The organism is Nocardioides sp. Arc9.136 (assembly GCF_030506255.1).
GTDB lineage: Bacteria > Actinomycetota > Actinomycetes > Propionibacteriales > Nocardioidaceae > Nocardioides.
The window spans coordinates 112610-168509 of sequence record NZ_CP113431.1 but is presented as its reverse complement, the minus strand read 5'-3'; the positions used below and the strand labels follow the sequence as shown (position 1 = coordinate 168509).

At 73.2% G+C, this 55900-nt stretch carries 59 protein-coding genes, 3 tRNA genes and 1 pseudogene (1 of these 63 only partly in view); 24 read left to right on the top strand and 39 right to left on the bottom strand.

Annotated features, from left to right (window positions below; all coding sequences use genetic code 11):
* Positions 1–128: 128 nt before the first annotated feature.
* Positions 129–731, top strand: a complete 603-nt coding sequence (locus OSR43_RS00850) for a TetR family transcriptional regulator (RefSeq protein WP_302269035.1) — start codon at positions 129–131, stop codon at positions 729–731.
* 14 nt (positions 732–745) lie between these two features.
* Here OSR43_RS00850 and OSR43_RS00845 read toward each other — a convergent pair whose 3' ends face one another.
* From OSR43_RS00845 to rpmB, 5 genes are all read right to left on the bottom strand, one after another.
* The gene (locus OSR43_RS00845; protein ID WP_302269034.1) at positions 746–2239 is read right to left on the bottom strand and encodes an FAD-dependent oxidoreductase; all 1494 of its coding nucleotides are present in this window, start codon (positions 2237–2239) and stop codon (positions 746–748) included.
* Positions 2240–2332: 93 nt separating this feature from the next.
* Positions 2333–2779, bottom strand: coding sequence for a Fur family transcriptional regulator (locus OSR43_RS00840; RefSeq protein WP_302269033.1), 447 nt, complete (start codon positions 2777–2779; stop codon positions 2333–2335).
* A gap of 59 nt (positions 2780–2838) precedes the next feature.
* A complete protein-coding gene (gene rpsN / locus OSR43_RS00835) occupies positions 2839–3144 on the bottom strand; it encodes a 30S ribosomal protein S14 (RefSeq protein WP_302269032.1) in 306 nt (101 codons plus the stop codon).
* Between the two features lies 1 nt (position 3145).
* Positions 3146–3316 carry a 50S ribosomal protein L33 gene (gene rpmG / locus OSR43_RS00830; protein WP_302269031.1) on the bottom strand — a complete coding sequence of 57 codons (171 nt, stop codon included), beginning with the start codon at positions 3314–3316 and terminating at the stop codon, positions 3146–3148.
* On the bottom strand, positions 3316–3552 hold the full coding sequence (rpmB, locus tag OSR43_RS00825) for a 50S ribosomal protein L28 (protein WP_302269030.1): 237 nt from the start codon (positions 3550–3552) through the stop codon (positions 3316–3318). Before rpmB ends, rpmG begins: the two co-directional genes overlap by 1 nt.
* Before the next feature lie 57 nt (positions 3553–3609).
* On the opposite strand from rpmB, the gene OSR43_RS00820 reads away from it, so the two are divergent.
* Genes OSR43_RS00820 through ykgO form a run of 4 tightly spaced genes read left to right on the top strand, consistent with a single transcriptional unit; the run spans position 3610 to position 5302 of the window.
* Positions 3610–3867 (top strand): type B 50S ribosomal protein L31, encoded by a 258-nt coding sequence (locus OSR43_RS00820; RefSeq protein ID WP_302269028.1) that lies wholly within the window; start codon positions 3610–3612, stop codon positions 3865–3867.
* Positions 3864–4943, top strand: a complete 1080-nt coding sequence (locus tag OSR43_RS00815) for a GTP-binding protein (RefSeq protein WP_302269027.1) — start codon at positions 3864–3866, stop codon at positions 4941–4943. Before OSR43_RS00820 ends, OSR43_RS00815 begins: the two co-directional genes overlap by 4 nt.
* Before the next feature lie 45 nt (positions 4944–4988).
* Positions 4989–5183 (top strand): 50S ribosomal protein L32, encoded by a 195-nt coding sequence (gene rpmF, locus OSR43_RS00810; RefSeq protein ID WP_302269026.1) that lies wholly within the window; start codon positions 4989–4991, stop codon positions 5181–5183.
* Positions 5180–5302 (top strand): type B 50S ribosomal protein L36, encoded by a 123-nt coding sequence (ykgO, locus tag OSR43_RS00805; protein ID WP_302269025.1) that lies wholly within the window; start codon positions 5180–5182, stop codon positions 5300–5302. The genes rpmF and ykgO overlap by 4 nt, the downstream gene beginning before the upstream one ends.
* A gap of 96 nt (positions 5303–5398) precedes the next feature.
* Here the strand turns inward: ykgO and OSR43_RS00800 are convergent, their stop codons facing one another.
* Positions 5399–5713, bottom strand: a complete 315-nt coding sequence (locus tag OSR43_RS00800) for a hypothetical protein (protein WP_302269024.1) — start codon at positions 5711–5713, stop codon at positions 5399–5401.
* A 32-nt stretch (positions 5714–5745) separates the two neighbouring features.
* Positions 5746–6408 (bottom strand): zinc ABC transporter ATP-binding protein AztA, encoded by a 663-nt coding sequence (gene aztA, locus OSR43_RS00795; RefSeq protein ID WP_302269023.1) that lies wholly within the window; start codon positions 6406–6408, stop codon positions 5746–5748.
* A 54-nt stretch (positions 6409–6462) separates the two neighbouring features.
* On the opposite strand from aztA, the gene aztB reads away from it, so the two are divergent.
* From aztB to OSR43_RS00770, 5 genes are all read left to right on the top strand, one after another.
* Positions 6463–7302 carry a zinc ABC transporter permease AztB gene (gene aztB, locus OSR43_RS00790; protein WP_302269022.1) on the top strand — a complete coding sequence of 280 codons (840 nt, stop codon included), beginning with the start codon at positions 6463–6465 and terminating at the stop codon, positions 7300–7302.
* 61 nt (positions 7303–7363) lie between these two features.
* Complete coding sequence (locus OSR43_RS00785; protein WP_302269020.1) at positions 7364–8623, top strand: ABC transporter; 1260 nt, start codon at positions 7364–7366, stop codon at positions 8621–8623.
* Positions 8620–9558, top strand: a complete 939-nt coding sequence (gene aztC, locus OSR43_RS00780) for a zinc ABC transporter substrate-binding protein AztC (protein WP_302269019.1) — start codon at positions 8620–8622, stop codon at positions 9556–9558. The genes OSR43_RS00785 and aztC overlap by 4 nt, the downstream gene beginning before the upstream one ends.
* 23 nt (positions 9559–9581) lie before the next feature.
* A complete protein-coding gene (gene aztD / locus OSR43_RS00775; protein ID WP_302269017.1) occupies positions 9582–10793 on the top strand; it encodes a zinc metallochaperone AztD in 1212 nt (403 codons plus the stop codon).
* Between the two features lie 82 nt (positions 10794–10875).
* The gene (locus OSR43_RS00770; protein WP_302269016.1) at positions 10876–11973 is read left to right on the top strand and encodes a LacI family DNA-binding transcriptional regulator; all 1098 of its coding nucleotides are present in this window, start codon (positions 10876–10878) and stop codon (positions 11971–11973) included.
* Positions 11974–11979: 6 nt separating this feature from the next.
* Here OSR43_RS00770 and OSR43_RS00765 read toward each other — a convergent pair whose 3' ends face one another.
* From OSR43_RS00765 to OSR43_RS00685, 17 genes are all read right to left on the bottom strand, one after another.
* Positions 11980–12438 (bottom strand): VOC family protein, encoded by a 459-nt coding sequence (locus OSR43_RS00765; protein WP_302269015.1) that lies wholly within the window; start codon positions 12436–12438, stop codon positions 11980–11982.
* Between the two features lies 1 nt (position 12439).
* Entirely contained in the window at positions 12440–12916 is a 477-nt protein-coding gene (locus OSR43_RS00760) for a VOC family protein (RefSeq protein WP_302269014.1), read from the bottom strand.
* Positions 12913–14619, bottom strand: a complete 1707-nt coding sequence (locus tag OSR43_RS00755; RefSeq protein ID WP_302269013.1) for a hydantoinase B/oxoprolinase family protein — start codon at positions 14617–14619, stop codon at positions 12913–12915. The genes OSR43_RS00760 and OSR43_RS00755 overlap by 4 nt, the downstream gene beginning before the upstream one ends.
* Positions 14620–14623: 4 nt before the next feature.
* On the bottom strand, positions 14624–16672 hold the full coding sequence (locus OSR43_RS00750; protein ID WP_302269012.1) for a hydantoinase/oxoprolinase family protein: 2049 nt from the start codon (positions 16670–16672) through the stop codon (positions 14624–14626).
* Positions 16673–16676: 4 nt separating this feature from the next.
* A complete protein-coding gene (locus OSR43_RS00745; protein WP_302269011.1) occupies positions 16677–17675 on the bottom strand; it encodes an ABC transporter substrate-binding protein in 999 nt (332 codons plus the stop codon).
* A 76-nt stretch (positions 17676–17751) separates the two neighbouring features.
* The gene (locus OSR43_RS00740; protein WP_302269010.1) at positions 17752–18828 is read right to left on the bottom strand and encodes an ABC transporter permease; all 1077 of its coding nucleotides are present in this window, start codon (positions 18826–18828) and stop codon (positions 17752–17754) included.
* Entirely contained in the window at positions 18825–19622 is a 798-nt protein-coding gene (locus OSR43_RS00735) for an ATP-binding cassette domain-containing protein (RefSeq protein WP_302269008.1), read from the bottom strand. Before OSR43_RS00735 ends, OSR43_RS00740 begins: the two co-directional genes overlap by 4 nt.
* A complete protein-coding gene (locus tag OSR43_RS00730) occupies positions 19619–20449 on the bottom strand; it encodes a PfkB family carbohydrate kinase (RefSeq protein ID WP_302269007.1) in 831 nt (276 codons plus the stop codon). Before OSR43_RS00730 ends, OSR43_RS00735 begins: the two co-directional genes overlap by 4 nt.
* Before the next feature lie 4 nt (positions 20450–20453).
* On the bottom strand, positions 20454–21488 hold the full coding sequence (locus tag OSR43_RS00725) for an SIS domain-containing protein (protein WP_302269005.1): 1035 nt from the start codon (positions 21486–21488) through the stop codon (positions 20454–20456).
* Positions 21489–21762: 274 nt separating this feature from the next.
* Positions 21763–22953, bottom strand: a complete 1191-nt coding sequence (locus tag OSR43_RS00720; protein ID WP_302271756.1) for an acyl-CoA dehydrogenase family protein — start codon at positions 22951–22953, stop codon at positions 21763–21765.
* Positions 22950–24086, bottom strand: coding sequence for a CaiB/BaiF CoA-transferase family protein (locus tag OSR43_RS00715; protein ID WP_302269004.1), 1137 nt, complete (start codon positions 24084–24086; stop codon positions 22950–22952). The genes OSR43_RS00720 and OSR43_RS00715 overlap by 4 nt, the downstream gene beginning before the upstream one ends.
* A complete protein-coding gene (locus OSR43_RS00710) occupies positions 24083–25588 on the bottom strand; it encodes an aldehyde dehydrogenase family protein (RefSeq protein ID WP_302269003.1) in 1506 nt (501 codons plus the stop codon). Before OSR43_RS00710 ends, OSR43_RS00715 begins: the two co-directional genes overlap by 4 nt.
* Positions 25585–26919 (bottom strand): 4-aminobutyrate--2-oxoglutarate transaminase, encoded by a 1335-nt coding sequence (gene gabT / locus OSR43_RS00705; protein WP_302269002.1) that lies wholly within the window; start codon positions 26917–26919, stop codon positions 25585–25587. The genes OSR43_RS00710 and gabT overlap by 4 nt, the downstream gene beginning before the upstream one ends.
* Positions 26920–27034: 115 nt before the next feature.
* Positions 27035–28489 (bottom strand): PucR family transcriptional regulator, encoded by a 1455-nt coding sequence (locus OSR43_RS00700; RefSeq protein WP_302269000.1) that lies wholly within the window; start codon positions 28487–28489, stop codon positions 27035–27037.
* Between the two features lie 79 nt (positions 28490–28568).
* Complete coding sequence (locus tag OSR43_RS00695; RefSeq protein WP_302268999.1) at positions 28569–29408, bottom strand: glycoside hydrolase family 16 protein; 840 nt, start codon at positions 29406–29408, stop codon at positions 28569–28571.
* Between the two features lie 178 nt (positions 29409–29586).
* Positions 29587–30192, bottom strand: coding sequence for a DUF6518 family protein (locus tag OSR43_RS00690; protein WP_302268998.1), 606 nt, complete (start codon positions 30190–30192; stop codon positions 29587–29589).
* Positions 30193–30609: 417 nt separating this feature from the next.
* Entirely contained in the window at positions 30610–31203 is a 594-nt protein-coding gene (locus OSR43_RS00685) for a TetR/AcrR family transcriptional regulator (RefSeq protein ID WP_302268997.1), read from the bottom strand.
* A 77-nt stretch (positions 31204–31280) separates the two neighbouring features.
* Here OSR43_RS00685 and OSR43_RS00680 point away from each other — a divergent pair, with 77 nt between their 5' ends.
* The 3 genes and pseudogenes from OSR43_RS00680 to OSR43_RS00670 form a co-directional block, all read left to right on the top strand.
* Positions 31281–32096 (top strand): NADPH-dependent F420 reductase, encoded by an 816-nt coding sequence (locus tag OSR43_RS00680; protein WP_302268996.1) that lies wholly within the window; start codon positions 31281–31283, stop codon positions 32094–32096.
* Positions 32097–32242: 146 nt separating this feature from the next.
* Positions 32243–32404, top strand: a complete 162-nt coding sequence (locus tag OSR43_RS00675) for an SDR family NAD(P)-dependent oxidoreductase (RefSeq protein ID WP_302268995.1) — start codon at positions 32243–32245, stop codon at positions 32402–32404.
* A 73-nt stretch (positions 32405–32477) separates the two neighbouring features.
* Positions 32478–32987, top strand: a pseudogene (locus OSR43_RS00670) (SDR family NAD(P)-dependent oxidoreductase); the annotation flags it as partial.
* 860 nt (positions 32988–33847) lie between these two features.
* Here the strand turns inward: OSR43_RS00670 and OSR43_RS00665 are convergent.
* Positions 33848–33920: transfer RNA gene (locus OSR43_RS00665), tRNA-Arg, on the bottom strand.
* Between the two features lie 371 nt (positions 33921–34291).
* Here OSR43_RS00665 and OSR43_RS00660 point away from each other — a divergent pair.
* Together OSR43_RS00660 and OSR43_RS00655 are read left to right on the top strand one after the other, a co-directional pair.
* Positions 34292–36100, top strand: a complete 1809-nt coding sequence (locus OSR43_RS00660; protein ID WP_302268994.1) for a phosphoenolpyruvate carboxykinase (GTP) — start codon at positions 34292–34294, stop codon at positions 36098–36100.
* 172 nt (positions 36101–36272) lie between these two features.
* Positions 36273–37262, top strand: a complete 990-nt coding sequence (locus tag OSR43_RS00655; protein WP_302268992.1) for a LuxR family transcriptional regulator — start codon at positions 36273–36275, stop codon at positions 37260–37262.
* 174 nt (positions 37263–37436) lie between these two features.
* On the opposite strand, the gene OSR43_RS00650 is transcribed toward OSR43_RS00655, so the two are convergent.
* The 3 genes from OSR43_RS00650 to OSR43_RS00640 all read right to left on the bottom strand — a co-directional run bounded on the left by OSR43_RS00650 (position 37437) and on the right by OSR43_RS00640 (position 38511).
* Positions 37437–37577, bottom strand: a complete 141-nt coding sequence (locus OSR43_RS00650; protein WP_302268991.1) for a hypothetical protein — start codon at positions 37575–37577, stop codon at positions 37437–37439.
* A 241-nt stretch (positions 37578–37818) separates the two neighbouring features.
* Positions 37819–37912 (bottom strand) — tRNA-Ser (locus OSR43_RS00645).
* A 101-nt stretch (positions 37913–38013) separates the two neighbouring features.
* Positions 38014–38511: a hypothetical protein gene (locus tag OSR43_RS00640; RefSeq protein WP_302268990.1), complete on the bottom strand. Its 498-nt coding sequence runs from the start codon at positions 38509–38511 to the stop codon at positions 38014–38016.
* 94 nt (positions 38512–38605) lie between these two features.
* Between OSR43_RS00640 and OSR43_RS00635 the strand changes: the two genes are divergently transcribed.
* The 3 genes from OSR43_RS00635 to OSR43_RS00625 all read left to right on the top strand — a co-directional run bounded on the left by OSR43_RS00635 (position 38606) and on the right by OSR43_RS00625 (position 39426).
* Positions 38606–38995 (top strand): hypothetical protein, encoded by a 390-nt coding sequence (locus OSR43_RS00635; RefSeq protein WP_302268988.1) that lies wholly within the window; start codon positions 38606–38608, stop codon positions 38993–38995.
* 49 nt (positions 38996–39044) lie between these two features.
* A tRNA-Ser gene (locus tag OSR43_RS00630) sits at positions 39045–39132 on the top strand.
* A 63-nt stretch (positions 39133–39195) separates the two neighbouring features.
* The gene (locus OSR43_RS00625) at positions 39196–39426 is read left to right on the top strand and encodes a biotin/lipoyl-binding carrier protein (RefSeq protein ID WP_302268987.1); all 231 of its coding nucleotides are present in this window, start codon (positions 39196–39198) and stop codon (positions 39424–39426) included.
* 133 nt (positions 39427–39559) lie between these two features.
* On the opposite strand, the gene OSR43_RS00620 is transcribed toward OSR43_RS00625, so the two are convergent.
* Positions 39560–40648, bottom strand: a complete 1089-nt coding sequence (locus OSR43_RS00620) for a hypothetical protein (RefSeq protein WP_302268986.1) — start codon at positions 40646–40648, stop codon at positions 39560–39562.
* A gap of 11 nt (positions 40649–40659) precedes the next feature.
* A complete protein-coding gene (locus tag OSR43_RS00615) occupies positions 40660–41427 on the bottom strand; it encodes a carbon-nitrogen hydrolase family protein (protein ID WP_367891507.1) in 768 nt (255 codons plus the stop codon).
* Between the two features lie 58 nt (positions 41428–41485).
* Here OSR43_RS00615 and OSR43_RS00610 point away from each other — a divergent pair, with 58 nt between their 5' ends.
* From OSR43_RS00610 to OSR43_RS00595, 4 genes are read left to right on the top strand one after another with little or no spacing between them, the layout of a single operon-like run.
* Entirely contained in the window at positions 41486–42067 is a 582-nt protein-coding gene (locus OSR43_RS00610; protein WP_302268985.1) for a molybdenum cofactor guanylyltransferase, read from the top strand.
* Between the two features lie 51 nt (positions 42068–42118).
* Positions 42119–42439, top strand: coding sequence for a DUF6457 domain-containing protein (locus tag OSR43_RS00605; RefSeq protein ID WP_302268984.1), 321 nt, complete (start codon positions 42119–42121; stop codon positions 42437–42439).
* A gap of 53 nt (positions 42440–42492) precedes the next feature.
* Complete coding sequence (locus tag OSR43_RS00600; protein ID WP_302268982.1) at positions 42493–43470, top strand: NAD(P)H-quinone oxidoreductase; 978 nt, start codon at positions 42493–42495, stop codon at positions 43468–43470.
* 30 nt (positions 43471–43500) lie between these two features.
* Entirely contained in the window at positions 43501–44115 is a 615-nt protein-coding gene (locus OSR43_RS00595; RefSeq protein ID WP_302268981.1) for a bacterial proteasome activator family protein, read from the top strand.
* A 9-nt stretch (positions 44116–44124) separates the two neighbouring features.
* Here OSR43_RS00595 and OSR43_RS00590 read toward each other — a convergent pair whose 3' ends face one another.
* The 5 genes from OSR43_RS00590 to serS are packed head-to-tail and all read right to left on the bottom strand — an operon-like array spanning position 44125 to position 48216.
* Positions 44125–44754: a hypothetical protein gene (locus OSR43_RS00590; protein WP_302268980.1), complete on the bottom strand. Its 630-nt coding sequence runs from the start codon at positions 44752–44754 to the stop codon at positions 44125–44127.
* A 9-nt stretch (positions 44755–44763) separates the two neighbouring features.
* The gene (locus OSR43_RS00585) at positions 44764–45585 is read right to left on the bottom strand and encodes an HAD hydrolase family protein (RefSeq protein WP_302268978.1); all 822 of its coding nucleotides are present in this window, start codon (positions 45583–45585) and stop codon (positions 44764–44766) included.
* Positions 45582–46073 carry a GNAT family N-acetyltransferase gene (locus OSR43_RS00580; RefSeq protein ID WP_302268977.1) on the bottom strand — a complete coding sequence of 164 codons (492 nt, stop codon included), beginning with the start codon at positions 46071–46073 and terminating at the stop codon, positions 45582–45584. The genes OSR43_RS00585 and OSR43_RS00580 overlap by 4 nt, the downstream gene beginning before the upstream one ends.
* Before the next feature lie 2 nt (positions 46074–46075).
* On the bottom strand, positions 46076–46942 hold the full coding sequence (locus tag OSR43_RS00575; protein ID WP_302268976.1) for an HAD family hydrolase: 867 nt from the start codon (positions 46940–46942) through the stop codon (positions 46076–46078).
* Positions 46939–48216 carry a serine--tRNA ligase gene (serS, locus tag OSR43_RS00570; RefSeq protein WP_302268974.1) on the bottom strand — a complete coding sequence of 426 codons (1278 nt, stop codon included), beginning with the start codon at positions 48214–48216 and terminating at the stop codon, positions 46939–46941. Before serS ends, OSR43_RS00575 begins: the two co-directional genes overlap by 4 nt.
* A 79-nt stretch (positions 48217–48295) precedes the next feature.
* Between serS and OSR43_RS00565 the strand changes: the two genes are divergently transcribed.
* Positions 48296–49870: a YegS/Rv2252/BmrU family lipid kinase gene (locus tag OSR43_RS00565; RefSeq protein ID WP_302268973.1), complete on the top strand. Its 1575-nt coding sequence runs from the start codon at positions 48296–48298 to the stop codon at positions 49868–49870.
* Positions 49871–49884: 14 nt separating this feature from the next.
* Here OSR43_RS00565 and OSR43_RS00560 read toward each other — a convergent pair whose 3' ends face one another.
* The 4 genes from OSR43_RS00560 to OSR43_RS00545 are packed head-to-tail and all read right to left on the bottom strand — an operon-like array spanning position 49885 to position 53884.
* Complete coding sequence (locus OSR43_RS00560) at positions 49885–50973, bottom strand: CaiB/BaiF CoA-transferase family protein (RefSeq protein ID WP_302268971.1); 1089 nt, start codon at positions 50971–50973, stop codon at positions 49885–49887.
* Positions 50970–51587: a TetR/AcrR family transcriptional regulator gene (locus OSR43_RS00555; RefSeq protein ID WP_302268969.1), complete on the bottom strand. Its 618-nt coding sequence runs from the start codon at positions 51585–51587 to the stop codon at positions 50970–50972. Before OSR43_RS00555 ends, OSR43_RS00560 begins: the two co-directional genes overlap by 4 nt.
* A gap of 44 nt (positions 51588–51631) precedes the next feature.
* The gene (locus OSR43_RS00550; RefSeq protein ID WP_302268968.1) at positions 51632–53212 is read right to left on the bottom strand and encodes a class I adenylate-forming enzyme family protein; all 1581 of its coding nucleotides are present in this window, start codon (positions 53210–53212) and stop codon (positions 51632–51634) included.
* Positions 53213–53245: 33 nt separating this feature from the next.
* On the bottom strand, positions 53246–53884 hold the full coding sequence (locus OSR43_RS00545; protein WP_302268967.1) for a nitroreductase family protein: 639 nt from the start codon (positions 53882–53884) through the stop codon (positions 53246–53248).
* Positions 53885–54070: 186 nt separating this feature from the next.
* Between OSR43_RS00545 and OSR43_RS00540 the strand changes: the two genes are divergently transcribed.
* Positions 54071–55900 carry the 5' portion of an NAD(P)/FAD-dependent oxidoreductase gene (locus tag OSR43_RS00540; RefSeq protein WP_302268966.1) on the top strand. It continues 114 nt past the right edge of the window, so only the first 1830 of its 1944 coding nucleotides appear in the window; its start codon is at positions 54071–54073; its stop codon lies beyond the right edge, outside the window.

Genomic DNA, 55900 nt, shown 5'->3' with positions numbered 1-55900 from the left:
GAGCCAGCCGGGTCCGCTGTGAGCCAGGTCTCACTCAACGGGCGAGCCGACGCTCCTCCTCCCCGGCGCGGGCCACGATGACCCGGCCGGCACGGGTCCGGCGTGCACGGGACCGACGGAGGGGACGAGTGCCCAGGATCGCGGAGAGCCGCCCGCCGGCCGCCCCGGTGTCGCTCGAGCAGCGGGCACGGCGCGACCGGATCGTGCGCGCGGCCACCACGATCGGCGCCCGGCTGCCGATCGACCGGGTGCAGATGCACGACGTGGCCAAGGCCTCCGGCGTCGCGATCGCGACCCTCTACCGCTACTTCCCCTCCAAGACGCACCTGTTCGCCGCTGTGATGGCCGACCAGGTCGCCCGGCTCGACGCGGAGTACGTCGGGCCGTCGCTGGACCGGGACCCGGCCGACGAGCTGAGCGAGCTGCTCATCCGCGTCGGGCGCCGGATGCTCGAGCACCCGGTGCTGACCACCTCGATCATGCAGTCCAACAACGCCCTGACCGCGACCCCGATGGGCCGGGAGGTCGCCGGGGTCTCGCACGGGGTGATGCTGCGCGCGCTCCGGGCGGCGCACGACCCCGAGCCGATCCACCTGCGGCTCGTGCGGCTGGTCGAGCAGAACTGGTACGGCGTGCTCATCTCCATCCTCAACGGCCACACCACCCAGGAGGAGGGCGAGGAGGACCTGCGGCTCGCCGTCCGCCTCCTGCTGACGCCGCTGCCGCGCTGACCTCCGGGAGAGGTTCAGGCGCGCGCCGCGGCCCGTCCCGCCCGGCGCCCGAAGAAGGTCCCGTCGCCCAGCGAGGTGCCCGAGATGTAGCCCTCGCCGTGGATCCCGCTGCTGGCGCGCCCCGCGGCGTACAGGCCGGGCACCGGCGGGCCCGCCACCGAGCGGACCTCGCCGTCGACGGTGGTGCTCAGCCCGCCCAGGGTGAACCCCTGGAACCCCGTTCCGCCGCCGGCGGCGCTGCCCTCTGCGAAGAAGCCCAGCCGCGGGTCGACCACCGCCCACGGACCTTCCAGCGGGCGCAGCCAGCGGGCCGCCTTGTGGTGGAGCGGGTCCTCGCCGACGGCCGCGTGCGCGTTGTACGTCGCCACCGTCCGCTCCAGGGAGCCGGCCGGCAGGCCGAGCTCCTCCTCGAGCTCGGCCAGCGTCTCGGCGGCGTACGTCGGCCGAACGCCCATCAGGTCGGCCTCGGGCACCGACTCCAGGCCCTGCTCGTCCAGCAGCACAAAGCACGGGCCGGGCTGGTGGAGGGCGGCGTGGCTGAACAGGCCGGGGTAGACGTCCTCGTTGACGAACCGCTGGCCGAGGCCGTTGACCAGCATGCCGCGGCAGACCATCGCCGGCACCGCGGTGTACGCCGCCTCCACGAAGCCCATCCGCCGGGTGGCGGCGCCGAGCGCGGCCGCCATCTTGATCCCCGAGCCGTCGTCGAGGCCGTCGCTGACCTTGCCGTGGCCCAGCAGCACCGGCGCGTGGTCGGCCAGCATCTCCTCGTCGTCGACGAAGCCGCCCGTGGTGAGCACCACCCCGCGCCGGGCCCGGTACGTGACCTGCTCGCCGAAGCGCCGGGCCACCACCCCGACGACCCGGCCGTCGGGGTCCACCACCAGCGACCGTGCGCGGGTGTCGGTGTGGGTGACCACCCCACGCTCCGCGCAGGTGCGGAGCAGCGCGTCCATCAGCGTGTGCCCGGCCCAGCCCTTCGTGGCCGGGCGGTGTCCGCGGGGCACCGGCCGGGCCAGCTCGTCGTAGGGCCAGGCGTTCTCGCCCAGCCACATCAGCCCGTCCTGGGTGAAGGGCATCCACGTGGGGGCGTCGTGCAGCGACTCGTTGAAGGTGACGCCGCAGGAGCGGAACCACTCGAAGTGCTCGACGGAGCCGTCGCAGTAGAGCCGGAGCTTCTCCTCGTCCGCGTGCGGCCCGAGCGCCGCGCGGAGGAAGGCGAACATGTTGTCGGCGTCGTCGGCGAACCCGCACGCCTGCTGCACCGCGGTGCCACCACCGAGGTAGAGCTCACCGCCGGACTGCGCCGACGAGCCGCCCGGCCCGCTCGCGCGCTCGAGCGCGATCACCGAGGCGCCCGCCTGGGCCGCCTCCATCGCCGCCGCGGCACCCGCGCACCCCAGGCCCACCACCAGCACGTCGACCTCGTGGTCGAACGTGGACACCCGGTCCAGCGGGACCGGCGCCACGTCGAGGAGCGCGGCGCCTGCCGGGGCGGTCTCGATCACAGGGAGCTCCTTGCACGCGGGGACGGTCCGCGCGCACCGTCGCACGGGACGCCCGCGCTCCCCCGGCGAGCTTCCGGTGACCGGGAGGCCCGGTCAGCCGGCGTCGGCCGTGCGGCAGACCTGGCAGACGCCGAACAGCTCGAGGGTGTGGTCGACGTCGGCGAAGCCGTGCTCCTCGGCGACCTTGCTGGCCCAGCGCTCGACCGCCGGACCGGAGACCTCCACGGTCCGGCCGCACCGCCGGCACACGAGGTGGTGGTGGTGGGCCGGGCTGCACAGCCGGTAGACCGCCTCGTTCCCGTCGGCCTTGACCGTGTCCAGCTCACCCGCGTCCACCATCGCCTGGAGGGCGCGGTAGATCGTCGCCAGCCCGACCGGCTCGCCCTGCTCGCGGAGCGCGTGGTGGAGGTCCTGCGCGCTTCGGAACCCCTCGCTGGCCGCCAGCTCCGCCACGAGGGCGCGGCGCTGCCGAGTGCTCCGCGGCCCCGGCGACGCGGCGTCGGGGGCGGGCGTCGTCCGGGAGCTGTTCGCGGGGGCCACGCCGTCACGATACCGACGCGACCGGCCGGCCTCCGGGGCCCGAGCACCGCCGCCGGGACTCACCAGCTGGACTTCGTGACCCCGGGGAGCTCGCCGCGGTGGGCCATCGCCCGGAAGGTGATCCGGGACAGCCCGAACCTCCGGAGGTGGCCGCGGGGCCTCCCGTCGACCTGGTCGCGGTTGCGCAGACGCACCGGCGAGCCGTCCCGCGGCAGGCGCGAGAGGCCGCGGACGGCGGACGCGTGCTCGATCGAGCCCGGCTCGGCGGTGCGGATCACCTGCTTCAGGGCGGCCCGGCGCTCGGCGTACCGCTCGACCACGCGCTCGCGTCGCCGCTGCGCGGCGATCTTGCTGGTCTTGGCCATCTCAGCGCTCCTCCTTGAAGTCCACGTGGCGGCGGACGCGCGGGTCGTACTTGCGCAGCACCAGCCGGTCGGGGTCGTGGCGACGGTTCTTGCGCGTCACGTAGGTGTGGCCGGTGCCGGCGGTCGAGCGCAGCTTCACGACCGGCCGGAGGTCGTTGCCGCGGCGAGCCATCAGATCCGCCCGTCGCGCCGGAGGACCTCGGCGACGACGGCGTCGATGCCGCGCACGTCGATGACCTTGATGCCGCGCGCGCTCACCCGGAGGGTCACCGAGCGCCCGAGCGAGGGCACCCAGTACCGCTTGCGCTGGACGTTGACGTCGAAGCGGCGGTTGGTGCGGCGGTGCGAGTGGGAGACGTGGTGGCCGAACCCGGGCGTGCGCCCGGTGACCTGGCACGTGCGTGACATGGCTCCTCCTGACGGGTACGATGATGAGAACGATTCTCATTCTACACAGGAGGACCCATGCGAGAGGGCATCCACCCGGCGTACGGGCCGGTGGCGTTCCGCGACCGCTCCACCGGGGACGTGGTGGTGACCAGGTCGACCCTCGTCGGCACCCACTCCCTGGACCGGACCGTCGAGGTCGACGGCGTGACCTACCCGGTCGTCGACGTCGACGTCACGAGCCACAGCCACCCGTTCTGGACCGGCCGCGCACGCGAGCTGGACAGCGAGGGCCGCGTCGAGCGGTTGCGCCGGCGGTACGGAGCCGGCTCGTGAGGGTGCCCGTCGTGGTCCTCACCGGGGTCGACCGCGACGCCGTGGCCGCCACCGCGGTGGGCCTGCAGTTCGACCTGCCCGGAGCGGTGTCGGTGCGGCACGAGATCGACGTCGAGCGCAGCGTGCTGCGCCGCGTCGTCAGCGACGTGCACGGGCTGGTGGAGGAGGACGAGACCGGCCTCGAGCACGCCTGCGTCAGCTGCGCCCTGCGCGAGGACGTGCTCCCCACCCTGGAGCGGGTGGCCCGCTCCGGGCGCTGGTCGACGATCGTGGCGCACCTGCCGGTCGGCGCCGAGGCCGACCAGCTGTACCACGTCGTGGCCGTCGACAGCCGGCTCGCCCGGCACCTGCGGGTCGCGAGCGTCGTGACCGCCCTCGCGGGACCGACCGTGGTGGACGACCTGCTCGGCGACGACCTGCTGGCCGAGCGCGGTGCCCACACGGGGCCCGACGACCGCCGCGGGGTCGGCGAGGTGGGCTGCGCCATGGTCGAGCGCGCCGACGTGGCCGTCACGTACGGCGACACCGACCCGGTCGCGCTCGCGCTCCTGCGCGCCCTCGCGCGGCCGGGGGCCGAGGTGGTCGCCGGGACCGAGCACCTGGACGCGGCACGCGCGACCGGTCGCCTGCACGACCACGAGCGCACCCTCGCCTGGACCGGTCCGGCCCTCGACGGGCCGGTCCCACCGCTGGCCGGCGCCGACGCGGCGCTCGCCTGGCGCCTCGACCTGGCCTCGCCGCACCCGTTCCACCCCGACCGGCTGCTCGACCACCTCGAGGCGCTGGCCGGCGACGGCCACCGCTCGCGCGGCGTGTTCTGGTTGCCCACCCGGCCGGGCCGGGCGCTCGTGTGGGACGGCTCCGGGGGCCAGCTGAGCGTGGGCGACGCCCACGCGTGGGCCTCGCAGCCACCACGCACCCGGCTGGTCGCCACCGGGATCGGGCCCGCGCCGGCCGAGCTGCGCCGGGTCTTCGACGCGACCCTGCTCGGGCCCGACGAGGCGTCGGCCACCCGCTGGACGGCGGGCGAGGACGGGTTCGAGCCCTGGCTGGGCCCGGTCCGCGACGTCGCCTAGCCCGCACCGACACCCGAGAGCGTCACCGACCAGGAGGTCACGACCATGGCAGTACCGAAGCGACGGACGTCGCGCAGCAACACCCGCCACCGCCGCTCGCAGTGGAAGGCCGCCCCGCCCGACCTGGTGACCGTCACCGTCGACGGCGAGCGCCACCGGGTCCCCCGCAGGCTCGTGGCCGCGGTCCACCGCGGCCTCGTCGACCCCGGCGCCGGGCAGCCCAGGAGGGAGGGACGATGAAGGTACGCAACTCGCTGCGCTCGCTGAAGAAGCAACCCGGAGCACAGGTCGTGCGCCGCCGCGGGCGCACGTTCGTGATCAACAAGCGCAACCCGCGCCTGAAGGCACGTCAGGGCTGAGCGGGCCCCGGGGGGCACGGACGCGGCGCGGGCCCGACCCCGGGAGGGGGTCGGGCCCGCGTCGTCCGCTTCCCCAGCCGCGCCTCGGCCGCCTCCTCAGCCGCGCCACCGCAGGACGAGCCCGGCGCGGAGCCAGGCCGCGACCGTGCGAGCGCACCGACCCGCATCGGCGACGGCGAGGTCGGTCGGCCGCCCGGTCGGCCGGAGCCCCGCCGGGCCGCCGGCGCAGCGCTGGACCCTCACCCTCGTGGTCGGGTCGGGCAGCGGCGCGGGGTCGCACGGCCCGCCGAGGCACGGCGTACGCACCAGCACCGCCCCGGGGGCTCCACGCACGACAGGGCGGAGCTCGGCGAGCACGGCCTCGGTCCTCGAGGAGCAGCCCGGCCCGCCGCAGACGGCGACGAGGGTCACCGGTCGCTCGTCGTCCGGGTCCCGTCCGTCACTCACGGGCGACGCCCGCCGTGCGCGAGCGACGGGTGCCGGCCGACCACGCGGCCCGCCTCCAGGCGGAGCACGCGGTCCGCGGCGCGGACGCTCTCCTCGTCGTGGGTCACGCAGGCGACGGCCGCGCCACGCTCGTGGGCCTCGTCCCGCAGGATGCGGCGGGTGGTCTCCCGGCTGGCCGCGTCCAGGCCGGCAGCCGGCTCGTCGAGCAGCAGGACGTCGGCGTCCTGGACGATGCCCTGCGCCAGCAGCGCCCGCTGCCGCTGACCACCGGACAGGGTGGCCAGCGGCCGGTCCTCGAGGCCGACGAGGTCGACCCGCGCGATCGCGTCCTCGACCGCGCGGCGGGCCGCCGCGCGGGGACGTCGCCTCGCCCACGTGCCCATCGTGACGACGTCGCGGACGGTCACCGGCAGGCTGTCCGGCACCGCCGGCCGCTGGACGACGAGGGCGACCCGCCCCGTGCGGGACACGTGGCCCCGACGGGGTGCGCGGACGCCGGCGAGCAGCTCGACGAGCGTCGACTTCCCCGCGCCGTTCGGGCCGCAGACCGCGGTCACCGCTCCGCTCGGAAGCACCACCGACACGTCGTGCAGGACGTCGACGTCCGCGTGGGCGTAGCACAGTCCGGTGGCGACCACGGGGTGGCTCGGCGCGTCCATGGCCTCATCCTGACTAATTGGTAATGATTCTCAAAATCATCTAGCGTCCTGGCCGTGCCACTCCTCGAGGACCCCTTCAGCACCGACTTCATGCAGCGCGCCCTGCTGGGCGGCTCGCTGGTCGCGGTCATCTGCGGCGCGGTCGGCACGTGGGTCGTCATCCGCGGGATGGCGTTCCTCGGGGAGGCCATCGGGCACGGGATGCTCCCCGGCGTCGCGGTCGCGACGCTGGTCGGCGCCCCCGTGCTCGTGGGCGGCGCGGCGAGCGCCGTGGTGATGAGCGCGACCATCGGCGCGCTGCACCGGCGCGGGCGGATGTCGTACGACACCGCGATCGGCCTGCTGTTCGTCGGCATGCTGTCGCTCGGCGTCATCATCGTCTCCCACTCGGGCAGCTTCGCCACGGACGCGACCGTCATGCTCTTCGGCGACGTCCTGGCCCTGCGCGACGGCGACCTCGCCCTGCTCGCGCTGGCGGCCGTCGCGACCCTCGTGGTGACGGCGGTCTTCCACCGCGCCTTCGTGGCGGCCGCCTTCGACCCGCGGGTGGCCCGGACGCTCGGCCTCCGACCGGGGCTCGCCCAGGCGGTGCTCGTGGGCCTGGTGACCGTCGCCGTCGTCGCGTCGTACCAGGCCGTCGGCTCGCTGCTCGTCGTCGGCCTGCTGCTCGCGCCGGCCGTGGCGGCCGGCCAGTGGACGACCCGCATCCCCACCACGATGGCGCTCGCCGCGCTCGTCGGCGTGCTGGCCGTCCTCACCGGCCTGCTCGTCAGCTGGCACGCCGGCACGGCCGCCGGGTCCTCGATCGCCTACACGGCCGTCGTCCTCGCCGCACTGTCCGCCGTCGTCCGCCGGCTGACCCCCGGGCCCCGGCGACCCGCCCCCGCGCACTGAGCCCGCTGCCGTCGACCCCGCGACCAGCGTGTCCCACCACCCCGGAACCAGACAGGAACCCATGACCCACCGGACCCTGACCGCCGCGCTCGGAGCAGTCCTCCTGCTCGGCACGTCCTGCTCCAGCGACACCTCCGAGGCACGGCCCGCCGAGCGCCCCTCGTCCTCCACTCCCGGCTCCGGCGGGGACGGGCACGGCGCCGTCGACGGCGCCCAGGAGGTGGCCGAGCCCCAGCTGCACCTGACGACCGTCGACGTGACGGGCCGGGTCGGGATGCTCGACCTCCTCACCGAGGAGACGTCCGCCGTCGGCACCGTCGGGGAGCCGTCCGCGGTCGCCTCGGACGGCCGGTACGTCTTCGCCACCACCGCCTCCGGCGTCGAGGTCGTCGACAGCGGCGTGTGGACCTGGAACCACGGCGACCACCACCACTACTACCGCGCGGAGCCGCGGGTCCTCGGCACCGTCCCCGGCCGCGGGCAGGCCACGGTGTCGACCGGACCGCTCTCCACCGCGGGCGGCACCGGCCTCTTCCTCGCCGGCTCCGGCGAGGCGGTCCTGCTCGACAACGAGGCCCTCGCCGACGGCGAGCTGCGCGAGACCTTCCGGGTGTCGACGCGCCCGCACGACGGTCTGGTCGCGCCGTTCGCGGACGGCGCCGTGGTCACCGTCCCCGACGCCTCCGGCACGGTCACCGACGTCGAGCTGGTCGACGCGGACGGCAGCCCGTCACCGGGCACGCGCACCTCCTGCGCCGACGCCAGCGGCACCATCACCACCTCCGTCGGCCTCGTGGTCGGCTGCGCCGACGGCGCGCTGCTGTGGACCGAGGACGGCGAGCGGCCCGCGGTCGAGCGCATCCCCTACCCCCGCGGCTCCCAGGCCCCGCCTGCCACCGGCTTCGACGCCCGCAAGGGCCGACCGACCGTGGCCGCCCTGGCGGGGACGGACGGCTTCTGGCTCCTCGACACGCGGGAGCGCACCTGGCGGCTGCACGAGGTCGACGTACCGCTCCTGCGGGTCTCGGCCAGCGACGACGTCGAGGGCCACGTGGTCGCGCTCGACCGGAGCGGCCGGGTGCGCGTGTACGCCGCCGGCACCGGCGAGCAGCTCGCCGTGACCGCTCCGCTCGTGGCCGGCAGCGTGCGGCGCCCCCGGGCCGCGGCACGGGTGGAGCTGGTCGTCGACCAGGAGCGCGCGTACCTCAGCTCGCCGGAGGAGGGCGTCGTCCACGAGATCGACTACGCCGACTCCGCCCGGGTCGCGCGGCGGCTGCGCACGGACGTCGCGCCCACCTTCCTCGCGGAGACGGGCCGATGACGCGGCGCACCCGCACCCGCACCCGGACCCGCACCCGCGCCCTCGCCGCGGCGCTCGCGGCCACGGTCCTCGCGCTCTCCTCCTGCACCGCCGACGACGGCCCGGACCGGCCCGAGGTCGTCGTGACCACGAACATCCTCGGCGACCTGGTCCGCAACGTCGTCGGCGAGGAGGCCGAGGTCACGGTGCTGATGCGCCCGAACGCCGACCCCCACTCCTTCGAGATCTCCGCCCGCGAGGCGGCCTCGATGGCCGAGGCGGACCTGGTGGTCTCCAACGGGCTCGGGCTGGAGGAGGGCCTGCAGCAGCACCTCGACCGCGCGGCCGGGTCTGGGGCGGAGACGTTCGTCGCCGGTGAGCACGTCGACGTCCTCGACTACTCCGCCGCCGAGGGCGGCGCGCCCGACCCGCACTTCTGGACCGACCCGGCCCAGGTGGTCGAGGTCGTCGACGCGCTGGCCGAAGCGCTCGCCGATGTCGACGGGCTCGACACCGGCGTGCTCGAGCAGCGGGCGGCCGACTACCGCGGCCAGCTCGAGCGGCTCGACCAGGAGATGACGACGGCGTTCGCGGCGATCCCCGAGGAGCGGCGCAGCCTGGTGACCAACCACCACGTCTTCGGCTACCTCGCGGAGCGCTTCGGGTTCCGCGTCGTCGGTGCCGTCATCCCCGGCGGCACCACCCTCGCCTCGCCCAGCGCCGCCGACCTCGACGAGCTGGCCACCGCGATCGAGGAGGCCGAGGTCCCCGCGATCTTCGCCGAGTCCTCACAGCCCGACCGGCTCGTCCAGGTCCTCGCCGACGAGGTCGGCCTCGACGTCCGGGTCGTCCCGCTCTTCACCGAGTCCCTGACCGGGCCCGGCGAGGGAGCCGAGACCTACCTCGACATGCAGCGCGCCAACACCGCACGCATCACCACCGGGCTCTCGTCCTGAGCGCCCCGACCGGAAGGAACACCATGCACCGACGCCCCACCCGAGGACTGCGCGGCACCGCCGCGCTGGCGGTCCTCACCTTCGCCCTCGCCGCCTGCGGCGGCACCGAGGAGGAGTCCGCGACGTCCGAGGACGCCCCCGAGACCACCGCGGCCGCGGCCACCACGCAGCCGCGCCTCGCGGTCACCTACGAGGACGGCGTCGCCGTGCTCGACGGCGAGACCTTGGAGGTCCTCGAGGAGTTCGAGACCGAGGAGTTCACCCGCGTCAACGCCGTCGGCGACGGCCAGCACGTGCTGCTCACCACCAGCGAGGGGTTCCAGGTCATCGACACCCAGGCGCCCGAGCTGACCGACGCCGTCTTCGCCGCCGAGGCCGCGGGCCACGTCGTACGGCACGGCGAGCACACCATCCTGTTCGCCGACGGCACCGGCGAGACGACGATCTTCGAGACCGACGCGCTCCTCGCCGGCGAGGGCGAGCTGCCCGAGACCACCGGCTTCCGGGCGCCCGAGGCGCACCACGGCGTCTCGATCGTCCTCGAGGACGGCACCCTGCTCACGACGATCGGCGACGAGGAGACCCGCTCCGGCGCGATGGCGCTGGAGCCGGACGGCGAGGACTGGACCGAGACCGCCCGCAACGAGGAGTGCCCCGGCGTGCACGGCGAGGGCACCGCGGCCGGCGAGGCCGTCGTCTTCGGCTGCGAGGACGGCGCGCTGCTCTACCGCGACGGGGCCTTCGAGAAGCTCCAGGCCCCCGACGAGTTCGGCCGGATGGGCAACGCCTACGTCTCCGAGACCAGCCCGCTGGTCGTCGGCGACTACAAGACCGACCCGGACGCCGAGGGCTACGAGCTGACCCAGGTCGCGCTGATCGACACCGAGCAGGGCACCCTCGAGACGGTCGACCTGCCCAAGGGCGTCGCCTACACCTGGCGCGGCGTCGTCCGCGGCCCGGACGACCTGGCGTACCTCCTCGGCACCGACGGCGCGATCCACGTCCTGGACCCCGCCACCGGCGAGATCACCGACGACTACCCCGTCATCGACCCGTGGGAGGGCCCGGCCGACTGGCAGGACCCGCACCCGGCGCTGACCGTCGACGGAGACACCGTGTACGTCGCTGACCCGGCCACCAACCAGGTCCACGCCGTCGACCTCACCACCGGGGAGACCACCGCCTCGGTCGAGCTCGACCACGAGCCGAACGAGATGGCCGCCAACCTCGGGTGACGACCCGGGGGTCCGGGCGGTCCCCGCCCGGACCCCCGACGCGCGACGAGCGCTCCGGGCGCCGGTGCGATAACGTTCTCATGTGCGCGAGCCCGGACGGAACCCGACGATCCGCGACGTCGCTCGTGTCGCCGGGGTCTCGGTCGCGACCGCCAGCCGGGCGCTCGGCAACTACGGCCGTGTCAGTGACGAGACGCGCGCCCGGGTGCAGGCCGCCACCGAGGAGATCGGCTACCGGCCCAACAGCGTCGCCCGCAGCATGATCACCCGCCGGACCAACACCATCGGCGTCGTCTGCGCCGACATCTCCAGCCCGTTCTTCGCCGGTGTCGTCCGAGGCGTCACCGACGAGGCCAAGAAGGCCGGCTTCGACATCCTCCTCGTCAACACCGACGAGGACGTCGCCACCGAGCGCGAGGCGATCGCCCTGCTCATGGACAAGCGGGTGGACGGGATGGTGGTCTCCGCCGCGGACGTCTGCGAGGTCGCCCACCTGGCGACGGCGCAGGAACGCGGCACTCCCGTCGTCCTGATCGACCGGATCAGCTCGATGCTGAGCGCCGACGTGGTGACGGTCGACGACGTCCGCGCCACCGAGCTCGCGGTCTCCCACCTGCTCGAGCTGGGGCACCGCCGGATCGGCATCCTGGCCGAGCTCCGCATCGAGCGCGAGGCGGACTGGCAGACGTTGCTCGGCCCTGGTCTCGACCGGGACCGAGGCGAGCTCAACGCCAGCGCCGCCCGGCTCCTCGGCTACCTCCGCGCGCACCGGGCGGCCGGCGTGCCGGTCGACCCGACCCTGGTCTGCCGGACCGGGACGTACGAGGTGGACGGCGCGGTGGAGTGCGCTCGCCAGCTGCTCTCCCGCTCCGACCGCCCCAGCGCGCTGGTCACCATCGACAACGTGATGACGGTCGGCGGGTTCCGCGCGGTCCGCGAGCTCGACCTCGACCTGCCGGGCGACCTGTCCTTCGTGGGCTTCGACAACCTGGACTGGACGACGCTCGTCCGCCCCGCTCTCACGCTGGTCGAGCAACCGGTCCACGAGATCGGGGCCCGCGCCGCCCAGCGCCTGCTGGAGCGGATCGCGGGCGACGACCAGGAGCCGCGCCGGATCCTGCTGCCCACCTCGTTCCTGGTCCGCGGGTCGACGGCCCCCGCGACGCCCGCCGCTCCCTGACCACCCTCAGGCGTGGTCCCCGCCGGAGGCCCAGGAGTCGAAGGCGGCCTTGTTGGCCAGGAGACCGAGCTCGATGCGCACACCCAGCGGGCTCACCAGGTAGCGGAAGCGGACGCTGCCGTCCTCCTCGAGGCCGTCGGCCTCGGTCCGGTAGCCCGCGGCGTGCAGCTGGGCCGTCGCCGCGCCCAGGTCGGCGACCCAGTACGTCAGGTGGTGCAGCTGCTGCACCCCGCCGGTCGGCGCCCAGACGCTGCCGGGCGCCGACTCGATGAGCTTCAGGTGCGCGGGTGCACCGGCGGCCGTCACGAAACGGACGGGTCGGCGCTCGATCGAGCCGTGGGCCCGACGCACCGTGGTGTCCCACTCCAGCACGCTGCTCCACGCACCCACGACCGGCAGGTCGGCCATGGCCGCCTCCAGGTCGTCGACGACGACGCCGACGTGCGCGACACCACCAGCGAGCACGTCAGAACCGGATGCCGTAGTCGCCACCGGACGTCCACTCCTCCCAGGCCGGCCGCGTCTCGGCCGCGCCGATCTCGATCCGCAGGCCGTTCGGTCCCAGCAGGTAGATGAAGCGCGTGGTCCCGTGCTCGTCGTCGCCCCACGCCTCGAGGCGGTACCCCTGCGCCTGGAGCGCCGCACTGTCGCCGGCGAGGTCGTCGCTCCAGTAGGCCAGGTGGTGCAGGCCGCCGCCCGGGTTGGCGTCGACCGACCAGACCCCGGACTCGGCCTGGATGACCTCCCACTGGGGCGGCCCCCCGCGCGAGGCCGTCCAGCGCACGCGGCTGCTCTGCGTCCCGCCGACGACGTGCACCGGCACCTCCCGCTCCAGGACGGTCGCCCAGTCGTGCCCGAAGGAGTCCGCCAGCTGCTCCATCGCCTGCTCGAGGTCACCCACGACGACCCCGACGTGCCAGAGCCGATCGAAGTCGACCGTCACCGCGACGCCACCTCGTAGTGGGCGGCCCCCTCCTCGCTGACGCGCCCGTCGCGCACGTCGGCGGCCAGGGCCTCGGCCGGGCGCGACGCCGGATCGCCGTACCCGCCGCCCCCGCCGGCGCGCAGGCTGACGACCTGCCCGGGCGCCGCGACGCCCTGGCCCTTGACCGGCAGCGCGGCCTCGTGGCCGTCCTCGTCGATGAGGGCGAGCGACGCCGAGCGGCCGGGCCGTCCGCCGTCGAGGCCGAGCGGTGCGTACTCCGGGCGGGTCTGCTCGGCCTCGGAGAGGAAGTGCAGGGGCTTCTCGGAGATGTTGCGGTAGTCGGCTCGGATGCCGAGGCCGCCTCGGTAGCGACCCGCTCCGCCGGAGTCCGGGATCAGCGCGTACTGCTCGACGCGGAGCTCGTAGGACGACTCGATCACCTCGGCCGGGATCAGCTGGCAGTTCGCCATGTGCACGTCGAGGGCGTCGGCGCCGTCGTGCTCGGCGCAGGCGCCGGCGCCCCCGGCGACGTTCGCGAGCAGGACCACGCCCTCACCCGACTTCGGCGAGCGGGACTCGCACACGAGCACGGGCCACCCGACGAACCACTCCGCCGAGGCCCGGTCCGGGGCGGCCTCCGCGAGCGCACGCGTCACGATCGACGCGAGTCGCTGCGAGGCGAGGTGCCGGTCGCCGACCGCTGCCGGGAAGTCCGGGTTCACCGCGGTGCCCGACGGGGCGTGCAGGGTGACCGGGGCCAGCGAGCCCTCGTTGAACGGCACGTCGGCGGGCATCAGGCACTTCACCGCGTAGTGGACCACCGACCGCAGGGTGGAGTTCGGGATGTTCATCCCGCCCCGCATCTGCGGGTCCGACCCCGTGAAGTCGAAGTGGATCCGGTCGCCCTCGATCGTCGCCGTGACGACCATCTTGACCGGCGAGCCCAGGTCGAGGCCGTCGTTGTCGAGGTAGCCCTCGGCGCGGTAGTCACCGTCGGGGAGCTTGGCGAGCTCCGCGCGGGTGCGGCGCACCGTGTAGCCGAACAGCTCGTCGATCGCGGCGAGCAGCACCGGGGTCCCGAACTTCTCGGCGAGGGCGGCGAACCTGGTGCCGCCCGACCGGGCCGCCGCCACCTGCGCACGCAGGTCGCCGACGTTCTGGGCGGGGTGCCGGACGTTGGCGTTCATGATGTCGAGCACCGTCGTGTTGGGCCTGCCGGCTACCTCCACCTTGAGCGCCGGCAGCAGCACACCCTCCTCGTACGCCGACTCCGAGCGAGCCGCCGCGGTGCCGGGCGTGCGGCCGCCCCAGTCGGCGTGGTGGGCGATCACGCCGGTGAACCCCACCAGCACGTCCTGCGCGTCGAACACCGGCGCGAAGATGTTGATGTCGTTCGTCTGGCAGGCACCCAGGTAGGGGTGGTTGTTGATGAAGACGTCGCCGGGCTCGATGTCGTCGCCCCACTTCTCGAGGCAGGACTGGAGCGCGGGCGCCATGGAGGCCAGCAGGCTGGGGATGTCCAGGGCCGCTGCGAGCATCCGGCCCTGCGCGTCGAAGAGCGCGCAGGAGTAGTCGCGCATGTCCTTGACGACCACGCTGAGGGCGGTGCGCCGCAGCGCAGTGCCCATCTCCTCGGCGATGGTCTCGAGGGCGTGGCGGACGACCTCCGTGGTGATCGGATCGGCGAGGCGCTCGCCGACCGCGTCCGTCGTGGCAGTCATGGCGTCAGGCCCCTTCACGGTCGTTGTAGGTGATCAGCAGGTTGAGGTCGTCGTCGACGCGCACCGTCGTGTCCGGGATGACGACCGTCGTGGCCTCGCGCTCCTCGATGATGGCCGGCCCGGCGATCACCGTCCCCGGCGGTAGCGCCGGCCGCAGGTACACCGGTGTCTGCACACGTCCGGGGCCCTTGAAGTAGACCTCGCGGTGCTCGGCGGGCTCAGCGGTCCCCTGGACGGGCACGACCGCGCCGCTGGCGCTGGTGTCGAGGAGGCCGTAGGCCTCGAGGCCCACGGCGACGAGCTCGACCCGGTCCTCGACGTTGCTGTGGCCGAACTCGAAGTGGTGCTGCTCGTGGAACTGCTTGACGGCCTGCTGCAGGGCGTTCTCGTCGAGGACCGGGCCCTCGACGATCACCTCGACGTCGTTGTCCTGCCAGGCGTAGCGGAAGCGCGCCAGTCGGATGTGGTCGACCCGGGCGACCCCCGAGCCGGCGAAGCGGTCGGCGGCTGCGGACTGCAGGTCGGCGTAGGTGGCCTCCACGTCGGCGACGTCCAGGTCCGCGACGTCGACGTCGACGACTCGGACGAAGCTGTACTTGATGTCCGACCCCGCCAGGCCGACGGCCGAGAACGTGCCCGGGTTCGGTGGGACGAGCACGGCTCCCACGTCGACGAGGGCGCCCACGCTGAGGGCGTGCATCGGGCCCGCCCCGCCGAACGGCAGCAGGTGGAAGTCCCGCGGGTCGTACCCGCGGTTGACGCTGACGACGCGCACGCCGCGGGCCATCACCGCGTCGGCGACGTCGAGGATCCCGATGGCCGCGGTGTCGACGTCCACGCCGAGCGGGTCGGCGACGTGGGTCTTCACCGCGAGGCGCGCCGCCTCGAGGTCGAGGCTCATCTCTCCCCCGAGGAACGACGCCGGGTCGATCCGGCCGAGGACCAGCTGCGCGTCGGTGGTCGTCGGGCGGGTCCCGCCGCGGCCGTAGCAGGCGGGCCCGGGCACGGCGCCCGCGCTCTCCGGCCCGACGTGCAGGCCGCCCGCCTCGTCGACGTACGCCAGGGAGCCGCCGCCGGAGCCGATCGTGTGGATGTCGAACTGCGGCACCAGCATCGGCCGCCCCTCGAAGAGGCTCTCCCGCTCGACGCGCGCCCTGCCCTCGTGGACCAGGCAGATGTCGGTCGAGGTACCGCCCATGTCGAAGGTGATCTGGTGCGGATAGCTCGACTGCGCGGCCACCTGGGTGGCTGCGAGGACGCCGGCGGCGGGGCCGGAGAGCACCATCCGGTGCGCGTTCTCCGCTGCCTCGGTCACCTTCATCACGCCACCGTTGGACTGCATGATGAACGTCGGGCAGGTGACCCCGGCCGGCTCGAGGCCGGCCAGGATCCCGGCCATGTAGCGCGCCACAAGCGGTCGCAGCGCTGCGCTGACCACCGTGGTGCAGGCGCGGGGGTACTCCTTGATCTCCGGGGCCACCTCGCTGCTCACCGCGACCGAGAGCTCCGGCATCGCCGCGCGCAGGGCGTCGGCGAGCCGTCGCTCGTGCTCGTCGTTGCGGAACCCGAACAGCAGGGTGACGGCGCAGGCCTCGACGTCCGCGGCCCGGACGGCCTCGACGATGCGCTCGACCTCGGCGTCCCCGAGGGGCCGCACGACGCCGCCCAGGCGGTCGACGCGCTCGTCGACCTCGATCACCCGCGACCGGGGGACGTAGGGACGGGGCTTCGCGACCCGGAGGTCGAAGAGGTCACTGCGCAGCTGGGTGCCGATCTCGAGCACGTCGCGGAACCCGCGGGTGACCACGAGGGCCGTGCGCGGGAGCTTGGACTCGAGCAGCGCGTTGGTCGCGACGGTCGATCCGTGGCAGAAGACGTCCAGCTCCCCGACGTCGACGCCCCGCGTCGCCTGGATCTGCTCGATGCCGCGCAGGATGCCGATCGAGGCGTCCTCCGGCGTGCTCGGCACCTTCTCGACGACACGGCGGCCGTCCTCGTGCAGGACGACGACGTCCGTGAACGTCCCGCCCACGTCAATCCCAAGTCGGGTCACGGGTCTACTCGCTTTCCGGCTTCACGTAGAGGTACTGGCTGATGTCGGGGTCGTCGACGTTCTCGGGTGTGGCGATCACGACGTCGTAGAGGTTCTCGCTGTCGGGGTCCTCGCCACCCTGGGCGTGCTCCACGAGCGCCTCGACCGCGTCCTTGCCCATGTCGTAGGGCTTCTGGACCATGAGCGCGTCGACCTGACCCTGCTGGAGCAGGGCGACCTCGTCGGGCGAGGCGTCGACGCCGATGACGACGACGTCCTCGCTCTTCCCGGCCTGCTGGACGGCGTTGGCCGCGCCGATGGTCGCATTGGTCCAGGAGGCGTAGATGCCGGCCAGGTCCGGGACGCGGGACAGCAGCGCCGAGGCCTTGGCGGCGTTCTCGGCGATGTCCGCGCCGGCGTACTGCTCGCCCTCGTTGTCGAGGCCGGCGTGCTCCTCGAGCTGTTCGGTCCAGCCCTGGAGGCGGATGTCGACGCTCTGGATGCCGGGGGTGTAGCCGACGTACCCGACCTTCCCCTCCCCGCCCAGCAGCTCGGCCATCTCGTCGGCGGCCATCTCCCCGTTGACCTTGCCGTCGGATTTGAAGGTCGCGAGGCGGGCGGAGGCGTCGTTGACGTCGCTGTCGACGGTGACGATCGGGATCCCCGAGTCCTGGACCTGCTTCATCGGTGCGACCATCGCGTCGGCGTCGAGGGCCGACATGATGATCCCGTCGGGCTTCGTCGCGGCGATCGACTGCAGCAGCTGGGTCTGGCTCGCCACGTCCAGCGTCGTCGGAGCCTGCCAGGAGAAGTCGATGCCGAGCTCCTCCGCCTTCTCCTCGGCGCCCTTGACCAGCGTCAGGTAGTACGGGTCGAACTGGTCGTTGAGCAGCATCACGACCTTGATGTCGCCCGCATCGCCTCCTGGCGAGGCCGAGGCGGCGGTGTCCTCCTCGGTCGAGCAGGCGGTCAACGCCAGCCCGGCCAGGGTCAGGACGGCGATCTTGTGCCAGGGGTGCTTCATGGTCGGTTCCTCTCGCTGGTCGGCCGACGGCACGACAGTTGGATGTGGTGCGTGTCCGAGATCCCCGGTCCGTTGGTCACAGGGTGTTCACCGCCCGACGCCGGTACTGGTCGACGAAGACGGCGAAGATGAGGACGCAGCCGATGGCGACGTTCTGCCAGAAGGGCTGGAGGTTCATGATCACGAAGCCGCTCGTGAGCGTGGCCGGGATGAAGGCGCCGACGACGGTGCCCGACATCTTGCCCCGCCCGCCCCACAGCGAGGTGCCTCCGATGATCACCGCGGTGATCGCCTGGAGGGCGATCGTGCTGTACCCGGTCACCGAGGCGGTGGTGAAGCGGGCGATGTCGATCATCCCGACCAGGCCCGCCAGCACCCCGACGAGGGTGTAGAGCACCAGCAGGTGCCGATCGACGTTGATGCCGGCCCGGCGGGCGGCCTCGGGGTTGGCCCCGATCGCGTAGGTCCGCATGCCGAAGCGCGTCCCGGCCAGGATCACCCACAGGACGCCGGTCACCGCGAAGGAGACGACCACCGGCCACGGGATCCCGAGGACCTTCCCGAGGCCGAAGGACGTGCTGAGCGCCGGCGGCACGCCGCTGACGTTGATGCCGCCGGTCCACACCTGCGCCAGGCCCAGGATGATCGTGCTGGTCGCGAGGGTGACGATGAACGAGGGGATCTTCGACTTCACGACGAGCAGGCCGTTGACCAGGCCCCAGGCCGCGCCGGTGAGCAGTCCGGCGCCGAGGGCGAGGAGCATCCGGGACCAGAGCTCGACTCCCCCGGACGTCGTGTCGGCCAGGCCCGCGGTGAGGTTGACCATCAGCTTCACCGCGAGCACCGAGGAGAAGACGACGATCGCTCCGACGGAGAGGTCGAGCCCGGCGGCGATGAGCAGGTACGTCACACCGGCCGCCAGCAGCAGCAGCTGGGAGCCCGACAGCGCGATGCTCGTCAGGTTGAAGTTCGACAGGAACGAGCCGTTCGGCGTGACGATGCTGAAGAACACGACGATCAGCAGCAGCAGGCCGAAGATCGTGACGTTGGAGAAGCGCTGGCTGGCGAGCAGCCGCGTTCCGAGGCCCGGCCGGTGGTCCGGCTCCGGCATGGGGTCGTCGACGCCCGGGGTCGGTTCGATGGTGACGGTCATGCCGCACCTCCCTGCGTGGCCGGGGCGAGGCCGGTCGTGACACCGGTCATCGCGGCGATGAGGTCGTTCGTGCTCAGGGTCGAGGTCTCCGCGGTCAGGACCGTGCGGCCGAGGCGGAGCACGGTCACCCGGTCGGCGACCCGGAAGACGTCGGGCATGCTGTGGGAGATCAGGAGCACGGCGAGGCCGCGCTCGTCGCGCAGTCGCTCGACGAGCCGGAGCACCTGCTCGGTCTGGGAGACCCCGAGCGCCGCGGTCGGCTCGTCGAGCATGATCAGCGCGCTGCCCCACAGCGAGGCGCGGGCGACGGCCACGGCCTGCCTCTGCCCACCGGAGAGCGACCCGACCTCGTTGCTGAGCGACTGGAGGCTGGCGCCGAGCGAGGTCAGCTGCTCCTCGGCCGACCGGTTCATCGACCGGCGGTCGATGAAGCCGAGCCTGCCGAGCAGGCCCTTCCGCGGGATCTCGCGCCCGAGGTAGAGGTTCTCGCCCGGAGTCAGGGTGGGCGCGAGCGCGAGGTCCTGGTAGACCGTCTCGATCCCGGCGGCCTGGGCCTCCGACGGGCTGGCGAAGCTCACCCGGTCCCCGCGGACCGAGACCGTGCCCGACGTGGGTGGGACGGCTCCCGCGATGATCTTCATCAGGGTGGACTTGCCGGCCCCGTTGTCCCCCACGAGGGCGTGGACCTCGCCGGGGCGGACCTGGAGGTCCACCCCCCGGAGGGCCTGCACGTGCCCGTAGCTCTTGGTGACGTCTGCCACGTCGAGCACGGGGGTGGGCGGTGTCGCGGTCATCGTGTCGCCTCCTCGGTCGGCTGATGGATGGGTACGGCGTGTCCGAACGCCCCGAAGTGCTCGCAGACCGTTGCTGCGTACGCCGCCGCCTCGGCAGCGGCGACGTCGAGCCCGCGGTGTTCCGCGAGTGCGCAGAGCATCGCCGCCAGGTAGGCGTCGCCGGCACCGAGGGTGTCGATCGGCGCGGCCGGCGCGGCCGGCTCGAGGTGGACGACGTCACCCTCCCGCCAGACCACCGACCCCCGCGCGCCGCGGGTGACGACGACCAGGCCGGGGCCGAGCGCACGGACCTCCTCGATCAGGGCGACGCACTGCTCGTCGTCGGCCTCGCCGCGCGAGAAGAACGCCGCGGTCACGTGCGGGAGCACCGGGGCTGCCCACTCGAGGCTCTTGTACGAGAAGTCGAAGACCACCGGCGCCAGCGACCCGAGCGTCGGCACCTCGGAGAGGGTGAAGCTGCTGTGGCCGGTGTGCAGCCAGTCGCTGCCGCGAAGGTAGGCGAGGTCGTCCTCGTCCAGCTCGAGACGACCGACCGGCGGGACGAACTCGCCGAACACGCGGTTGCCGTCCGGGTCGAGCGTCACGTCGGCGAAGGAGTTGGGGTGCGCCTCGTGGCGGACGCGCGAGACGTCGACGCCCTCGTCGAGCAACGACTTGAGGACGTGGGTCGCCGCCTCGTCGTCGCCCAGGATGCCGACGTACCCGGCCGAGGCGCCGAGGCGCCGGGCGTGCACGGCGACGTTCACCGCACTTCCCCCCGGGTACATCAACCCGGTCTCGAGGTACCGGTCGACGACGTTGTCGCCGACCCCGCAGATGCGTGTCATCGGCTCAGTACTCGACCTTGTACATGTACCGGCGGATGTCGAGGTCGTGCCCGGTCATCGGCTCGAAGTGGTAGGCGATCCGGGATGCGACCGAGGCCATGGCGATGTGCGCGACCCTGCCGCGCACCTCGTCCGGGACACCGGGCAGGGGGAGCGCCGCGGAGTCGAGGACGTAGTGGTCACGGCCGTAGCGCCCCAGGAAGCGGTCGACCCGCTCGGAGATCGGCCGGGTCTCGTCCTCACCGGCGAGGTGGATCACCGGCGTGCTCTGCTCGTCGACCATCTCGAACGGACCGTGGAAGAAGTCCGCGCTGTTGAAGTGCGTCGACTTCTGGCGCTGCATCTCGACGAGGTAGCAGACCGACAGCATGTAGGCGAGGCCCAGCAGGCGACCGGTGCCGAGCACGAAGACGTTGTCGGCGTCGTAGATCTTCGCGACGGCGGCGCGGGTCTGCTCCTCGGTGGCCTCGACGGCCGCGACCGTCGCGTCAGCGATGGCGTCGAGGCCGGCGCGGACCGCGGCCACGTCGACGCCGGCGCCGGTCGCCTCGAAGATCGAGCAGCTGAGCTCCTCGAGCAGCTCGTACTTCGCGCTGGTCGCGGTCTTCTCGCTGCCGTAGACGAGCTGGTGCCGCGCCGCCTCGGCGAGCGGGTTGTCGGCGTCCCGGGCGACCGACACGACGTGGGCACCCGCCTTCGCAGCCGCTTGCGCCGCCGCCACGGTCTCCGGCGTCCCACCCGAGTGCGAGGAGGCCACCACCAGCGAGCGGGGACCGACGCGGTCGAGGTGGGTGAGCACGAACTCGGCCGCGTTGACGTTGTGCACCGCCAGACCGGTGGCCGTCCCGGTCAGGCTCAAGGTGGCCGGCACCGAGGAGGCCCACGAGCCCCCCATGCCGACGAAGAACACCGTGTCGAGGTCCCGACGGACGACCTCGGAGGCGATCTCCTGGGTCAACGAGCGCTGGCCGACGGTCGTGCGGAGCGTCGGCGCGATGTCCGGTGCGACAGGGCGGAGGGGAAGGGCGAGAGAAGTCACTGGTCTCTACTTCCATGGTGTCGAGGGATGCGAGAACGTTCTCACTGAGTGCGATAACGTTCTCACCAGTTCCATGACGAGGCCAGACCGGGGAGGTAACAATTCGGTTACGACGTGGCCCGGGTCACGTCGTGACCGACGGGCGGCCCGCGTGCGGAGGCGCGCTGCAGCGCCTCGGGTCAGCCGTGGGTCCGGCTCCGGCCGAGGTGGGGAACGCCGGGCCGCGCGCCCGCCGCGACCGGCGGACGGGCCGGGCGCGGCGGGCGGGTCCGCGTCAGCGGAACGCGGCCTGTCCGGTCATCGCCTGACCGACGACGAGGGTGTGCATCTCGACGGTGCCTTCGTAGGTCAGCACCGACTCGAGGTTGTTCATGTGCCGGATCACCGGGTACTCCAGCGAGATGCCGTTCGCGCCCAGCACGGTCCGGGCGGTCCGGCAGATCTCCAGCGCCTCCCGGACGTTGTTGAGCTTGCCGAGGCTGACCTGCTCCGGACGCAGCGTGCCGGCGTCCTTGCGGCGCCCGAGGTGCAGGGCCAGGAGCACGCCCTTGGTGTACTCGAGGTTCATCTCGACCAGCTTCTGCTGGGTCAGCTGGAACCCCGAGACCGGGCGACCGAACTGGACCCGCTCGCCGGCGTAGGACAGCGCTGCCGCCAGGGACGAGCGCGCCGCGCCCATCGAGCCCCACACGATCCCGAAGCGGGCCTCGTTCAGGCAGCTGAGCGGCCCGCGGAGGCCGCGGACCTCGGGGAGGGCAGCGGCGTCGGGGAGGCGGACCCCGTCGAGCACCAGCTCGCTGGTCACGGAGGCGCGCAGCGACTGCTTGTGCTTGATCTCCGGCGCGCTGAACCCGGGGGTCGTCGTGGGCACGACGAAGCCCCGCACCCCCTCGTCGGTCTGCGCCCAGACGACCGCCACGTCGGCCACGGAGCCGTTGGTGATCCACATCTTCCGACCGTCGAGGACCCAGTCCGACCCGTCGCGACGTGCGCGGGTCCGCATGCTGCCCGGGTCGGAGCCGATGTCGGGCTCGGTCAGTCCGAAGCACCCGATCGCCTCGCCGGAGGCCATGCGAGGCAACCACTCGAGCTTGTGCTCCTCCGATCCCCACCGCCAGATGGCGTACATCGCCAGCGACCCCTGGACCGACACGAGCGACCGGATGCCCGAGTCGCTCGCCTCCAGCTCGAGGCACGCGAGGCCGTACTCGGTGGCGGACATGCCGGCGCACCCGTAGCCCTCCAGGTGCATGCCCAGGAGGCCCAGCGCGCCGAGCTCCTTGGCCAGCCCGCGGACGTCGTCGACGACGCCCCGCTCGAACCAGTCCGCCACGAACGGGTCGACCCGCTCCGCGCACAGGTGCCGGACCGAGGCCCGCACGGCCTTCTCGTCCGGGGTGAGCAGGTCGTCGATGCCCACCGGGTCGAGCGGCTCGAAGGCGGGCAGGTTGCTGGTGCTCATCAGTCGATCTCCTTGGTCAGCCAACGGCGGACGTCGTCGTTGTGTTCGCCCAGCAGCGGCGGCGCCGCGTAGCCGGTGATCGGGGTGGCCGAGAACGTGAGCGGGCTCCGCACCTGGCGCGGGCGGTCGTCCCCCACCGCGACGGTCGGGCGCAGGCCGAGACGCTCGGCGAGGTCGAAGGCGTCGCCGACCGAGCCCACCCCGCCGGCCGGTACGCCGGCCGCCCCGAGCCGCTGAGTCCACCCGTCCACCGTGTCCGCCGCCAGCGCGGCCTCGAGCACGCGGACCAGGTCGTCGCGGTGCGCCACGCGGTCGGCGTTGGTCGCGAACCGCGGGTCCCGCGACAGACCGGGCACGCCGAGGACCTCGACGAGCCTTCCGAACTGCTGGTCGTTGCCGCAGCACACGGCCACGTGCCCGTCCCGGGCGGCGAGCGTCTCGTACGGAGCGATGGACGGGTGCCGGTTCCCCATCCGTCGCGGCAGCTCGCCCGTCGTGAGGTACGCCGAGGCCTGGTTGGCCAGTGAGCCGAGCAGGCTCGAGAGCAGGTTGACCTCGACGTGCTGACCACGCCCGAGCGCCTCTCGGGCCCGGAGCGCGGCCAGGATCGCGACCACGGCGTCCTTCGAGGTCAGCACGTCGACGAGGGCGACCCCGGCCTTGGTCGGCTCCTCGTCCCCGGTGATGCTCATCAGCCCACCCACCGCCTGGACCAGGAAGTCGTAGCCGGCGAGGTCGGCACCGCCGCGGCTCCCGAAGCCGGTGATCGAGGCGTAGACCACCGCGGGGTTCACCGCGGCGACGTCGGTGTAGCCCAGGCCGCGCCGCTCGAGGGTGCCGGTGCGGAAGTTCTCGACGAGGACGTCGCAGCGCGCGGCGAGCCGTCGGGCGAGGACCAGGTCGGCAGGGTCGGCGAGGTCGAGCTCGACGGATCGCTTCGAGCGGTTGGCGCACTCGAAGTACGAGCTCGAGGACTCCGTCCAGGGTGGCCCCCAGTGACGCGTGTCGTCGCCGGAGCCGGGCCGCTCCACCTTGACGACCACGGCACCGAGGTCGGCGAGGGTCGCGGCCGCCAGCGGGCCGGCCAGCACCCGGCTGAAGTCGGCGACGAGCAGGCCGTCGAGCGGGAGGGTCATGCCGAGCCGCCGGCCCGTGCCTCACCCGCGACCCGTCGCGGGACGCGCCACGGGTTGGCTGCGCGCGCGGCCGGCGGCAACCACGCGTCGTACGACGACTGGTAGGCGACCGGACGCACGAAGCGCGCCAGTCCGTGCGCGCCCACCGACGTCGCGCCCGGGGCGGAGGTCGCGGGCCACGGGCCGCCGTGCTGCTGCGCCCAGGCGACGGCGACCCCGGTCGGCCAGTCGTTGACCGCGACCCGGCCGACCTTGCGGCTGAGCACCTCGACCAGGGCAGCGGCCTGCGGGTCGTCCTCGGTGCCGGTCACCAGGCTGGCGGCCAGGGACGGCTGCAGGGTCGACAGCACGCCGGCGAGCTGCTCGTCGGAGTCGTACTCGACCACGACCACGACCGCGCCGAAGCACTCCTCGAGGAGCCTGCTCCCCCGCTCGAGCGCGTCGGCACCGGCGGAGAGGACCGCGGCGGGCGCCACCCACCCGGTCGACCCGGGCGGGTCGAGGCGCGTCACCACCTCGGCGCCCGCAGCCTCCATCTCGGAGATGCCGGTGACCACGGAGTCGGCGATCGCCCGCGTCAGCATCACCGGGCGGGGCGCCGCCGCACGCAGGGCAGTGGCGACCGCCTGGGCGGCACCGGAGCCCGCCGGCGCCAGGAACAGGCCCGGCTTGGTGCAGAACTGGCCGTGGCCCTGGGTGAAGGAACCCACGAACCCGGTCGCCACGGTGGCGATGTCCGCCGCTGCGGCGCGGGTGACGACCACCGGGTTCACCGTGCCCATCTCGGCGTAGACGGGGATCACCTCGTCGCGGTCGTTCGCCAACCGCCACAGGGCGAGGCCGCCGGCCTGCGAGCCGGTGAAGCCGACCGCGCTGACCTCGGGGGCCTGGACCAGGTGGACCCCCGCGTCGTGCCCGACCACGATGTCGAGGACATCGGCCGGGGCGTCCGCCGCGGCGAGCGCCTCGTGGGCGATCTCGACCTGGCGCACGCTGGTGCCCAGGTGTGCGGGATGTGCCTTGACGACGACCGGGCACCCGGCGGCGAGCGCGCAGGCCGTGTCGTTGCCCAGCACGCCGAACGCGAAGGGGAAGTTGCTGGCTCCGAAGACCGCGACCGGCCCCAGCGGCTGGTTCACGCGGGCGAGGGCGGGCGAGGTCGCCGTCGCGGGGTCCAGGGTGACGCCGAGGTAGGAGCCCTCGGCCGCGACGTCGCCGTAGAACCGGAGCTGGTTCGCAGCCCGGGTGATCTCGCCGCCCAGGCGTTCCGACCCCAGCGCGGTCTCGGCGTCGGAGAGGGCGACGAGCTCCTCGCGGTGCGCCTCGAGGGCATCGGCCACCGCGTGGAGCCATCGGCGGCGCCGCCGTGGGCTGGTGGCCGCGACCGAGGGAGCGACCTGCGCCGCGCGACGGGCGGCCAGCCCCACCTCCTCCGGCGTGGTGGCGGTCGCGGTCGCGACCACGCTCCCGGTCCGCGGGTCGTACGACGCGTCGCCGGTCATCGCGCTGCCGCGACGGCCGACTCGAGGACCGTGACGGCCTCGTCGAGCAGGTCCATCGGGATGACGAGCGGGGGGAGCAGGCGGATGACGTTCCCGAAGGTGCCGCAGACGAGGGTGAGCACTCCTTCGCGGTGGCAGTGGGCGGCGATCGCCCTCGCGATGTCGGGGGCGGGCTCGGTCGTCCCCGGGCGGACCAGCTCGAGCGCGAGCATCGCGCCCCGGCCACGGACCTCGCCGACCGGCGACCCCGCGCCCTGCAGCGCCTCCAGGCGCGGCCGCACCCTCGCCTCGATCTCGCGAGCCCGCTCCACCAGGCCGTCGCGCTCGATGACCTCGAGCGTGCCGAGCGCCGCCGCGCAGGCGACGGGGTTGCCGGCGTAGGTCCCGCCGAGGCCGCCGGGAGCAACGCTGTCCATCAGCTCGGCACGACCGGTCACCGCCGCGAGGGGCATGCCTCCGGCGAGTGCCTTGGCGGTCGTCACCAGGTCGGGCACGACTCCGTCGTGCTCGCACGCGAACATCGCGCCCGTGCGGCCGAACCCCGTCTGGATCTCGTCGGCGACGAAGACGATGCCGTGCTCCGTGGCGAGCTCCTGGACCGCCTTCAGGTAGCCCGCGGGAGGCACGATGAAGCCACCCTCGCCCTGGATCGGCTCGGCGACGATGGCCGCGACGTTGTGCGCACCGATCTGCGTCAGGACCGTCTCCCTGAGCGCGGCCAGCGCTTCCTCCGCGGCGTGCTCGGGGCCCGACGGCCACCGGAACGGGTACGGCGAGGGCACCCGGTAGACCTCGGGGGCGAAGGGACCGAAGCCGTCCTTGTACGGCACGTTCTTCCCCGTCATCGACATCGTGAGCAGGGTGCGCCCGTGGTAGGCGTGCCCGAGCACCACCACCGCGGGCCGGCCCGTGGCGGCGCGGGCGATCTTGACGGCGTTCTCGACCGCCTCTGATCCCGTCGTGAACAGGGCCGTCTTCTTCGCGTGGTCACCGGGAGTGAGTCGGTTCAGCGCGGCGGCCACCTCGACGAACCCCTCGTACTGCGTGACGAGGAAGCACGTGTGGGTGAAGCGCTCGGCCTGCTCCGTGATGCGGCGGACCACCTCCGGGTGCGCGGCGCCCACGCTGGTCACGGCGATGCCCGAGGCCAGGTCGATGATGTGGTTGCCGTCGACGTCGACGACGACGCCGCCGCCTGCGCGCTCGACGAAGACCGGCATCGTGGTACCGAGACCTCCGGCCAGCTCAGCGCTCCGCTGCTCCTGCAGCGCGGTCGATGCGGGGCCGGGGATCGCTGTGGCGACGATGCGCCGCTGCTCGGGCTGCGACATGACTTCCTCCGTCGTGGTCGGTTGCCAGGACGGTAGGCGCGGCGCCGTCGGTGGTCCTTGGACGATCCGACGAATCCGGGCGCTCCGATGGACGGAACGACGAGGTCGCTGCGGGTCAGGCGACGCCCCGCGCTCGCAGCGCCAGCCAGAGCTCAGCCGCGACGTCGGGGTCGTCGAGGTCGACCGCCAGGTGGGCTCGAGCCCGCTGGACGCGGTAGCGCAGCGTGTTGCGGTGCAGGCCGAGCTCCCGCGACGCCTGCTCCCACTGGCCCCGGTGACGCAGGTAGGCGACGAGCGCACCGCGCACCTCCCCGGCAGCGGTGGCGAGGAAGACGTCGAGGGCACCCAGCAGGGCACCGGGCGCGGCGGACCGGGGCAGGGCGACCGTCGCGCCCGGCATCGATGCGACGACCTGCAGCAGTCGCGCCCGCGTGGGTCCCGCGGCCTCGGCGGCGACCAGGTCCGACATCGCGGCCGCCACCGAGCGGTCCACGTCGCGGAGCCGCTTCTCGAGCGCGCCAGGGTCCGGGTGGTCGTCGGGCACCAGGAACCACGCGATCGACCGGTCCACCGCCACCGCCAGGGCGTCGGGGCACCAGCGCTCGACCGCCTGGACGAGCCCTTCGCTGTCGCGACCTCGCGCGACCACGACGCGGAGCTCCCGACCCGGCGAGGGCGCGCCGGCCTCGGCCGCCAAGCGACGGGCCGCGTCGACGAGGCCGGCGTCCACGAGCAGTGCGACGCAGCGACGGGTCGCCTCGCGGGCGGACTCCGTGCGCTGGTTGCGGAGCACGTCGAGGCTGAGGAGGGCGGCAGCCGTGAGGATGACCCGTCTCTGCCACGGATGCACCTGGTCCGGTGCCCCGGCCGCCAGGTAGCCCACGACCCTGTCCTGCACCGCGAGGGGGAAGACCACCACCACGCTCCCGGCGATGCTGAGGGAGGCCGAGGAGTGCACGCCTGCCATCTCGAGACGCGTGACCTCCGCCTGCAGCGCCTCGGCGTCCTCCTGCATCGACGGCGGGTGGACCTGGTCCACCTCGCCCGAGGGCCCGAGCACGGCGGCCCACCCGCCGAGCAGCCGAGCGAGGCGGCGCAGGATGGCGGCGGCCGGGTCGGGGGCGACCGCGGCGTCGACCAGGGCGCGGTGCGCGGCGACCGCGTCGGTCAGCTGCTGCTCCGTCGAGCGTGAGCGGGCCGCCCAGTAGGCCGTGGAGACGGTCAGGAACGGCGTGGGCGCAGGGACCACCAGCAGGACCAGGCCCAGGGCGCGGCACGCTGCAGCGAGTCGAGCGGGCGGGTCCGCGTGCACCGGCCCGAGGCCGAGCGCGAGCGCGCTGGTCTCGGCGGCCACCAGCCGTTCGACGTACGCACGGCAGGCTGCCTCGTCCTCCGGCAGCCCCAGGCCGGTGGTGAGCAGCAGCTCGCCGCCCGCGAGGTAGGCGGCCGGGTCGAGGAGCTCGCTGATGTGGACGGCCGTGATCTCGGTGTCGGGCGGCGAGAAGCCCGGGGCCGGCGAGAGGTGGTGACCGAGTGTCGAGCACAGCGAGGCGACGGTGGGCAGTGCCAAGGAAGCACCTTTCGACAGCGGAGCCCCGGGAAGCGGTCTCCGGTCAGGGTATCGGCGTGCGTCCGGCGCCCTCCTCGGGTCAGTCGTCGTGGCCGACCTCGACGCCGTCGACGACGCCCTCGCCGTACATGCGGACGTAGTCGACCTTCATCGTCGCCGGGAAGCGGGTCGCGCGGCCCGGGTCACCGGGCCAGTCGCCTCCGACGGCGACGTTGAGGAGCAGGTGCATCGACTGCTCGAAGACCCAGTCCCGCTCGGCCGGGAGGTCCTGCGGGGCGAGGGAGAAGTACGGCTCGTCGTCCACCAGCCAGGTGATCCGCTGCGGCTCCTTGACGACGGAGTAGACGTGGAACTCCTCGTCGGCGCGGCCCGGAAGCCTGGTCGTGCCGCCGATCCCGCCCTCGTTGAAGTAGGTGGGGCCGTGGGCGGTGCCGTACGCCGTGCGCGGCTCGCCGCCGACGACCTCGACGATGTCGACCTCGCCCTGGCGGGGCCAGGTGCGACCGTTGTCGCCCAGCAGCCAGATCGCCGGGAGGAGCCCCCGGCCGGTCGGCAGCTTTGCGCGCACGTCGACCCGCCCGCGGGTGATCGACACCTTCCCCTCGGTCGTGAGCCGGGCCGAGGTGTAGTCGCACCGTCCGCGGGGCCAGCACGGCAGGCTCCCCCGATGGCCGGCCCACCTCGCCCGGACCAACAGCCTGCCCGAGCCGCTCAGCGAGGAGTTGGCGGCGCGGGCGGTGTAGTACTGCAGCTCGTTGTTCCACCAGCCCTGCTGCCGCCGGTTGCCGACCTCGGTGGTGAAGACGTCGGCGTCCGGGCGCTCGCCGGCCCACCCGGAGAACTCCGCGGACCAGAAGGGCTCGACGGGCGTGCTCGTCGCAGCGCTCCGCGCCTGCGGCGCCGGCGCGACGGAGCTCACCGCCCCGGTTCCCGCCGTACCGAGGGCGATCGCCAGAGCGGCGACCAGCACCGCGGTGAGCCCGCGACGACCCGTGTGTCCTTCAGCGCCTGCGTTCCTCATCGGACCCTTCATCGGTCGTCCTGCGGCCTCGGCCCGGCAGCGGCACCGCTCCTGGCCGACCCTAGTCGTCACCGGATCAGCCCATCGCGTTGAGCACGCCGTACCCCAGGCTCAGCACGCCCGTGGCGGCCGCGGCGCTGGCGAGGACGCCTGCAGCCGCGGCGGGGGTGCGCAGCCGTGCGGCGGTGCCGCCGACCAGGACGACACCGGCCACGAGGCACATGGTCCAGTAGACCGGGCTCGTGCTGGAACCGACGACGGTTAGGCCGTAGACCCCGTCCGCGACCAGCACGCCCGCGAGGGCGCCCGCGCCGAGCGCGCTGTGGACGGTCCGGTCCCCCACGACCGCGGCGGCCGCGACGCCGACGAACGGACCGGCGATGATCCCGACCACGCTCCAGAGCACCGGGTCGTAGGTGAGGCCCCGCAGCTCGGAGGCCACGGTGTAGCCGAGCACCAGGGCGACGAACGACGCGACCCCGAGCACCGCGCCCAGGGCCAGCGGCGGCCGTGCCGCGGCGACGAGCAGGGCGGTCAGCACCGTCCAGCCGGAGGGCGAGTTGGCGAACGACGCGAGCGCATGCGGCAGCACACCCTGCGCCCACGACGTCAGGGCGCCGAGCAGCAGGCTGGCGCCGACCACGGCGAGGGCGGAGGAGACGGCGCGTGGGAACGAGGTCACGGACCCATCCTCGGCGCCGTTCGCAGACGATCGGCGCCGTTCGGACGAGCGCGGTACCTGGGCCCAGGACGTCGGTACCTGCGGAGGAGATGACGACGCTGCTCGAGCGAGCGTCCGGGCGCCGGCCTCCTGCAGACGCAGGACCGCCCCCTCGCCTGCGTCTCCGCTGGTGAGGGGCCGTCCCGTCCTGCGCGCACTGGGTTGCGAGATCCGCGCGAGCTCGGGCGCGTCCAGCCAGGTCTGGTCACCGGTGCCGGCAACCACGTGGCAGCTGCAACCTGCACCTGGTGCTACCTCACGAGTGGAGGCACCGCACGCTCACGCCGATGAGCGGTCGCGAAGGACTGGCGCAAGCATCCGTCCGCGGACACGCTTGGCACCGGGTTCCGCGCCGGCCAGCCTCGGGACCGGTGCGCGTCAGACATCGGTCGGTGCGAGGCGAGCAAGGATTCGGTCGAGGTCGGCGGCGAAGGTGTCGGGTCCGTCGGCTAGTTCGCAGTTCTCGCTGACGGCATGGAGCGCGGCGAAAGCGGCGCCGACGAGAGCCCGCATCAGGACGCGGTCTTCGGCCCCGGGCGCGCGTTCCTGCAGGACGTCGACGAGTTGACGCTGGACGAGGTCCATCCGGTCGAAGTACGCGGCCCGAAGAGTGCCGCTGGTCTCGACGATCGACATCATGAGTGTGGCTCGCTCGCGAGCGGCTTGGTCCTCGCGTTGGCCGACGACGACCTCGAAGGCATGCCGCAGCGATGACCATGGGTCCTCCGTCTCGGGGCGCGACCGAGCGTCTTCGACCATGCGTGCCGAGAGCCGATCGAACTCGGCGAGGACCAGGTCCTCCTTGGTCCCGACGTGGCGGAAGAACGTCCGCTGCGACATCCCCACGCGCTCGGCGATCTGGTCAACCGTCGTCGCGTCGTAGCCCTGCTCTCGAAACAGCGACTCCGCAGCCGAGGTGATCTCAGCGTGGACCGCGCGTCGCGCTACCTCACGAACTCCAGTGCCCGCCATGCCACGGACGTTAGCACCTAACGTATTTGACAGTTACTGTCAGTAGTGACGTACAGTGACGAGGCGGTGCAGACCTGATGTCGCGCTCCTCGCAGACGCCGGACCGCCTCCGTCATCCCCCGCGCCGGACCCGATCTCGGCGCCCGAACAAGGAGAACCCCATGAATGTCGCGGTCATCGGAACCGGGAACATCGGCAGCGAGCTCGCGCGCGTCCTGGCGGCCGCCAACCACGACCTGACCCTGGCCAACTCCCGCGGCCCTGCGTCCCTGCAGGAGCTGGCCGCGGAGCTCGGTGCACGTCCGGCCACAGTCGCCGACGCCGTGGCACACGCCGACGCCGTGGTGCTGTCGATCCCGTTCGTGGCCATCCCCGGCCTGGCCCAGACCCTGCGCGAGGCGCCCGCGTCGACGGTCATCGTCGACATGTCCAACTACTACCCCGAGGCCGGCGTGATGGAGGGGGTGGCGGACGCGGCCTCTGACACGGCCTGGCTCAGCGAACAGGTCGGCCGACCCCTCACCAAGGCCTGGAGCTCGATCTTCTCCCGCAGCCTCGCGATCAAGGGACGCGCATCGGGCGACCTGGACCGGGTGGCGCTGCCGGTCGCCGGCGACGACGCAGCGGCCAAGAAGGTGGTCATGCAGCTGGTCGAGGACACGGGCTTCGACGCCGTCGACGCCGGAAGCCTCGCCGACTCCTGGCGCATGCAGCCGGGCACTCCCGCGTACTGCACCGACCTGGACGCCACCGCCCTCCAGGGCGCGCTCGCACGCGCCGACAAGACGCGCATGGACCGCGATCGGCCCGCCCAGATCCAGGCCGTGTACAAGCCGGAGATCGGCGTCGACATGGTCAACGGCGTCCAGATCTACCGCGAGATCACCGCGTAGATCCCAGTGGGCCCCACCCCCTGGACGACACCACCTCCCCGTTCAGGGCGGGGCTCCTCGCTACCTGGGCACGCACCGCAGCTCCACCTCAGTACATCGACGACCAAGCACGTCGTCGCATCAACGTAGAGAGCAAGGAAAGCGAAATGAGCACTCGTTCCGACGGAAAGGTCGCGCTGATCTCCGGGGGAAGTGTGGGCATGGGCTTCGCCACTGCCAAGCGGCTCATCGACGAGGGAGCGACCGTCTTCGTGACCGGTCGTCGAGTCGAGCAGTTGCGCGCAGCCGAGGCCGGGGACCGCAGCTGACTGGAGTTCGTGCAGATGCTGGAAGCAAGGAAGACATCAAGGCAGTGATCGAGCAGATCAGGGCCACCACGGGAAGGTCGACATCCTCTTCACCAACGCCGCAGCAGCAGGCTTCGAGCCTCTAGGGCAGATCACCGAAGAGACCCTTGACCAGCAGCTCGGGGTGAACATCAAGGGCCTGGTCTTCCTCGTTCAAGCCGCCCTCCCCATCCTGACCAACGGCGGATCGATCATCATGATGTCCTCGTTGGCGGCGCAGCAGGGGACCCCCTCGGCAAGCGTCTACGCCGCCACCAAGGCCGCGATCCGCAACTTCGCGCGCTCCTGGGCCTCAGAACTCGCCGACCGGAAGATCCGTGTCAACGTCGTGACCTCCGGCCCCAACGCCGGCGAGGGCTTCAGGAGCGGCGCGTTCGACGAGTCATTCCAGGCCTTCGTCGACGACGCCGTACGGAGGTCCCCCTCGCGCCGGGTCGGCGAACCGTACGAGATGGCCAACGCCGTCGCGTTCGTCGCATCCGACGAGGCGTCCTTCATCAACGGTGCGGACATCCCGGTAGACGGTGGCCTGGGTCAGGTCTGAGAACCGACCAGGCACACGTCCTAGCGGGCCTCAGGCTCGGTGAACGCCACGGCCGCCGCCCACTTCGCGGCCACCCGAGGTGGCGGCCGAAGTGAGCGGCGCTGAGCAACGAACCAGGCGTAAGTGCTGAGAACCGCTCCGTGCGTGGCCGCCAGGCTGAGCGAGACATCGGAATCTGCCGCGTTGACGATCACCTGGCACGACCGGCCGGTGGGGTGTCGGAGTGCAAGCCGGACTGGACGCTGCTCGACCTCGCGCCGCGGAGAGGCCGGTGAGTCGTCGACGATCATCGACAGCATCGCAGAGGCACCGATGGCGGGGCGACCCCGGCCAGGACGGTCTTCGCCAGCGGCCCGCGGCTGGCGTCGGAGACCGACGCTCGACAACGCCTTCTCGACCGCGGCGCGGCGAGCCACGCATCCGACCTGCGCACGAACGAGCTGCTACGCGAGTCCCACTCCCGGCTGACCGTGAGACCGTCCGCCTGACCGATGCCGTCGCCCGAGCGGCCGGTGAAGCAGTCGAAGCCCGTGTGGCGCACGCGGGTAACCGGTTCGCTCACCACCCACGCATCGCTCTCCGCGGAGACCACCCGCCCGACGCGACTGGGCTGAGCGCCTCCGGACGGGCGCTCGAGGCCGCGCAGCAGGCGCTCGTGCAGCCACACCCGCAGCGGACCTGGCCAGTCCATGGAACCCGAGATCGAGGTGCCCTCGAGGTGATACCGCAGCTCGACAGCCGATGCTGGGGCGGCATCGACCCCGGACCCTCAGCACTGTGCTAGCACCGAGCAAGGCGTGTCACCAATGGAGAACGGCCCCTCAGCTGCGTCTCCGCCGGTGAAGGGCCGTTCAGTCCTGCGCGCCCGTAGGGATTCGAACCCCAAACCTTCTGATCCGTAGTCAGATGCTCTATCCGTTGAGCTACGGGCGCCTGCCCACCGCGTCGGTGGACGAAGGAAGACGATAGCCGACCCGGGCGACGAACCCGAAATCAGGGGAGCCCGGGCCGACGGGGGAACACCCCCTCCTTCCCCCTCCACCGGGCCCCGACACCCGGTGTGACCTGGCACACGAGCCGTTGAACGATCCAATACTCACCCCCGGAGGCCGCGGGTACATTCAGCGAACCGGGGCCCTCGGCGGCTCCCGTCGACCCCCGGTGCACCACGAACAGTCGCCGACAACGACGCCGCGCGATCCACAGCAGCTCCACGACACACCGTCGATACGCTCGACGGCCGGCGGCCCTCGCCGAGCGAGGCGGCCACCGCGAATGCGCGAGAGGGAACAGGACCCAGGGCAATGACCGCCGAGACGCAGGCACCGACCACCCACCGAGGCATCGCCGACTTCGTCGAGAAGTGGGCCGCGATCATGCAGCCGGACAGCATCCACTGGTGCACCGGCGACGACCAGGAGTGGGACGAGCTGACCCGGGCGCTCGAGTCCACCGGCACCTTCACCCGGCTCAACCCCTCGATCAAGCCGAACTCCTTCTACGCCGCCTCCGACCCCATCGACGTCGCGCGCGTCGAGGACCGGACGTACATCTGCTCGGTCGACGAGAAGGACGCGGGGCCCACCAACAACTGGATGGACCCGGGCGAGATGAAGTCCCTCATGAACGGCCTGTACGAGGGCTGCATGAAGGGCCGCACGATGTACGTCATCCCCTTCGTCATGGGCCACCTCGAGTCCGAGCGCCCGATGTTCGGCATCGAGATCACCGACTCGGCGTACGTCACCGCCTCGATGCGCGTGATGGCCCGGATGGGCACCAACGTCCTGCGCCGGATGGAGGAGCTCGACGCGGACTTCGTCGAGGCCGTCCACTCCGTGGGCCACCCGCTGGCCGAGGGCGAGAAGGACGTCGCCTGGCCGTGCAACGACACCAAGTACATCGTGCACTTCCCCGAGGAGCGGGGCATCTGGTCCTTCGGCTCCGGCTACGGCGGCAACGCGCTGCTGGGCAAGAAGTGCTACGCCCTGCGCATCGCGAGCGTCATGGCCCGCGACGAGGGCTGGCTGGCCGAGCACATGCTGATCCTCAAGCTCACCAGCCCGGCGGGCGTCGTGAAGTACATCGCCGCCGCCTTCCCGAGCGCCTGCGGCAAGACCAACCTGGCGATGCTCGAGCCGACGATCCCGGGCTGGAAGGTCGAGACCCTCGGCGACGACATCGCCTGGATGCGGATCGGCGAGGACGGCCGCCTCTGGGCGGTCAACCCCGAGTACGGCTTCTTCGGCGTCGCGCCGGGCACCAACTACCACACCAACCCGAACGCGATGAAGACGATCGAGAAGGGCAACTCGGTCTTCACCAACGTCGCGCTCACCGAGGACGGCGACGTCTGGTGGGAGGGACTGGAGAACCCGCCGGCCCGGGCGACGTCCTGGAAGGGCGAGCCGTGGACCCCGGACTCCGAGGAGCTCTCCAGCCACCCGAACAGCCGCTACTGCACGCCGATCAAGCAGTGCGACATCCTCGCCGACGAGTACGACGACCCGCGCGGCGTGCCGATCGACGCGATCCTGTTCGGCGGTCGCCGCAAGACGACGGTCCCGCTGGTCTTCGAGGCCCGCGACTGGACCCACGGCACCTTCCTCGGCGCGACGCTCTCCTCGGAGACCACCGCCGCCGCGGTCGGCGCGGTCGGCGTCGTGCGCCGCGACCCGATGGCGATGCTGCCGTTCATCGGCTACAACGCCGGTGACTACTTCAGCCACTGGATCAACGTCGGCAAGGACAACGACGCGGCGAAGCTGCCGAAGATCTTCTACGTCAACTGGTTCCGCCGCGACGACGAGGGCGGCTTCCTGTGGCCGGGCTTCGGCGAGAACAGCCGCGTGCTGAAGTGGGTCGTCGAGCGCATCGACGGCCAGGCCGCCGCCGAGGAGACCGCGATCGGGCACGTCCCGGCCCCGGGCTCCCTCGACGTCGACGGCCTCGACCTCGACGAGGACGACCTGCGCAAGGCGCTCGCGGTCGACCCCGAGGAGTGGAAGGCCGAGATCCCGCAGATCCAGGAGTGGTTCGAGAAGTTCGGCGACGACCTCCCCGCCGTGCTGTGGACCGAGCTCGACGGCCTCAAGGCGCGCCTCGGCGCCTGAACGTCGCAGCGCGGCACCACCCGCAGCACCCCGCAGCACCCCACCGGGGGCCCCGTCCGCACGGACGGGGCCCCCGTGGCGCGTGTGGCGCCCTGTGCCAAGATCGGAACGTCTCGGAGCCTTTGGCAGGCGTGCCCACGTGTGCCCGCAGTGTGAGAGCAAGGGGAGGTCCGTGGACGAGTACGACTCGCAGGACCGGCAGCTGTTCGAGACCGTCGCCGCGCCGCTGTACGAGGAGATGCTGACCGAGGCCGGGCTGGCGCCCGACGACCCCCGGCTCGCCACGGACGAGACGCTCCGCCGTGCGCTCGACCTCCTCGTCGAGCTGGGCCTGGTCCGTCACGACGCGGAGTCCGACCGGTGGCTGCCCGAGGACCCCACCAGCACGGTCGCGCGCGTGGTCTCCCCCCTGGGTCGCGAGGGCGCGCGCCTGCTCCAGGAGTCGGCCGCCTGGTCCTCGACGCTGGCCAGCCTGGGGCAGGCCTGGCGACGTACGCCGCAGGCCACGGAGGTCGGGCCGTTCACCTACCTGCGCGCCGAGGCCATCGGGCCGTTCCTCGCCGGCCTGGTCGCGGAGTGCCAGGAGGAGGCGCTCACCGCGCAGCCGCAGACCGGCCGCGACCTGCAGCTCTCGGCCGGCATCACCCAGCGCGACAGCGCCCTGCTCGAGCGCGGCGCCCGGATCCGCACGCTCTACCAGCACAGCGCCCGGCGCAGCAGCGCCACCCGCGAGTACGTCGCCGCGGTGACGGCCCGCGGTGCCGAGGTCCGCACGCTCGACGAGTTCTTCAACCGGATGATCGTCATCGACCGGCGGGTCGCGGTCATCCCCAGCGGCGACGACCTCAGCGTCGCGCTCGCCGTGCGCGAGCCGTCGGTGGTCTCCTACCTCGTCGACGTCTTCGAGCGCTCGTGGGAGCGGGGCCGGCCCTTCACCAGCCGCAGCGCGACGATGCTCAAGGACATCGCCGCCGAGCAGCGCGCGATGACCCTGCGGATGCTCATCGAGGGCCATCCCGACCCTGTCTCGGCCAAGCGGCTCGGCGTCAGCCCCCGCACCTACGCGGGGTACGTCGCCGACCTCAAGAGCGAGTTCGAGGCGGAGACGCGCTTCCAGCTCGGCTACACGATCGGCCAGCGCGGCATCTCCGGCGAGGAGTGACCGCCGGTCCGCCTCGGGTCCCGCGCGACCGGCCCCCGAAATCGCTCGAGGCCAGCGACGGGGGGATGTCGCTGGCCTCGAACGGGGCTCGGGAGCCGCCCGTCCTAGGGGGGCTTCGGACGATGCTGTGCCGCGGGGGGAGCGGCAGCGGTCCCGAGCTGGCTTGGGGGGTGGCTACTTACCGCCTCCGCTGTGCGGGGCGACGCGGTAGCCCCAGCTGGTGTCGGCGTGCGCGGCCGGAGCGGAGATGCCGAGCAGGCCGACGCTGACGGCGGCTGCTGCGAACGTGATGCCCACCTTGCGAACGATCTTCATGAGTCCCACCTCTGTGTCCTGTGTCCCCGGCGCCCACGGCGGTGCCGGAACCTCAGTCTGTCCCGGCCCGTCGGGGGGCAGGCGCGGAACGATGGGTCAGAAAACTGCAGTGCAAGAAGTTGCAGCACGCGGGCAGCACTGAGCCGCCGACCACGGACAGCGCGATCGGCGGTGGGGAGCACCCGCACGGCACCGTAGTGCAGATCGGCCCCCGTGCGGATCAACCGCACGGGGGCCAGGCTGGCGGAGGCGGCGGGATTTGAACCCGCGAGAGGGTTGTAGCCCTCAACCCGCTTAGCAGGCGGGCGCCATAGACCGGACTAGGCGACGCCTCCTCGACAGCCCGCACAGGCTACAAGGCGGCGCGCCGGTGCGGCCAATCAGGGGCGGTCCCCACCGCTCCGGCGCGTCGCACGCCCGGAGCGGTCAGGTCCGGTCAGAGCGGCCGGAGGCCCTCGCCGCGCCGCAGCCGGTGCTGCAGGTCCCGCACGAGCTGCTCGGGGTCGGCGTCGAGCACCTCGACGGGGATCGTGGTGGTGGAGCCGTCCTCCAGGCGGAGCAGGACGCACCGGATGCCCCGCGGCGAGACGGTCGCGGCCTCGGCCACCTGCTTCCACGGCGCGGCCTTGACCCCGGCCCCACGGACCAGCCGCACCCGGTAGCCGTACTCGTCGAAGCGGACGACCGCGAGCCGCGAGCGCAGCCACCAGCCGAGCCCGAGCACCGCGGCCACCCCCAGGACGAGCAGCACCACCAGGACGTCGGCCGGCATCCCCGCGAGGGCCACCAGCGCCGTGCCGACGAGGACCAGGACCGCGAGCAGGACGAGCGCGAGCCCGACGAACCGGACGGCGACCAGCGGCGCCAGCCGGTACTCCACCGGGGCGTCGGCAGGGTCTGCGCTCGGTCCTGCGCTCGATGCTGGGTCGGACATGCCCCCGATTGTCCCCGGGCCCTTGCCGCCGCGCGCGGACGGGGTCCATGCTCGGAGGTCCAGGCCCGGGGCCCCGGGCGCTCGGGAGGTCGCCATGACGCTCGTGTCCCACCAGCCCGCCGAGACCCTGGCCGCGCTCGCCGCCCTGGCCGCCGCCGCCGGCCCGCCGGGCACGACCGAGCTGCCGGGCGCGTGGCGCTGGCGGGTCCACCGCCGGATGGCCGCCGTCCGCGACGCCCTGCTCGCCGAGACGGCCGGAAGCGCCGACGGCTGGCTCGCGGCCCGCGGCGGCACGGCGTACCGCGGTCGCGAGGTGCTGCTCACCCGCCTCGGCGTCCTCGGGGCGCGGGTGCTGACCGAGACTGACCTCGCGCCGGCCCACCGCGAGCTCGACCGGCTCGTCGTGGACATCGCCCACCACGTGCAGCGCCTCCACGACCTGGCCTACGACGAGGTGGAGCTGGAGCTGGGTGGGTCGGAGTAGGCGTCTCCTACACTCCTCCCGTCGGCCGGCGCGCGAGCACCGGTCGCACGGAGGGGTGCCGGAGTGGCCGATCGGAACCGCCTTGAAAGCGGTCGTAGGGAGACCTACCGCGGGTTCGAATCCCGCCCCCTCTGCCAGGTACGGCGGCCCGTCCCGGCCGGATGCCCGAGTACCCCCGGGTAACGACTAGCGTCGCCGGCATGGCCCGCGAACAGGTGAGCGAGATCGTCGCGGAGATGGTCGCCAACGTCATGACCGTGACCGTCGAGCCCGGCGCCGCGGTCGCCCCCGGCGACACCGTCGCGCTGCTGGAGTCGATGAAGATGGAGATCCCCGTCGTCGTCGAGCACGCCGGCACCGTCCGCGCCGTCAAGGTCGCGCCGGGCGACGTCGTCCAGGAGGGCGACGTGCTGCTCGAGATCGTCTCCTAGCCCGCTCGGTCGCCGGGTCGCCGGGCAGCCGGAAGATCCATCGGTCAGCCGATGAATCTCCTGGGTGGCCGATGAAATTTCAGCGGCCCACCGACAGCTTCATCGGCCAGCCGCTGAAGCTTCCCGACGACGGCTACAGCAGCGCCTCGGTACGCCGCGGCTCGGGCCGCCCGGCGGCCTCCTCCTCGGCCCGCCGCGAGCGCCGGCCCCGCGGGCCGGTGAGGGCGAGGTCGAGCCGGATGACGACGTACCCGATGACGAGCCCGACGACCGCGCCGTACACCACCGAGAGCGTGCACTCGAGCAGCGAGATCGAGGGGTTGGCGAGCGCGTTGGCGACGGGTGCGGTCGCGCAGACCCCGAAGGCGCAGACCCACCAGCCCTGGCGCCGCCGGGCGCGCATGTGGCACCCCCACACCAGCGCGGGGACCCCGAGCACCGTCTCGATCGGCCGGGGGAACGCGCCGAGGTGGTCGCGGCTCCAGCGCACGGCGTCGAGCAGCGAGCTGACCAGGCCCGGGGTGCCGTAGCGGCGCAGCAGCTCGGCGTAGGCCAGCGTCACCGCCAGCAGCACCGTCCCGACCAGCACGATGGCGACCCCCCGCCGGCCGAGCCCGTGCAGGCCGGCCCCCAGCCGGACGACGAGCAGGAACGCCGCGACGAGGGCGAGCCCGAGGGTGACGTACTCGAAGCGCACCAGCGCGATCCGCGGCTCGAAGCCGACGGTCGCGAGGGCGCCGACGGCCGCGACGAGCAGCGCGAGGGCGCACTCACGGGCCGCCTGGTGGAAGCGCCGGGCCGGGACCGTGCCCATCACCGCCAGGACCGCGCTGACCACGCAGGTGAGGACCGCGGCACCGGTGCGCAGGGCGTCCTCGTCGAGGACCACGGCCAGCACGCCGAGCAGGAGCGCGAGGCCGCCGAAGACGAGCGGTCGGCCGCCGGTCCGGGCCGCGAGCGCCCAGGTGTAGGTCACCGCGACCGCGACCGCGCCGGCCTCGCCGAGCCAGCCGGGGCCGACCGGCACCATCGCGGCGACCAGGGCGGCCAGCCCGAGGGCCGCGACCACCGCGGCCACGGCGACCTTGGCGCGGCCGCTCAGCGGCCCACGGCCCGGGGGACGCTCGCGGCTCCCCCGCTCGTCGCGCGGACGCCGCTCACGTGCGGGACGCTCCGGGCGCGGCGGCGGCTCGGCACGACGGCGAGGGGCGGTCCGGGACACGCCGGGCAACGTTACAGACGGCGGTTGGCCAACGAGGGGTTGGTGCGCCGGGCCTGCTCGAGCACGTCGGGACGCAGCTCCGCGGTCAGCAGCTCGGGCCCCTCGCCCGCCTCGGCCAGCACGTCGCCGAGCGGGTCGACCACCATGGAGTGGCCGCTGTAGCGCGGACCGGGCTGGCCGCAGGCCACGACGTACACGGTGTTCTCGATCGCCCGGGCACGGACCAGCGTGCGCCAGTGGTCGACCTTCCGCTCCCCCGCCACCCACGCCGCCGGTACCACCAGCACCTCGGCACCCTCGTCGACGAGCAGGCGCGCGAGCTCGGGGAAGCGCAGGTCGTAGCAGGTCATCAGGCCGACGCGGGCGCCCGCGACGTCGACGACCACCGGTGCCGGCGGGCCGGCGGTCAGCCGGTCGGACTCGCGATGGCCGAAGGAGTCGTAGAGGTGGACCTTGCGGTACGCCGCCTCGGCCGCCCCGCGGACGACGAGGGTGTTGTAGGGCCGGGCCGCGTCCGGGCCGGTCTCGAACATGCCGGCCACGACGGTGGTCCGGCGCACCGCGGCGACCCGGTCGACCTCGTCGGCGAAGCGTCCGTCGACCGGCTCGGCGTACGCACCCACGTCCGAGCCGGCCTCGCCGAAGTCGCGGGCGAAGGCCTCCGGGAGCACGACGAGGTCCGCGCCGGCCGGCACGAGGTCGGCCAGCCGCGCACGGTTGGCGTCGGGGTCCAGGCCGGCCGCCTCCTGGACGAGGGCCACACGCATCGGGGATCGCACGACCCCAGCGTGCCACCTCCGGAGCCGTCCGCTCGGAGCGGTGCGGCAGGATCGAGGCGTGCTGGAGAGCTTCTGCGCGGTCGTGCTGGCCGGGGGCCGCGCCGCCCGCCTCGGCGGGGCCGACAAGGCGTCGGTCGAGCTCGCCGGCCGCACCCTCCTCGCGCACGCCCTCGACGCGGTCGTCGACGCCGCGGAGGTCGTCGTGGTGGGCGACCCGGTGCCGACCGAGCGGCCGGTGACGTTCACCCGGGAGGACCCGCGGTACGGCGGGCCGGTGGCCGCCCTGCTCACCGGCCGCGACGCGCTGCTGCGGCGCACGCCCACGCTGGCGGTGCTGGCGGTGGACATGCCGCACGTGACCCCCCGGACGATCCGCCGGCTGCACGAGGCGGCGCAGGGCCGTGACGGCGCGGCGCTCGTGGACCCCGACGGCCGCCGGCAGCTCGCGCTGGTCCTCGACGTGGCCCGGCTCGACGCGGTACGACCCGGCCGTGAGGAGCAGCACGGCGCCGCCCTGCACCGGCTGCTCGAGCCGCTGGACCTCGCCGCCGTCCCGACCGAGGGCCGCGAGCACCGTGACCTCGACACCTGGGCCGACCTGCGCGAGCTGCGCGAGCAGGGGGACGACGACGCGCCCTGACCGGCCCGGGACGGTTGCGGCCGGAGCCCTCCGCTGGGCAGATTGGGGACCGTGAACCTCCACGACTGGATCGACGAGCTCAGCGACGTCCTCGACGTCGAGGAGGAGATGGACGAGGGGCTCGTCCTCGACCTCGCCCGCGTCGTCGCCCACGCGGTCGAGAGGCCGGCGGCGCCGGTGACCTCCTACCTCCTCGGGTACGCCGCCGGGGCGGCCGGTGCGAGCCCCGAGGAGGTCGAGCGGCTGGCCGCGAAGGCCCAGCGGCTCGCCGAGTCGTGGGACCGGCCGGCCGGTGCCGCGGACCCCGACGACGTGGCCGACGAGGTGCCCGACGACCGCGCCGTCGACCACAGCGGCGACACCCTCGACTGAGACCCGCCCGAGCGTCCGCCGGCCGGCGAGCGGGTCCCTCCTAGGGTGGGCACATGCGAGCCGTGATCGCCGACGGGGCCGGTGGGCCGGAGGTCCTCAGCGTGCAGGAGGTGCCGGACGTCGAGCCGGGGCCCGGCGAGGTGGCCGTCACCGTCGCCGCGACGGCGGTCAACCGCGCCGACCTGCTCCAGCGGCAGGGGTTCTACCCGCCGCCGAAGGGCGCCTCGGACGTGATCGGCCTGGAGTGCAGCGGCACGGTCGCCGCCGTCGGCGAGGGCGTGGAGGGCTGGTCGGTCGGGGACGAGGTGTGCGCGCTGCTGGCCGGCGGCGGCTACGCCTCCCGGGTCGTCGTGCCGGCCGGGCAGCTGATGCCGGTCCCCGACGGGCTCGACCTGGTGACCGCCGCCGCGGTGCCCGAAGTGGCCTGCACCGTGTGGTCGAACCTGTTCATGGTGGCCGGCCTGCGTCCCGACGAGAACCTGCTCGTGCACGGCGGCGCCGGGGGCATCGGCACCTTCGCGATCCAGCTCGCCGCGGCGACCGGCGCCCGCGTGCTGACGACGAGCGGGACGCCGGAGAAGCTGGCGTACTGCCGCGAGCTGGGCGCCGACGTGGCGATCAACTACCGCGACGAGGACTTCGTGGCGGCCGTGCGCGAGGCGACCGACGGCGTGGGCGCGGACGTCGTGCTGGACAACATGGGCGCGAAGTACCTCGGCCGCAACGTCGACGTGCTCGCCCCCGAGGGCCGGCTCGTCATCATCGGCATGCAGGGCGGCACCAAGGGCGAGCTGGACATCGCGAAGCTGCTGGGCAAGCGCGGCGCGGTCATCGCCACCTCCCTGCGCGGGCGGCCGGTGGCGGGCAAGTCCGCGATCTGCGCGTCCGTGGTCGAGCACGTGTGGCCGCTGCTCGCCGACGGCTCGGTCACCCCCGTCGTGCACGGGTCGATGCCGCTGGAGGACGTCGTCCGTGCCCACGAGCTGATGGAGTCCGGCGAGCACACCGGCAAGATCGTGCTCACCCTCTGAGGCTTGGGGGCCGGTCGATAGGGTCGATGCATGAGCGGTCCCGCGGAGGAGCAGGAGCAGCACGTCGTCGTCATCGGCCCGGACGGGCAGCCGATGGGGTCGGTCCCCGTCTCGGCGCTGCAGCAGCAGCAGGACGGCGCCGCCGGTGAGGACGGCGGCGAGGGCGAGCAGCAGCGCTCGGTGACCGACCTGGTCGAGCAGCCCGCGAAGGTGATGCGGATCGGCGGCATGATCCGCCAGCTGCTCGAGGAGGTGAAGGCCGCCCCGCTGGACGAGGCGAGCCGCAACCGGCTCAAGGAGATCCACGCCGCCTCGATCAAGGAGCTCGAGGCCGGCCTCGCGCCCGAGCTCGTCGAGGAGCTCAGCCGGCTGGCGCTGCCCTTCACCGAGGACGTCACGCCCTCCGAGGGCGAGCTCCGCATCGCCCAGGCCCAGCTGGTCGGCTGGCTCGAGGGGCTCTTCCACGGCATCCAGACCGCGATCTACGCCCAGCAGATCGCCGCCCGCACCCAGCTCGAGCAGATCCGGCGGGCCCTGCCCCCCGGCGCCGTCCCCGGCGCCCAGGGCGGGATGCCGACCATGGGTCAGCAGCCGCGGCAGGACCCCGGTCCGACCCCCGGTGAGTCCGGGGGCATGTACCTCTGACCCTCGCGGTCAGCGGCGGCCCAGCCGGCGCACGACGGCGAGGCCGAGCAGACCCACGAGGACCATCGCGAGGCCCGGTGCGGCGGTGCGCGAGAGCGGTGCAGGGCTGCCGTTGGCGACGCGGGTGAACTCCGCCGACTCCGGCGGGGGCTCGACCGGCGTCGTGCCGGCGCCGAGCAGGCGGGTCACCTGGGCGACCAGGCGTGGGTCGGCGGGAGCGGTTCGGCTCCCGGCCGAGGCGATCATGGTCCCGGCGCGCCGGTCGACGAAGAACAGGTAGTCCGAGCCGACCTCGAGGCGACCGAGCCCGGAGCCGCAGGCCTCGCGCCCCCCGACCGTGCGGACGTCGACCTGCTCGGCGGCCAGCCCGCCCTTCCACACCCGCGAGACGGCGACCTCGTGGTCGTGGACCGCTCGCCCCCCGGAGCGCTCGGTCGTGACGTCCTCGACCGTGCCCGAGAAGACCGCGTCGGCCTGGCGCGTCGCGTCCTGGACCGTGGGCGTCGGGCAGCGGGGCGGCGCCTGCGCGGCGACCGCAGCCGGCACCGCAGCCGGCACCGCGACGCCAGGACCGACGAGGCACGCAGCCGCCACGGCGGCGCTCGCGAGGAGTCGGCGGGCGGCTGGCACGAGGAGCATCACAACAGATCAGAGCCCGAAGACACCAGCCAGGACCCGTGCGACGCCGTCCTCGTCGTGGCCGGGCGCGACGTGGGCCGCCGCGGCGGTGACCGTCGGGTGCGCGTCGGCCATGGCGTACGCCGTACCGGCCCAGCCGAGCATCGGGAGGTCGTTGGGCATGTCCCCGAAGGCGATGACGTCCGCGGCGTCGATGCCGAGGTCGCGGCAGAGCAGCTCGAGCGTGGAGGCCTTGGTGACGCCCGGTCCGCTGACCTCGAGCAGCGTGGTCGCCGAGGACCAGGTGAAGGTGAGCCGGCCGTCGTTCACCTCCTCGGCGCGGTCCCAGAACTCCTGCGGGGCGAGCTCCTCGTGACGGACCAGCAGCTTCAGCGGCGGCCGGGCCAGGAGGTCCTCGACCGGGGCGCGCCGGGAGCCGGCCGGCATCTCGTAGCGCTCCATGAAGTCCGGCTCCAGGCCGATGCCGTCCAGGTCCTCCACGGCGTACGCCGTGCCCGGCACCGCGGCGCGCAGGTCGCGGCACACCTCGAGCGCCAGCGCCGGCGGGATCGGGCGCTCCAGGTGGATGCGGCTGCGGGCGACGTCCCACACGAGCGCCCCGTTGGAGATGATCGCCAGGCCGTGCTCGCCCACGTGCTCGAAGACCTCCTCGGCCCAGCGCAGCGGCCGCCCGGTCACGAAGACCACCGGCACCCCGAGCGCCTCGACCCGGACCAGGACGTCGGCGGTGTAGTCCGACACGGTGCCGTCGGAGCGCACGAGGGTGCCGTCGAGGTCGGTGGCGACCAGCCGGGGCGTGCGGTCCGGGCGGGAGGAGCCGTCGGCGCTCACGGCAGCGGCCTCGCCATCACGAGGTTGCCGTCCTCGTCGGAGCCGCGGAGCCCGGTGAAGCCGGCCTTGGCCAGCACCCGGATGCCGGACCGGTTGCCCGGCGCGACGGCGGCGCGGACGAGCACGCCGACGGCGTCCGTGGCGGCCAGGACGGTCCGCAGCGCCTCGGTGGCGAAGCCGTAGCCGTGCGCCTCCTCGACCAGGCCGTAGCCGACCTCGGCCTCGGGCGGCTCGCCGCCCGGCGGCCCGTAGAAGCCGATCGAGCCCAGGACGGTGCGCCCGCGGACCACCGAGCGCGGGCCCCAGGTGTCGCCCTCGGCCCAGATGGTCGCGGCGTCGGCGTCGTCGCGCCGCGGGAAGTCCGGGTGCCACTCCGCTCGCCGCCGCCCCGCGCGGATGTCGGCCACCTCGGCCGCGGTCCACAGCGGCAGGCGGAGGCGCTCGGAGACGAGCAGCTCCGGCAGCTGGGGCGGCACCGGCGCGGTCACGCTCAGCGCTCCGGGAACCAGCGGGAGATCTCCTTCGCCGCGCCGTCCTCGTAGACCTCGCCGGTGACGGCGTCCGCCGCCTCCCGGACGACCTCGATGGCCTGGCCCATCGCGACCCCGCGGCCGGCCCACTGCAGCATCTCGATGTCGTTGCGGCCGTCGCCGATCGCCAGGACGTCCGCGGCGGTGCAGCCGAGCTCGGCGCACACGTGCGCCAGGCCGGAGGCCTTGGACACCCCGATCGGGGCGATGTCGAGCCAGGCGGTCCAGCCGACGATGTAGTTGGTGCCGTGCAGGCCGAGCTCCTCGGCGAGCGCGACGAACTCGTCGGCGGTCGCCTCGGGGTCGCGGATGATGACGCGGCTGACCGGTCCGGCCACGAGCTCCTCGAGCTCGGTGACGATCATGTCGCCGGAGAGCTCCCCCTCGGGGAAGTGGGAGGTCACCCGGTAGCCGACGCCGCGCTCCTCGACCGCCACCAGGGCCTTCGGGTGCCGCTCGAGCACCGCCTTGACCGCCGGGCCGGCGTCGAAAGTCTCCTCGTGGACCACCTCGAGCGGCGGGTAGCGGAAGACCACCGCGCCGTTGGACGCGACGACCCACAGGGCGTCGTCGTCGGTGTGCTCGCCGGGGTGCAGGTCCAGCAGGTCGGCGATCGTGGTCATGCCGTGGGGCGAGCGCCCCGAGGCGAGCACCACGTGGCCACCGGCCTCGCGGACGCGCCGCACGGCGTCGTACACCGCCGGCGCGATCTCCTCGTGGGTGGTCCCGCCGCCCTCGACCCACTTGAGCAGCGTGCCGTCGATGTCGAGCGCGACGACCTTCGGCTGCCACCCCTCGGTGCCCGGCGCCGGGGAGGGCGCGCTCACGGGGCCACCGGCCGGAGGACCTCGAGGCCGCCCATGAACGGCTGCAGCGCCTTCGGTACGCGGACCGAGCCGTCGGCCTGCTGGTGGGTCTCGAGGATCGCGACGATCGCGCGGGTCACCGCGGTGAGGGTGCCGTTGAGCGTCGCGGCCGGGCGCACCCCCGCGTCGTCGCGCACGCGGATGTCGAGGCGGCGGGACTGGAACTCGGTGCAGTTGGAGGTCGAGGTGAGCTCGCGGTACTTGCCCTGGGTCGGGATCCACGCCTCGCAGTCGAACTTGCGGGTGGCCGACAGGCCCAGGTCGCCGGTCGCGACGTCGATCACGCGGTAGGCCAGCTCGAGCTTGTCGAGGAACTCCCGCTCCCAGGCCAGCAGCCGCTCGTGCTCGACCGGGGCCTCCTCGAGGGTGGTGTAGACGAACATCTCCACCTTGTCGAACCAGTGGACCCGGATGATCCCCTTGGTGTCCTTGCCGTGCGACCCGGCCTCCTTGCGGAAGCAGGGGCTGAACGCGGCGTACCGCAGCGGCAGCGAGCCGCCGTCGAGGATCTCGTCGGAGTGGTACGCCGCCATCGGGACCTCCGAGGTCCCGACGAGGTAGAGGTCCTCCCCCTCGATCCGGTAGACGTCGTCGGCCGCCTGGCCGAGGAAGCCGGTGCCGTCCATGGCCCGCGGACGCACCAGGGAGGGCGCGATGACCTGGGTGAAGCCGGCCTCGCGGGCCTGCTCCATCGCCAGGTTGACGAGCGCGAGCTCCAGCTGCGCGCCGACGCCGGTGAGGAAGTAGAAGCGCGAGCCGGAGACCTTGGCCCCCCGCTCGAGGTCGATGGCGCCGAGCATCCGGCCGAGCTCGATGTGGTCGCGGGGCTCGAAGCCCTCCGCGGCGAAGTCGCGCGGGGTGCCGACCTCCTCGAGCACGACGAAGTCGTCCTCGCCGCCCTCGGGGGCCTCGGGGGACGCGAGGTTCGGCATCGACATCAGCGCCGCCTGCCACTCCTCCTCGGCCGCCGCCTGCGCCGTCTCGGCCTCCTTCACCTCGGCGGCCAGCGCCTTGGTGCGGGCCAGCAGCTCGGCCCGCTCCTCGGGCGAGGCCTTCGGGATCTGCTTGCCGAGCTGCTTCTGCTCCGCGCGCAGCGACTCGAAGGCGCTGATCGCCGTCCGGCGGGCGCCGTCGGCGGACAGCGCGCGGTCGACCACCTCGTCGGACAGACCGCGCTTGGCCTGGGCGGCGCGCACGCGGTCGGGGTCGTCTCGCAGGATGCGGGGGTCGATCATGTCGGCAAGGCTATCCGGGCGGTTCCGGGCCGCTCACGCGAGTTCCGGGCACGTGCTACCGGCCGGTCATACTGTCGAGGTGCTGGACCGTCCCCGCGTCGCCCCGCTGAGCTGGGCCGTCCTCTGCTTCGTCCTCCTCGGGCTGCTCGGCCTGGGTGTGGCGCAGGGCTGGGGCCCGCTCGCCACCTTCGACGACCGAGGCGACCCGGCCCAGCAGTGGGCGGTCGACGCCGGCTGGCTCTCCGGCCCGCTGCGCTGGATCGAGGTGGCGTTCGCGACGACCGGCATGACCGTGCTGACGCTCGTGCTGGCGGCGGCGATGTTCCTCAAGAAGCACGCCCGCGCCGCGGCGTACGTGCTGGCCGTGATGGTGGCGACCTCGCTCGCGACCACCGGACTGAAGCTGTGGATCGGCCGCGAGCGACCGGAGTGGCAGCTGAGCGAGGCGCTGCTGAGCACCAAGTCCTTCCCCTCCGGGCACGCCTCCTCGATCGCGGCGTTCGGCGGCGTGCTCGTGGTCCTCGTGGCGATGCTGGTGCGGCGCTCGAGCGTGCGGCGGGCGGCGTACGTCGCCGTCGGGCTCGTCGTGCTGCTCGTGTGCCTCGACCGGGTGCTCCTGGGGCGGCACTTCCCCTCCGACGCGGTCGGCGGCGTGCTGCTCGGCTCGGGCATGGTCCTGCTCGGGCTGGCGGTGCTCAGCCCGCTGCCGCGCAGCATCGCGGACAAGGCGGAGCCGCTGCCGGAGGTGTTCAGCTCGGCGCACCGGCTCGCGGTGATCGTGAACCCGATCAAGGTCGAGGACCTCGACGCGTTCCGGGCGACCGTGACCTCGATGGCGGTGGAGGCCGGCTGGTCCGAGCCGCGCTGGCACTACACGACCGTCGAGGACCCGGGCGGCGGCATGGCCGAGCAGGCGTCGGTCGACGGCACCGACCTGATCCTCGTCTGCGGCGGCGACGGCACCGTCCGAGAGGTCTGCGCCGAGCTGGCCGGCACCGGGATCCCGGTCGGGATCATCCCGGCCGGCACCGGCAACCTGCTGGCCCGCAACCTCGGCATCCCGCTCTACCTGCGCTCGGCGATCGACATCGGGCTCAACGGCCAGGACCGCGCCATCGACCTCGTCGAGGTCGAGGGCGACGGCATCGAGCCGGCCCACTTCATGGTGATGGCGGGCATGGGCTTCGACGCCGCGATCATGGAGGGCGTCAACGAGGACCTCAAGAAGCGGGTCGGCTGGGTCGCCTACGTCGTCTCCGGCATGAAGTCGCTGATGTTCCCCGCGGTGAAGGTGGAGGTCTCCGTCGACGGCGGGGAGTTCACCAAGCACCGCGCGCGCACCGTCGTCGTCGGGAACGTCGGCTTCCTCCAGGCCGGCATGCCGCTGCTGCCGGACGCGGCGATCGACGACGGCACCCTGGACGTCGTCATCCTGCACCCGCGCAACTTCCTGGCCTGGGTGCCGCTGGCGTGGCGGGTCATGCTCAAGCGGCCGCACACCGACGAGCTCGTCGACCGCAAGACCGGCGCCTCGGTCGTCGTCCGCGCGGAGCGGGAGACCCCCCGACAGCTCGACGGCGACTCGATCGGCCCGGGCCGCGAGCTGCGGATGCAGTGCGTCCACGGGCGGCTGCTGGTGCGCGTCCCCCGCTAGCGGAGCGCCGGGGCTCAGGACCAGGAGGCGAGGACCTGCTCGCCACCGACGACCGACGGCGGTACGGGGGTCCGCGGCGCACTCCGGGAGAACCGTGGGGCCGGCGCGGCCTGCAGGTGCCCGTCGACCTCGACGTACGCCGCACGAGCGCGGGCGTGCGGATGCGCCGGAGCCTCGGAGAGGTCGAGGACCGCCGTGACGCAGGCGTCGGTCCCGTCGACGACCGAGGCCCACTCGTCGCGGGTGCGGGTCACGAACCGACCGCCGAGCAGGGCGCGCTGCCGCGGCCACTGCGTGGCGTCCCAGCGGTCGCCGACCACGGCCGGGTCCAGGTCGAGCAACTCCAGCAACGTGCGCCAGAACGGCTCCTCGAGCGCACCGACGGCGACGTACCGCCCGTCCGCGCAGGTGTAGGTCGTGTAGCACGGCGCACTGCCGTTGAGCAGGTCGCTCGCGCGGTCCCCCGTGCTGCGCCCGGCGGCGAGCCAGGACCACTGCAGCTGGCCGAGCAGGTTGGCCCCGTCGACCATGGCGGCGTCGACCACCTGGCCATCTCCGGAGGTGGCGCGCTCCAGCAGCGCGGCCAGCACACCGGCGACGAGCAGCATCGACCCGCCGCCGAAGTCCGCGACCAGGCTGAGCGGCGGCGCGGGGGGTCCGTCGGCAGGCCCCATCAACCCCAGCAGCCCGGTCGTCGCCAGGTAGTTGATGTCGTGCCCGGCCGCCCGCGCCAGGGGGCCGTCCTGCCCCCACCCGGTCATCCGGGCGTAGACCAGCCGCGGGTTGCGCCGGCGGCACTCCTCCGGGCCGAGGCCGAGCCGCTCGGTGGTGCCCGGGCGGAAGCCCTCGACCAGCACGTCGGCACGGTCGACGAGGTCGCGGACGAGCGCGAGGTCGGCAGGGTCCTTGAGGTCGGCCTCCACGACGCGGCGGCCGCGCCAGAGCCCGGCGTCGGCGTCGGTGACGCCGTCGGGACCGGCCTGGGCGGCCCGGCGGACCTGGACGACGTCCGCGCCGAGGTCGGCGAGCACCATGCACGCGTGCGGGGTGGGGCCGAGCCCGGCCAGCTCGACGACACGGAGCCCGGCGAGGGGAGCGCTCATGCGCTGTCGCCCTCAGGTGCCGCCCCGGCCCGACGGCGCAGCACGCCGTCGACGGCGAACCCGACGTACGCCTCGGCGAGCACCTCGACGTCGTGGTCGTCCCGCAGCCACCACACGATGCCGTTGAGCATGTCCAGCACCGCGATCGCGGCCCGGGTCGCGTCCTCGACGTCCAGGACGCCGCTGCGGGCCCCGGCGGCGATGACGTCGCGGACCCGTCGCTGGTAGTAGCGGCGGTAGTCGGCGACCTCGGCGCGGTGCTCGGGCGTCAGGGCGGAGAGCTCACGCAGGCTCACCAGGTGCTCGACGCGGTGCTCGGCGAGGCTCAGCACGTGGGCCCTGACCAGCGCGGCCAGCCGCTGGTCAGGGGTCCCCTCGGTCTCCAGGACCGGCAGGTGCCGTTCGTCCCAGTCGCGCGTCATCCGCAGCGCGATGGCGTGGAGGATCTCCTCCTTCGAGCCGAAGTGGTTGTAGAGGCTCGCGCCCTTGATGCCGACGGCCTGGGCGATCTCGCGCATCCCCACGGCGTGGTAGCCCTGCTCGGCGAAGCAGGCCGCCGCGGCGACGACGATCCCCTCCCGGCGGTCCAGGGTGGACGGTCGGACGGCCGGCACGGACTCCTGCGACGCCGAGGCGCCGGTGGCTGGTCGCTCCAGGACTACTGCGCCCCTCTCGCGTGCGTGCGCCGCAGCTCCCGCTTGAGCAGCTTGCCCTGCGGGTCGGTCGGCAGCTCGGACATGACGTGCACGGCCTTCGGCACCTTGTACGACGCCATCTCACCACGGCAGTGCCGCTGGAGGTCCTCGCCCGTCGTCGTCGAGCCCGCCCGCAGCACGACGAAAGCGGTGACGACCTCCGACCAGTAGGCGTCGGGCAGGCCGACGACCGCGGCACGCTCGACCTCCGGGTGGGCCTGCAGCGCGCGCTCGACCTCCTGGGAGGAGACGTTGAGCCCGCCCGACTTGATCATGTCCTTGCTGCGGTCGAGGAAGAACAGGTTGCCCTCGGCGTCGCGCCGCACGATGTCGCCGGTGTGCACCCAGCCGTCGGCGAGCACCTGCGCGGTGCGCTCGGGGTCGCGGAAGTAGCCGGCCATGACCGAGGGCGTCCGGCACCACATCTCTCCGCTGTCGGCGTCGTTGCCGAGCGGGTCGACCACGCGCACCTCGAGGTGCCCGACCGGCTTGCCGATCCAGGTCGGGTCCTGGTCCGGGATGTCCTCGAGCCGCTTGAACCAGCCGACCGACCCGAGCTGGGTCAGCTCCGACTGCCCCCAGTAGGTGCCCCAGATCGCGCCCGGGGCAGCCGCCGCCCACGCGTCGATGGCGTGCGGCGAGACCTGGCCGCCGTAGGTCAGGCAGCGCTCGACGCTGCCGACGCTCGCCGGCGCGAAGTCGGCGTGGTTGGCCAAGGAGATGAAGAAGGTCGGCGTCTGGGCGATGACCGTGATGCCCTCGTCCCGGATCAGCCGCAGTGACGTGCCGGCCTCGACGGTGGCGGGCAGGACCAGCGTGGCGCCCAGGGTGATCAGGGAGGTGGCCGAACCGATGCCGGCGATGGTGTGGAAGGGCATCACGTAGAGCCACACGTCGTCGGGCAGGCAGCGCAGGCCCCAGGTGTAGGCGGGCGTGGTCGAGACGAGGTAGTTGCGGTGGGGGATCATCACGCCCTTCGGCGCGGCCTCCGTCCCGCTGGTGTAGACGACCTGGGCCAGGTCGTGCTCGTCGACCTCGCAGTCCGGCTCGGCGTCCGAGGCGTCCGCGCACAGTGCGTCGAAGGAGCGCCAACCCGCCGCCGTGCCGAGAACGACCCGCTGGGGCCGCGGACCGTCCTCGAGCGCGGCGTCGACGACCTGCACGAACTCCTCCGCCACCACGACCGCGGCCGGCTCCAGGTGGAGGAGCTGCTGGGCGACCTCGCGCTGCCCGAAGAGCGGGCTGACGCCGGAGTAGGCGGCGCCGACCTTGAGCGTCCCGTAGTAGGCCACCAGCGTCTCGACCCGGTTGCGCGCCATCACCGCGACCCGGTCACCCCGGCCGACACCGAGCCCGAGCAACGCGTGCGCGAAGCGGTTCGACAGGGCGTCGAGCTCGGCGTACGTGGTGACCGTGCGGACGCCGTCGGCGTCGTGCGCCACGACCGCCGGCTTGTCGCGCAGGGTCCGGCCGTGCCGGCGCAGCTGGTCGCCCAGCGTGGCGCGTCCGAGGGGGGAGCGCTGGAGGTCGGTCAGCTCAGTCATCGGTGGGGCCTCGTTCCGGGTGGTCGCGGGAGGTCAGGCGAACATCGGGGTCGAGAAGTCGTCGCGGAACGCGATCTCCTCGACGGGGGTGCGCGTCAGCTTCTTCGGGAAGCCCTTGGCCGGGTAGCCGACCGCCACCAGCGCGGCGGTGATGAAGCCCTCGGGGATGCCGAGCAGCTCCTTGACCTTCGGCTCCTCCGCGCACAGCAGGGTCGTGATCGCCGACGCGACGCCCTCCTGGCGCAGGGCGAGGGTGAGGTTCTGCACCGTGGGGTAGATCGAGGCTCCGCCCACGACGCTCAGGCGGCCCAGCTCGTGGTCGGTGGGGTGCAGTCCGTCCAGCTCGGCGCAGACGACGAGCAACGTGGGGACCTCGGCGAGGTGGTGGGCGAAGTGGTTGGCGCTCTGCACGGTCTTCGGGACGGCGCCGACCGCCTTGGTGCCCTCCACGATCGCGGCGTAGTAGCCCTCCCAGTAGGGGAGGTAGAGGTCGGCCAGGGCCTTCTTCTTGGCCTCGTCCTGGACGACGATCCACCGGACCGGCTGGCGGTTGCCCCCCTGCGGACCGAAGCGCGCGTCGTCGAAGGCACGGTGGAGCACCTCGTCCGGCACCTGCTCCTCGGTGTAGTACCGGCAGGTCCCGGTGGACCGCATCGCCTCGCTGAGCTCCATGACTCTCCCTCTCGCAGACTGACGACCGTTAGTGTGATCGTTGTCGCAGAGACTAACGGCCCGGAGGTCGGCGTCAAGTCACAGCATCGGTTCTTTGCCGAGAGGGGCACAGAACAGACGACTCCCACCGGTCCCACCACCACCAGCTGCTGGCGTCTTGAACTATCGACTGTTAGTTTTTGTCGCGTGACCACATCAGCACCGCCTGCCCCCAGCCGTCCAGGTGATGCGGACCGCCTCGAGGCCGCGCTCGAGGCGGCGAACGTCCCGACGCTCCTCGCGGTGCTGGTGCAGCTCACCGGCGACGAGCGGTGGATGGCCGACCGCTGGCGCCCCACCCGCCCCCGCGGGATGGACGACAACCGCACCGGCGGCCTGCCCGTCGAGGTGCAGGCCGAGGTGCGCGCCGCCGTCGCGGCCGCGGTCCGCGAGCACTGGGGCGGACGTGCTCCGGCGCTGCCCGCGCCCACGGAGGACGACGTCGTCCGGATCCTCGACTTCACCGCCGGCGAGGAGGTCCCGCACGAGTTCGCGCCGATGATGGCCGAGATCGTCCGCGGCACCCCCGCTCCTGCGGTCGCACCGCTGCCGGCCGGCCACGACGTCCGCGCGATCGTCATCGGCGCCGGCATCGCCGGCATGCTCGCCTCGGTGCGGCTGGCCGAGGCCGGGGTGCCGCACGTCGTCCTGGAGAAGAACGACGGCGTGGGAGGCTCGTGGTACGAGAACCGCTACCCCGGGGCCGGCGTGGACACGCCCAGCTACCTGTACTCCTACTCCTTCTTCGACCACGACTGGTCGACCCACTTCGGCAAGCGGGACGAGGTCCAGGCCTACCTCGACGCCTTCGCCGACGCCCACGGGTTGCGCGAGCGCGTCCGCTTCGGGACCGAGGTCACGCGTGCGGCGTACGACGCCGATGCCCAGCGCTGGCGCGTCAGCACCCGGACCGCCGACGGGTCCGAGGGCGAGCTCGACGCCACCGTGCTGATCAGCGCGGTGGGGCTGCTCAACCGGCCGAAGGTGCCACCGCTGCCCGGCCTCGACACGTTCGAGGGCCCGCTGTTCCACTCCGCCGAGTGGCCCGAGGAACTCGCGGCCGAGGACCTCGCCGGCAAGCGCGTCGCGGTGGTCGGGACCGGCGCGAGCGCGATGCAGATCGGACCGGCGGTCGTCGACACCGTCGGCTCACTGACGGTCTACCAGCGTTCGCCTCAGTGGGTGGCGCCGAACGACCTGTACTTCGAGCAGGTCGGCGACGACGTGCACTGGGTGATGTCGCACGTCCCGTACTACCGCGGGTGGTACCGCGCCCGACTGTCCTGGATCTTCAACGACAAGGTCCACCCGACGCTGCAGGTCGACCCCGAGTGGTCCGAGGAACGCGCGTCGATCAATGCCGCCAACCACGGCCACCGCGGGTTCTACGAGCGCTACCTGCGCGGGCAGCTGGGCGACCGGGAGGACCTGGTCGAGAAGGCACTCCCGGACTACCCGCCCTTCGGGAAGCGGATGCTGCTCGACAACGGTTGGTTCCGCATGCTGCGCCGGCCCCACGTCGAGCTGGTCACCGAGTCGGTCACCGCCGTCACGCCGACCGGCCTGGTCGACTCCGCGGGCGTCGAGCGCGAGTTCGACGTCGTCGTCCTGGCCACCGGCTTCCACGCCGACCGGATGCTCTACCCGATGGACGTCGTCGGCCGGTCCGGACGCACGACCCGCGACGTCTGGGGCGACCACGACGCCCGCGCGTACCTCGGCGTGACCGTGCCCAACTTCCCCAACTTCTACGTCATGACCGGCCCGAACACGGCGCTCGGCCACGGCGGCAGCTTCATCACCATCCTCGAGTGCCAGGTCCGCTACATCATGGCGGCCATCGCTGCGATGGTCCGCGAGGGCGCCGGCGCCCTGGAGTGCCGGCCCGAGGTCTGCGAGGACTACAACCGGCGGGTCGACGAGGCCCACGCACGGATGGTCTGGACCCACCCGGCGATGGACAACTGGTACCGCAAC

Coding starts and splice junctions, on each gene's coding strand:
- rpsN (WP_302269032.1), bottom strand. CDS start 3,144: ATGGCCAAGACCAGCAAGATCGCCGCGCAGCGGCGACGCGAGCGCGTG.
- rpmG (WP_302269031.1), bottom strand. CDS start 3,316: ATGGCTCGCCGCGGCAACGACCTCCGGCCGGTCGTGAAGCTGCGCTCG.
- rpmB (WP_302269030.1), bottom strand. CDS start 3,552: ATGTCACGCACGTGCCAGGTCACCGGGCGCACGCCCGGGTTCGGCCAC.
- OSR43_RS00820 (WP_302269028.1), top strand. CDS start 3,610: ATGCGAGAGGGCATCCACCCGGCGTACGGGCCGGTGGCGTTCCGCGAC.
- rpmF (WP_302269026.1), top strand. CDS start 4,989: ATGGCAGTACCGAAGCGACGGACGTCGCGCAGCAACACCCGCCACCGC.
- ykgO (WP_302269025.1), top strand. CDS start 5,180: ATGAAGGTACGCAACTCGCTGCGCTCGCTGAAGAAGCAACCCGGAGCA.
- aztA (WP_302269023.1), bottom strand. CDS start 6,408: ATGGACGCGCCGAGCCACCCCGTGGTCGCCACCGGACTGTGCTACGCC.
- OSR43_RS00785 (WP_302269020.1), top strand. CDS start 7,364: ATGACCCACCGGACCCTGACCGCCGCGCTCGGAGCAGTCCTCCTGCTC.
- aztC (WP_302269019.1), top strand. CDS start 8,620: ATGACGCGGCGCACCCGCACCCGCACCCGGACCCGCACCCGCGCCCTC.
- aztD (WP_302269017.1), top strand. CDS start 9,582: ATGCACCGACGCCCCACCCGAGGACTGCGCGGCACCGCCGCGCTGGCG.
- OSR43_RS00755 (WP_302269013.1), bottom strand. CDS start 14,619: ATGACTGCCACGACGGACGCGGTCGGCGAGCGCCTCGCCGATCCGATC.
- OSR43_RS00745 (WP_302269011.1), bottom strand. CDS start 17,675: ATGAAGCACCCCTGGCACAAGATCGCCGTCCTGACCCTGGCCGGGCTG.
- OSR43_RS00740 (WP_302269010.1), bottom strand. CDS start 18,828: ATGACCGTCACCATCGAACCGACCCCGGGCGTCGACGACCCCATGCCG.
- OSR43_RS00735 (WP_302269008.1), bottom strand. CDS start 19,622: ATGACCGCGACACCGCCCACCCCCGTGCTCGACGTGGCAGACGTCACC.
- OSR43_RS00730 (WP_302269007.1), bottom strand. CDS start 20,449: ATGACACGCATCTGCGGGGTCGGCGACAACGTCGTCGACCGGTACCTC.
- OSR43_RS00715 (WP_302269004.1), bottom strand. CDS start 24,086: ATGACCCTCCCGCTCGACGGCCTGCTCGTCGCCGACTTCAGCCGGGTG.
- OSR43_RS00710 (WP_302269003.1), bottom strand. CDS start 25,588: ATGACCGGCGACGCGTCGTACGACCCGCGGACCGGGAGCGTGGTCGCG.
- gabT (WP_302269002.1), bottom strand. CDS start 26,919: ATGTCGCAGCCCGAGCAGCGGCGCATCGTCGCCACAGCGATCCCCGGC.
- OSR43_RS00685 (WP_302268997.1), bottom strand. CDS start 31,203: ATGGCGGGCACTGGAGTTCGTGAGGTAGCGCGACGCGCGGTCCACGCT.
- OSR43_RS00680 (WP_302268996.1), top strand. CDS start 31,281: ATGTCGCGCTCCTCGCAGACGCCGGACCGCCTCCGTCATCCCCCGCGC.
- OSR43_RS00675 (WP_302268995.1), top strand. CDS start 32,243: ATGAGCACTCGTTCCGACGGAAAGGTCGCGCTGATCTCCGGGGGAAGT.
- OSR43_RS00660 (WP_302268994.1), top strand. CDS start 34,292: ATGACCGCCGAGACGCAGGCACCGACCACCCACCGAGGCATCGCCGAC.
- OSR43_RS00650 (WP_302268991.1), bottom strand. CDS start 37,577: ATGAAGATCGTTCGCAAGGTGGGCATCACGTTCGCAGCAGCCGCCGTC.
- OSR43_RS00640 (WP_302268990.1), bottom strand. CDS start 38,511: ATGTCCGACCCAGCATCGAGCGCAGGACCGAGCGCAGACCCTGCCGAC.
- OSR43_RS00635 (WP_302268988.1), top strand. CDS start 38,606: ATGACGCTCGTGTCCCACCAGCCCGCCGAGACCCTGGCCGCGCTCGCC.
- OSR43_RS00625 (WP_302268987.1), top strand. CDS start 39,196: ATGGCCCGCGAACAGGTGAGCGAGATCGTCGCGGAGATGGTCGCCAAC.
- OSR43_RS00600 (WP_302268982.1), top strand. CDS start 42,493: ATGCGAGCCGTGATCGCCGACGGGGCCGGTGGGCCGGAGGTCCTCAGC.
- OSR43_RS00595 (WP_302268981.1), top strand. CDS start 43,501: ATGAGCGGTCCCGCGGAGGAGCAGGAGCAGCACGTCGTCGTCATCGGC.
- OSR43_RS00590 (WP_302268980.1), bottom strand. CDS start 44,754: ATGCTCCTCGTGCCAGCCGCCCGCCGACTCCTCGCGAGCGCCGCCGTG.
- serS (WP_302268974.1), bottom strand. CDS start 48,216: ATGATCGACCCCCGCATCCTGCGAGACGACCCCGACCGCGTGCGCGCC.
- OSR43_RS00560 (WP_302268971.1), bottom strand. CDS start 50,973: ATGAGCGCTCCCCTCGCCGGGCTCCGTGTCGTCGAGCTGGCCGGGCTC.
- OSR43_RS00550 (WP_302268968.1), bottom strand. CDS start 53,212: ATGACTGAGCTGACCGACCTCCAGCGCTCCCCCCTCGGACGCGCCACG.
- OSR43_RS00545 (WP_302268967.1), bottom strand. CDS start 53,884: ATGGAGCTCAGCGAGGCGATGCGGTCCACCGGGACCTGCCGGTACTAC.